Origin of the sequence: Streptomyces hokutonensis (assembly GCF_042751305.1) — a bacterium.
In the GTDB taxonomy this organism is placed as follows: Bacteria; Actinomycetota; Actinomycetes; order Streptomycetales; family Streptomycetaceae; genus Streptomyces; species Streptomyces hokutonensis_A.
Genome location: NZ_JBHYWD010000008.1, coordinates 1 through 55,710, shown reverse-complemented (window position 1 = coordinate 55,710; position 55,710 = coordinate 1). Strand labels below are relative to the sequence as shown.

The following is a 55,710-nucleotide window of genomic DNA, read 5'->3' as shown; positions in this document are numbered from 1 at the left end:
TTTTCGAACGAGCTGGGCGTGGTCCTCGCGGTGGAGCGCATGCTCGGCATGGAGGTGCCCCCGCGCGCGGTGTGGACGCGCACCCTGCTCGCCGAGCTGAACCGGGTGCTCAACCACCTGATGTTCCTGGGGTCCTACCCCCTCGAACTCGGCGGCATCACCCCGGTGTTCTACGCGTTCCGGGAGCGCGAGGTCCTCCAGAACGTCATGGAGGAGGTCTCCGGCGGGCGCATGCACTACATGTTCAACCGCGTCGGCGGCCTCAAGGAGGACCTGCCCGCCGGATGGGCCTCCCGCGCGCGTGAGGCCGTCGCCGCCGTGCGCTCCCGGATGGACCGCTTCGACGACCTGGTGCTCGGCAACGAGATCTTCCGCGGGCGCACGCGGGGCGTCGGCGCGCTGTCGGCGGAGGCCGTGCACGCGTACGGCGTGAGCGGGCCCATCGCGCGTGCCTCGGGCGTCGACTTCGACCTGCGGCGCGACGAGCCGTATCTCGCGTACGGCGAGCTCCAGGACACCCTGAAGGTCGTCACGCGTCAGGAGGGCGACTGTCTCGCCCGCTTCGAAGTGCTCCTGGAGCAGACCCACAACGCCCTCGACCTCGCGGACGCCTGCCTCGACCGGCTCGCCGAGCTGGAGCCGGGGCCGATCAACCAGCGGCTCCCGAAGGTCCTCAAGGCGCCCGAGGGGCACACCTACGCGTGGACCGAGAACCCGCTCGGCATCAACGGGTACTACCTCGTCAGCAAGGGCGAGAAGACCCCGTACCGGCTGAAGCTGCGCTCGGCGTCCTACAACAACATCCAGGCCCTCGCGGTGCTGCTGCCGGGGACGCTGGTGGCGGACATGGTGGCGATTCTGGGGTCGTTGTTCTTCGTGGTCGGGGACATCGACAAGTAGGCGACAAGTAGAGGGCGTTCACGGCTCGTGCAGCGGGTCCGGAATTCCAACCGACTGCACGAGCCAGCCGAAGTCGCCGAGGCCGCCCGGTGCGGTGAGTTCGGCGGCTTCTCCGGCGCCCGCGAGAGCGCGGACGTACCCCGCCGGGTCGGTGGAGGCCAGCGTGAGCGGGGGGCGCGCGCCTGTGACGCCCAGGGCGCGCAGTGCGGCGCGTTGGGTGAGCAGGCGTGCGCCGGGGAGCGCGCCCGCTGAAGTCGAGGCCCTCGCGCAGGCGTCCAGGGCGACGTGCGCGGTGATGTCGCACGAGGCGTCCGGCACGGGTGCCGTCTCGCGGCCCTCGCGGAAGCCGGTGAGCGTGCCGAACGGGGGGCGTGTGTCCAGGGTGTGCGCGTAGTCGACGGCGACCGCGAGCCCCCGCTCGACGGTGGCGACGGCGGACGCCCAGGCCGTGTCCCTGGGGAGCCCGATCTCGGCGCGCAGCCCCTCCTCGGGGGCCAGGGGCCACCACCGCGCGAGCCACTCGGCGTCCGCACCGGCGACCGGTTTCCCGAGCCGTTCGGTCCCGTCCTGCCGTACGAGAACGAGCCGCGCCAGGCCGCCGGAGTCCACCTCGGCGACCTCCGCGGGTACGTTGTCCAGCCACTCGTTGGCGAACAGCAGCCCGGTGATCCCCTTCGGGGGGTCGGTCAGCCACTCGACGCGGGGATCGAGTCCCTCGGGGCGGTCGGCGATCTCGACGCCGTACGCACGCACGCGTGCCGCCACTCCGGCGGGCAGCGCGGCGAGCACACCGGTCACCAGCTCACCGCGGCCCGCGCCCAGGTCCACGAGGTCCAGCGCGGCCGGCCGGTCCAGCGCCTCGTCCACCCGGCACAGCAGCCGTGCCACGGCCCCGGCGAAGAGCGCCGACGCGTGCACGGACGTACGGAAGTGCCCGGCGGGTCCCTCGGGCCTCCGGTAGAACCCCTCGGGCCCGTAGAGCGCGTCCTCGGCCGCCGCCCGCCAGCCGCGCCACCGGGCCGCAGTGTCGTCCGTCACGGGGCCAGATTAAGTGCACAGGACAACCGGGCCTCCACCTTGGGGAGTACGCCGGGCGTATACGGATCGATCCTCCGGTTGACCCCGGCACACTTCACGCTTCCCTACGCTGGGTTACGTGCAGCGCCTCTACGACTTCCTCCGCAGACACCCGACATGGGTCGACACCTTCTGGGCTGTCTTCCTGCTGGGGCTGAGCGGCGTGAGCATCGCAAGTACCAGCTACGCCTCGGGCCGGCACGGGACGGCCGCGGGCGCGCTCGCGGTGTCCGCCGTCATGTGTGTGGCGATCGCGCTGCGCCGCCGCTGGCCGGAGAAGGTGCTCGTCGTGGTCCTGGTGACGGGGCTCGCGCAGTTGGTCCTCGACATCGAGCCCGTGGCGGCCGACTTCGCCATGCTGGTGATCGTCTACACGGTCGCCGCGGTCGGGGCCCGCTGGGCCTCCCGCTTCGCCCTGGCGAGCGGTCTGGGCGCGGCGACCCTGTCGCAGATCCGCTGGCCCCAGGAGCACACCAGCTCCGCCGGGCTGGTCGCGCTCGCGGTCTTCCAGACGGTGCCGTTCGCGCTGGCCTGGGTGCTGGGCGACTCGATGCGCACCCGGCGCGCGTACTTCGCGCAGCTGGAGGAGCGTGCCGCCCGCCTGGAGAAGGAGCGCGAGGCGCAGGCGAAGGTCGCGGTCGCCGCCGAGCGCGCCCGGATCGCCCGTGAGCTGCACGACGTGGTCGCGCACAACGTGTCGGTGATGGTGGTCCAGGCCGACGGCGCCGCCTACGTCCTGGACTCCGCGCCGGACCAGGCGAAGAAGGCCCTGGAGACGATCTCCTCCACCGGCCGCCAGGCCCTCGCGGAGATGCGCCGCCTGCTGGGCGTGCTGCGCACCGGCGAGCACAAGGAGGCCGGCGAGTACGTTCCGCAGCCGGACGTCGAGCAGATCGACGACCTGGTCCAGCAGTGCCGTACCTCCGGACTGCCCGTCGACTTCAAGGTCGAGGGCACCCCGCGCCCGCTGCCCAGCGGCGTCGAGCTGACGGCGTACCGGATCGTGCAGGAGGCCCTCACTAACACCCGCAAGCACGGGGGGCCGAACACGGGCGCCAGTGTGCGGCTGGTGTACTTCGACGACGGTCTCGGGCTGCTCGTCGAGGACGACGGCAAGGGCGCCCCGCACGAGCTGTACGAGGAGGGCGGCGTCGACGGCCAGGGGCATGGTCTGATCGGTATGCGCGAGCGGGTCGGCATGGTCGGGGGCACCCTGGACGCGGGCCCGCGCCCGGGCGGCGGGTTCCGCATCAGCGCCCTGCTGCCGCTGAAACCCGCTCACTGATCTTTCGTACGCCGACTACTGACACCTGTAACGAATTGTTGAACGACCTGTTGAACGGCCTCCACCTGTTGAATGAATTGTTGAACGATCCTGCTGACGGAACGGAAGAGGACCCGATGACGATCCGCGTGATGCTCGTCGACGACCAGGTGCTGCTGCGCACCGGTTTCCGGATGGTGCTCGCCGCCCAGCCGGACATGGAGGTCGTCGCGGAGGCGGGCGACGGTGTCGAGGCCCTTCAGGTGCTGGCCGCGACCGCGGTCGACGTGGTGCTGATGGACGTCCGTATGCCGAAGCTGGACGGGGTGGAGACCACCCGCCGCATCTGCCAGGGCGAGAACCCGCCGAAGGTGCTGATCCTGACCACCTTCGACCTCGACGAGTACGCCTTCTCCGGGCTGAAGGCCGGTGCCTCCGGGTTCATGCTCAAGGACGTGCCGCCCGGCGAACTCCTCACCGCGATCCGCTCCGTGCACAGCGGCGACGCGGTGGTGGCGCCCTCGACGACCCGCCGGCTCCTGGACCGCTTCGCACCGATGCTGCCCTCCGCCGGCAAGGAACCGCAGCACAAGGAGCTGGAGCGGCTCACCGAGCGCGAGCGCGAGGTCATGATCCTCGTCGCCCAGGGGCTGTCCAACGGCGAGATCGCGGCCCGTCTGGTGCTGTCGGAGGCGACCGTGAAGACCCATGTCGGCCGCATCCTGACCAAGCTCGGCCTGCGGGACCGGGTCCAGGTGGTCGTCCTGGCCTACGAGACGGGGCTGGTGCGGGCGGGCGGGCACGGCTGAGGCCCGGTGACCTCGCCTACCTGAGGATGCCCTCCAAGAAGTCGCTGCCCAGGCGGGCCACCATCGTCACGTCCAGCTGGTGCAGGACGTAGCGGCCGCGGCGGCGGGTGGTGATCAGTCCGGCCTTCTTCAGGACGCCGAGGTGGCGGGATATCTCCGGGGCGGTCATGTTGTGCACCTGGGTCAGCTCGCTGGTGGTGAACGCGGTGCGGGCCAGGCTGCGGCACAGGCGCATACGGACCGGGTGGGACAGGGCGGTCATCCGCAGGGTCAGCTGCTCCAGGGAGGTCGGTGCGGCGAACTTGGGCGACCCCACGGGGTAGTGCACGACGGGCTGCCAGCCGTAGCGGTACAGGACCGTCAGATGCGGCCAGCCCAGGCTGGTGGGGACCAGGAGGAGGCCGCCGTCCTGGGTCGCCGTACGGCCGTCGCCGAGCTTGTCGACCGTGATGCGGGTGGCGCTCTCGTCGAGCGTCACCGCCGTGGACATCGACGTCAGCGCCTCGGCCAGGCCCTTGTGCCGCAGAAGGTCCGTCTTGTGGCGGGCGTCGGCCGCGAGCTGGTGCTGCATCCGGGACCAGGTCTCCGCGAAGAACGCCTCGTCGCAGTCCTCCAGGAACTGCCGCAGCCAGGCCCTGGTCCGCGGTGGGTTGGCCAACAGCCGCTCGGTGAACGCCAGTTGACGCGGGCCGCGGGTCGCGGCCTGCTCCAGGGCGCGCAGCCTGATCGTGGCGTCCGAGAGCGGGCCGGGTCCGCCGGTGCTGTAGGTGAGGGCGCAGGTGGTGAACTCCAGCGCCGCGTCCACGAACTGCTCGTCCGTCAGCTTGTCCACCAGGTCCAGCTCTTCGGCGAGCGTCGCCCCGGGGAGCGTGCTGCGGCCCGGAATGCCCGCGTACGGCAGGAACAGGTCGGAGAACGTCGACCGCCACAGGAAGTCCGCCTCGCACATCCGGTCCGCCAGATGCGGGTCCAGCCGCGCGGTGACGCCGGCCACCCACCCCTGAAGGCCGGGATGGTGCCCCGGCTCCGACATCGCGTGCAGCGCCATGCACAGCTCGCCCAGGGGCGAGGTCGCGAAGACGACCTGCTCCTGCCGCAGCCCCGTGATGTCGATGTGCACGCTCATGTCCCCATCGTGCACCCCACCACTGACAACGCCCCCGGGGGGGGGTGGGGGCGCCGCCCCCCCCTCCGCGCCCGCCCCCCCGGGGCGGGGGGGGCGCGCGCCGCCACCGACACCCCCGCGCCGCCCCCCCCCGCGCCCACACACCCCCCGCGACGGCCGCCGGGCGGCGGCGCGGCCCGGAGACATGAGCGTCACCCGGCAGTACGTCCTCGCCACCTACCGCGCCCGGCGGCTCGGCGAGGTCCCATTGCCGCTCACGCCCAGCGCCCACGACTGGCGCACCGCGCGCGGCGGGGCCACCTGCGGTTCCGCGCGGTCGTCGCGGAGCGCCCGCCCACGCCCGGCCGCGGGAGACCGTTGGCGCCGGTGGCTCCACCGGCGGCGGCCCCGCCCCACCTGTTGACGCCCGTCAGGCCCGGCCTGTCGGCCGCCGCCGCTCAGCCGCCGGTCTCCTCCTTCAGGCGGAGCACGAAGTCCGCGACCGCCGTCTTCACGTCGTCGGCCGTCCACTCCAGGGCGGCGGCCCGTACGTAGACCTCTGTCACGGCCAGCCCAGGGCCCTTCGCGTCCCAGGGATTGGAGAACAGGGCGGTCCTCGTCTCCTCCGTCGTCCGGATCGCGGCCTCCGTGACGGCGTCGCGGTCGTACGGCAGCCAGACCTGGAAGTCGTGGGTGTGCGGTTGTTCGGGGTGGATGCGTATCCACGGCACGCCCGCCGCGGCGAATCCCTCGCGGAGCGCCTCGGCGATCACGCGCGCGTGGGCGACGTACGCGGGCAGCCTGGGCAGCTCGCGGTCCAGGCCCGCGAGGGCGGTCAGCACGGTGGGGAACTGCTGGAAGACCATGCCTCCGTAGCGATGCCGCCAGGTCTTCGCCTCGTCGATCAGGGTCTTCGGGCCGGCGAGCGCGGCGCCGCCGAGGGCGTCGAGGGACTTGTAGAACGACACGTAGACGCTGTCCGCCAGGCCCGCGATCTCGTCGAGCGGGCGGCCGAAGTGGGCGGTGGACTCCCACAGGCGGGCGCCGTCGAAGTGGACCACCGCGTCGCGTTCGTGCGCGGCGTCGACGACGGCGGAGAGTTCCTCCCAGGAGGGCAGGACGAAACCGGCGTCCCGGAGGGGCAGTTCGAGCATCAGCGTCCCGAAGGGCTCCGGGAAGTCGTGCACCTCGTCGGCGGTCGGCTGCCGGGGCTCGCCCGTCACATGGACCGGGCGCAGGCCGCTGACCTGGCTGAGGGCGTGCCGTTCGTGCACTTCGGGGTGGGACAGCGGGTGCAGGGCGACCACAGGGTTCCCGGTGCGGCCCGCCCAGCAGCGCAGGGCCACCTGCTGTGCCATCGTGCCCGTGGGGAAGAAGGCGGCGGCCTCCTTGCCGAGCAGTTCGGCGACCCGCTTCTCCAGGGTCTCGACGACCTCATTGCCGTACATGTCCGACGCCCCGTCCAGGTCGTGCAACTCGGCCGCCTCCTGCACGAAGGCGAGCCGCTCCCGGAGGGGGCTCAGGAACCCGAGGCGCGCGAGGGCCCGCTCGGCGTTCCGGGTCGCGGCGATACGCCGTTTACGGCGCTCCAGGTTCCGTTCCTCGTCGGTCGCCGGTTCCGCCTGCTGGTCACTCTGCTCCGCCGCATCGCTCATGCTCCGGATGATGCCCGGCGCACATCCGTTCGGGCACCTGGGTTTCCGCCGGCCTTCCCGTCCGCCGGGACTGTGCGACAACCCACAGCCTGTGGACAACCGGACGCCCCTCGAACCGATCGCGTTAACATGACGAGAAATCGTCCGGTACCCGGAGCGGACTGGAACGGGAAGGCCGCACTCGCGTGAGTACATTCCAACAGCCAGAGCCCAAGGACCGCCCCGCGCGGCTCGCCGTCGGTGTCGTCGGCGCCGGCCGCGTGGGCCCCGCACTGGCCGCGTCCCTCCAGCTCGCCGGGCACCGCCCGGTCGCCGTCTCCGGGGTCTCCGACGCCTCCAGGCGACGGGCCGCGCTGATGCTCCCCGACGTGCCGGTCCTCACGCCCGCGCAGGTCCTGGACCGCGCCGACCTGGTGCTGCTCACCGTCCCGGACGACGCCCTGCCGGGCCTCGTGGAGGGCCTCGCCGAGACCGGTGCCGTACGCCCCGGGCAGCTCCTGGTGCACACCTCCGGGCGGTACGGCGCGAAGGTCCTGGACCCCGCTCTGCGCGTCGGCGCGCTGCCGCTGGCCCTGCACCCCGCGATGACCTTCACGGGGACTCCTGTGGACGTCCAGCGGCTCGCCGGGTGCTCCTTCGGGGTCACCGCGCCCGAGGAGCTGCGGCTGGCCGCCGAGGCCCTGGTGATCGAGATGGGCGGCGAACCCGAGTGGATCGCCGAGGAGAACCGCCCGCTCTACCACGCGGCCCTCGCGCTGGGGGCCAATCACCTGGTCACCCTCGTCGCCGAGTCCATGGAGCTGCTGCGCACGGCCGGCGTCGAGGCCCCCGACCGCATGCTCGGCCCGCTTCTCGGCGCCGCCCTGGACAACGCCCTGCGCTCTGGCGACGCGGCACTGACCGGCCCCGTCGCGCGCGGGGACGCGGGCACCGTCGCCGCCCACGTCACCGAGCTGCGCAAGCACGCCCCGCAGACCGTCGCCGGTTATCTGGCGATGGCCCGAGCGACCGCCGACCGGGCGCTGGCCCACGGGCTGCTCAAGCCGGAACTCGCCGAGGACCTCCTCGGAGTCCTCGCCAACGGCACCGAGGGAGATGCCGGATGACCACCACCCTGCTGCGTACCGCCGACGAACTGCACGCACGCACGCGTGCGGGCCGGCGCGTCGTCGTCATGACGATGGGCGCACTGCACGAGGGCCACGCCACCCTGGTCCGCACCGCGCGCGAACTCGCCGGACCGGACGGCGAGGTCGTGGTCACCGTCTTCGTGAACCCGCTGCAGTTCGGCGAGGGCGAGGACCTCGACCGCTATCCGCGCACCCTGGACGCCGACCTCAAGATCGCCGAGCAGGCGGGCGCCGACGTCGTGTTCGCCCCCTCCGTGGACGAGGTCTACCCCGGCGGCGAACCCCAGGTCCGCATCTCGGCGGGCCCCATGGGCGAACGCCTGGAGGGTGCGGTCCGCCCCGGCCACTTCGACGGCATGCTCACCGTCGTCGCCAAGCTGCTACACCTCACCCGCCCCGACACCGCCCTGTTCGGCCAGAAGGACGCCCAGCAGCTCGCCCTGATCCGCCGCATGGTGCGCGACCTGAACTTCGGCATCGAGATCGTCGGCGTGCCGACCGTGCGCGAGGCCGACGGCCTGGCCCTGTCCAGCCGCAACCGCTATCTGTCCGCCCAGGAGCGGCGCACCGCACTCGCCCTCTCCCAGGCCCTGTTCGCCGGCCGCGACCGGCACGCCGCCCAGGAGGCGCTGCGCGCGCGGGCCCGCGAAGTGCCCGCCACGCACGCGCGTGCCGAGGCGCTCAGCGCCATAGGGGAGTCCCGCGCGGCGGCCGACGCGCACGCCGTCGCCAAGGCCGCCCCCGGCCCCGGCGGCCCGGCGTCCATCCGCGCGGCCGCCCGCCTGGTTCTCGACGACGCCGCCCGCCTCGACCCGCCGCTCGCCCTGGACTACCTCGCCCTGGTCGACCCGTCCGACTTCACCGACGTGGACGAGGACTTCACCGGCGAGGCCGTCCTCGCCGTCGCCGCCCGGGTCGGGACGACCCGGCTGATCGACAACATCCCACTCGCTTTCGGAACCCTCGGAGCCGCCTCGTGACCAGCACAGGCATACGACTGCACGCCCCCGCCCCCGGGTGGTCCATCGCCGCGGACGTGGTGGTCGTCGGCTCCGGAGTGGCCGGTCTGACCGCGGCCCTGCGCTGCGAGGCGGCGGGTCTGCGGACGGTCGTCGTCACGAAGGCCCGCCTCGACGACGGCTCCACTCGCTGGGCCCAGGGCGGCATCGCCGCCGCCCTCGGGGAGGGCGACACCCCCGAACAGCACCTGGACGACACCCTGGTGGCCGGCGCGGGCCTGTGCGACGAGGAGGCCGTACGGATCCTCGTCACCGAGGGCCCCGACGCCGTACGGCGGCTCATCGAGACCGGCGCCCACTTCGACGAGTCCTCCGAAGGAGGACTGGAGCTGGCCCGCGAGGGCGGCCACCACCGGCGCCGCATCGCGCACGCGGGCGGCGACGCGACCGGCGCGGAGGTCTCCCGGGCGCTCGTCGAGGCCGTGCACGCGCGTGGCGTGCGCACCATCGAGAACGCGCTCGTGCTGGACCTCCTGACGGACGCCGAAGGGCGGACGGCGGGCGTGAGCCTGCACGTCATGGGCGAGGGGCAGCACGACGGCGTGGGCGCCGTGCACGCGCCCGCCGTGGTCCTCGCGACCGGCGGCATGGGGCAGGTCTTCTCGGCGACGACCAACCCGTCCGTGTCGACCGGCGACGGGGTCGCGCTCGCCCTCCGCGCGGGGGCCGAGGTCTCCGACCTGGAGTTCGTGCAGTTCCACCCCACCGTGCTCTTCCTCGGCGCCGACGCGGAGGGCCAGCAGCCCCTGGTCTCCGAGGCGGTGCGCGGCGAGGGCGCCCACCTGGTCGACGCCGACGGCGTGCGCTTCATGATGGGCCAGCACGAACTGGCCGAGCTGGCGCCCCGGGACATCGTCGCCAAGGGCATCACGCGGCGCATGCTGGAGCAGGACGCCGAGCACATGTTCCTCGACGCCCGGCACTTCGGCGCCGACATGTGGGAGAACCGCTTCCCGACGATCCTCGCCGCCTGCCGCAGCCACGGCATCGACCCGGTCACCGAGCCCGTCCCGGTCGCCCCCGCCGCCCACTACGCCTCCGGCGGCGTCCGCACCGATTCCCGGGGCCGTACGACCGTCCCCGGCCTCTACGCGTGCGGTGAGGTCGCCTGCACCGGGGTGCACGGCGCGAACCGGCTCGCCTCCAACTCCCTCCTCGAAGGCCTCGTCTACGCCGAGCGCATCGTCGCCGACATCACCGCGAGCCAGGCGGAGAACGCCCTCCACGCGCGCGTGCCCGAACCGGTCCCGCACCCCCAGAAGCCCGCCCACCCGTTGCTCGCCCCCGAGGCCCGCTTCGCGATCCAGCGGATCATGACCGAGGGCGCGGGCGTCCTGCGCTCCGCCGACTCCCTCGCCAAGGCCGCCGGACAACTCCAGCAGCTGCACACCGACGCCCGTGACGCGCTCGACGAGAACGGCAAGACCGCCGAGCCCGGTGTCGACACCTGGGAGGCCACCAACCTCCTGTGCGTGGCCCGCGTCCTGGTCACCGCCGCCGCCCGGCGCGAGGAGACCCGGGGCTGCCACTGGCGCGAGGACCACGCCGAGCGCGACGACAGCGCCTGGCGCCGCCACATCGTCGTACGGCTGAATCCCGACCGCACGCTGGCCGTGCACACCACGGACACCGCAGACTTCCCCCCGACCCGGCAGCACCGTCCCCAGGAGCAGTGACAGAAGTGAGCACCCCCGATCTTCCCCTCGCCGACAGCGGCGGCTGCGGCGACGGCTGTGCCTGTGGCGCGGGCGACGACGCGGAGTACCTGGAGTGCGGTCTGGACCCCGCGCTCGCCGAACTCCTGGCCGACGCGGGTCTCGACCCCGTGGAGGTCGAGGACATCGCCAATGTCGCCGTCCAGGAGGACCTCGACGGCGGTGTCGACGTGACGACCGTGGCGACCATCCCCGAAGGGGCCGTCGCCACCGCCGACTTCACCGCGCGCGAGGCCGGTGTCGTGGCGGGCCTCAGGGTCGCCGAAGCGGTGATCTCCGTGGTCTGCACCGACGAGTTCGAGGTCGAGCGGCACGCGGAGGACGGCGACCGCGTGGAGGCCGGGCAGAAGCTCCTGTCGGTCACCACGCGCACGCGCGACCTGCTGACCGCCGAGCGCAGCGCGCTCAACCTCCTGTGCCGTCTCTCCGGCATCGCGACCGCCACGCGCGCGTGGGCCGACGCCCTGGAGGGCACGAAGGCGAAGGTCCGCGACACCCGCAAGACGACGCCCGGCCTGCGCTCTCTGGAGAAGTACGCGGTCCGCTGCGGCGGCGGCGTCAACCACCGTATGTCCCTGTCGGACGCGGCCCTCGTCAAGGACAACCACGTGGTCGCCGCCGGCGGTGTCGCCCAGGCCTTCAAGGCCGTACGGGAGGCCTTCCCGGAGGTGGCGATCGAGGTCGAGGTCGACACCCTGCACCAGCTCCGCGAGGTACTGGACGCGGGCGCCGACCTGATCCTGCTGGACAACTTCACGCCCGGCGAGTGCGAGGAGGCCGTCGGCATCGTCCACGGCCGCGCCGCCCTGGAGGCCTCGGGCCGGCTCACCCTGGACAACGCCAAGGCGTACGCGGACACCGGGGTGGACTACCTCGCCGTAGGCGCCCTGACCCACTCCGCGCCGATCCTGGACATCGGCCTCGACCTCCGTGAGGCGCAGTAGTCATGCTCCTCACGATCGACGTGGGCAACACGCACACCGTCCTGGGCCTGTTCGACGGCGAAGAGATCATCGAGCACTGGCGCATCTCCACGGACGCGCGCCGCACCGCCGACGAACTCGCCGTCCTCCTCCAGGGCCTCATGGGCATGCACCCGCTCCTCGGAGAGGAGCTGGGCGACGGCATCGACGGCATCGCGATCTGTGCCACCGTGCCGTCCGTCCTGCACGAACTGCGCGAGGTGACCCGCCGCTACTACGGAGACGTGCCCGCCGTCCTCGTCGAACCGGGCGTCAAGACCGGCGTCCCGATCCTGACCGACAACCCCAAGGAGGTCGGCGCGGACCGCATCATCAACGCGGTCGCCGCAGTCGAGCTCTACGGGGGCCCCGCGATCGTCGTCGACTTCGGTACGGCGACCACGTTCGACGCGGTCTCCGCGCGCGGGGAGTACGTCGGCGGTGTCATCGCCCCCGGTATCGAGATCTCGGTCGAGGCGCTCGGCGTCAAGGGCGCCCAGCTGCGCAAGATCGAGGTGGCCCGGCCGCGCAGCGTGATCGGCAAGAACACCGTCGAGGCGATGCAGTCCGGCATCGTCTACGGGTTCGCCGGCCAGGTCGACGGAGTCGTAACCCGGATGGCCAAGGAACTGGCCGACGACCCGGAGGACGTGACGGTCATCGCGACCGGCGGCCTCGCCCCGATGGTCCTGGGCGAGGCCTCGGTGATCGACGAACACGAGCCCTGGCTGACCCTGATCGGCCTGCGACTGGTCTACGAGCGGAACGTGTCGCGGATGTGAGCGGGGGCCCTGCGCCGGGACGGGAACTCCTGGCGCAGGGCGGCCCCCTCGGCCGGCGACCCTCGCGCGTGCCCACGAGGCGCCGCTTCCCGCGCCCGTAGGGGGGCGGCCGCGCTCCGGTGGCGGCTGCCTGGTGTGCGTCGGATCAGCCGCTGCCTTAGCCCGTGCGGCGCCGCTCACACATGCCCACGAGGTGTCTTCTCCCGGCCCCTAAGGTGCCCCCGCGCCAGCGGTAGCTGTCGTGCGTGCGACGGAGCCGTTAGGTACCGGCTGTGGCGCGGCTGCCGGGTGCGTGGCTGGTCAGCCGCTGCCCCGCCGGTGTCGTTCACGCGCGAGTGGCGTCGCGGCCTGCGGCCGCAGGGTTCCGAGGCGCCTCGCCGGAGGCAATGGGTGTGATGGAGCCGCCGGGTACCAGCCAGCCATGGCGCGGCTGCCGGGTGCGTGGCCGGTCAGCCGCTGCCCCGCCGGTGTCGTTCACGCGCGCGAGTCGTCGCGGCCTGCGCCCACAGGGTCGGCGGCTGCAATGGGTGCGACGGATCCGTCGGCTACCAGCCATGGCGCGGCTGCCGGTGCCCGGCCGGGCAGTCGCTGCCGCCGCCAGGCGAAAACCCCACGCCACACCCGCCCCCTATGTCGAATTTGTCTGATTAGCGCGTATCGTCGCCGCATGCCCACGCCATACGGATCCCGCGGCGGCATGGCGTTCGGTGCGGAGGAGCTGCGTGTGCTCCGCCGCGCCCTCGCCCTCGCCCTCCAGCCCCGAACCGCCTCCGCCGAGGACGTCAAGGACTGTCTCCGGCTCGCCGAATCCCTCGACGAAGCGGTACGCGAGGGGGTCCGGCTGCGCGCCTTCCTGGTCGCCGACCTCGCCCGGTACCGCGCCGCCCTGCCCGGCACCACCGCCGGCTACCTCACGCTCCTGGAGGAGGCGCTCGGCGCCGGGTACCGCCCGGACGTCGACGACCTCTCCGCGCTGCGTGCGCTGCGCGGGAACCCGGCCGCCGCAGCCCTCCTCGACCGCTGCCTCGCGCTCGCCGAACAGGACGTACGCGCGCGCCTGGCCCGCCGTACGACCGCCCGGCCCGCACCGACCGTCCCCGCCTCCCGTACCCGCCTCCTGGCGCTCCCCGGAGGCCGCTCGGGCGGCCTGTCGGGGACGGGCGGGGAGTTGGCCGGGGAGGACGCCAAGGAGCCCGTACGCAAGCCCGTGGAGCGGCCGGCGCCCGCACCCGCGCCCGCCGCCCCGAAGCCGTCGCGGCCGATCCCCACCCCGGGCGAGGTCTTCCCCCGGCGCAAACCGGCACCGCCCCCGGCGAACCCGCCCCAGCAGCTCGCCGCCGGCTGAAGCGACCCCGCCCCTTCCGCTCCCGGGCCCGTGGCTACTCTGGAGGGCATGGACTATGTCTCCGCGCTCGTGCCCCCGGTCGTCATGGCCGTGTTCTTCATCGGACTGATCCGGGTCATCGTGAAGACCCAGGGCGGGGCCATGAAGGCCAAGGAGGACGCGGCCGTCGACGCCGCCATCGCGCACGCGGAGAGCGCCCGCCAGAGCTCTTCGACCACCGAAGCCTGACCGCCCGCCTTTCGGCGGCGCCTTCAAGGGCGTACGACTCCCGCACGCGTGCGCGTGCTTTCCGAGTCGTACGCCCTTTTTGTGCCTTTTCCACTATGGTTCTGAGCTGTGCCTCGCCCATTGGGAGAACTCGAAGACTCGGTCATGACGCGGGTGTGGAAGTGGAACCGCCCGGTGACCGTTCGAGAAGTCCTGGAAGACCTTCAGCAGGAACGGTCGATCGCGTACACCACGGTGATGACCGTTTTGGACAATCTCCATCAGAAGGGCTGGGTGCGTCGCGAGGCGGAAGGCCGGGCGTATCGATATGAGGCCGTCTCCACACGGGCCGCCTACTCGGCAGCCCTGATGAACGACGCCTGGTCCCAGAGCGACAACCCCGCGGCCGCTCTCGTCGCCTTCTTCGGGATGATGAGCGACGAACAGCGCGAGGCCCTGCGCAGCGCCGTACGCATCGTCCAGGGACCGGAAACACCCGAACCCGCGGATGGCGCCGAGAACCCCGGCTCCCCGTCCTCCGGCGGCGGGCGATAGCGTCCGCTCATGTCAGCAGAGCACCCAGAAGTCACCGCGAAAGCCATCACCGTCCGGCGGGCCCGGACCGGGGATGTCCCGGCGGTGCGCCGACTCCTTGACGCCTACGTTCGCGGTCGCATCCTGCTCGACAAAGCGACCGTGACTCTTTACGAGGACATACAGGAGTTCTGGGTCGCCGAACGCGACGACAACGCCGAGGTGGTCGGCTGCGGCGCACTGCACGTCATGTGGGAAGACCTCGCGGAAGTCCGTACTCTCGCCGTGAAGCCCGGGTTGAAGGGCGCCGGTGTAGGTCATCAGTTGCTGGAGAAGTTGCTGCACACGGCCCGTTGGCTAGGCGTTCGTCGCGTTTTCTGTCTCACCTTCGAAGTGGACTTCTTCTCCAAGCACGGCTTCGTGGAGATCGGTGAGACACCCGTCGACACCGATGTCTACGCGGAGCTGTTGCGTTCCTATGACGAGGGCGTGGCGGAGTTCCTGGGTCTCGAACGAGTGAAACCGAACACCTTGGGCAACAGCCGGATGCTTCTGCATCTGTGATCGCTGCGCTCAATTCGGCCCGGACGCCCTGCCCAGGTTCCCTATGTCCGAAACGCGCATCTTTCTGGTCCGGGGAGGTCACTCGGTCTCTCCCAGGGGTTTGTGTTTTTCCAGCAAAAGCGGTTTGCTTTCCGACGTACTGCAGTACTGCATATAACAGGGGACGGCGAAACGGCGGACGCCGCAGACCCCAGGCCCGCAAGTTATCGATGAAAGGAAATCCGGTGGCACAGAAGGTTCAGGTCCTTCTTGTCGACGACCTCGACGGCGGCGAGGCGGACGAGACGGTGACGTTCGCACTGGACGGCAAGACGTACGAGATCGATCTCACCACCGCGAATGCGGACAAGCTCCGTGGTCTTCTCGACGCTTACGTGAAGGGCGGACGCCGTACCGGTGGCCGTGCTTCGGGTGGCCGTGGAAAGGCGCGCGCCGCTACCGGTGGCAGCCAGGACACCGCGCAGATCCGCGCGTGGGCCAAGGAGAACGGCTACGAGGTCAACGACCGCGGCCGTGTTCCCGCGTCCATTCGCGAGGCCTACGAAAAGGCCAACGGCTGAGCGCACGAGCGCCGCAGCCGGACCCGGTGGCACTGTGTGGCCACCGTGTCCACGAGTCGTACGAGATCAGGGGCGCCCCCAACGCCCCCCACGGCCGACAGTGTCGGCAGCGAGGCCTCGACCTCGCGCCCCGGCTCGGGGGGCCGCAGCCATACGGCGGCCCCCTGCACGGGACCTGGGCGACCCGCGGGAATCGACTGCCCGGGGTGCCCCTTCACGGGCCCCGCGGCAGAGAGCGGCGGCATTTTTTCGGGCCCCGCCCCGGGGACCTGCGGCGCCTCCATGTGCCCGCCCTCGCCGAGCGCCACCAGATCCAGCGCCGGCGCCAGCGCGCCCCACTCCAGCCAGTCCAGCAGCCCCGGCAGCTCCTCCGCGCTGCCCGCGGCCACCAGCAGCCGCATCCGGTCGCCCCGTACGGCCACCGGAGAGCTCGGCCCCAGCCGCCACAGCGCCGCGGCACCGGCCTCGACCGGCACGTCCAGGACGTCGAACCGCAGCCCCGTGACGAGCCGCAACGGCTCCCCGGGCACCGTCCGCCACCCGAGTTCGTTCTCGTACCAGTGCCGCCGCCGGTCGTCCGGATCGAGCGGGTGACGGGGGGAGGGGACCGTGGTGACCGGGGGGACTGTGCCAACCATGCCAAGTGCAACCGTCGAACCCGGCCGAGAGTTACGCTGGGTGGTCCGGTGATTGCGCAGGGTGCCGGAAAAGAGGGCGTTCGGGGGTGCCGGACCGCGCAAGGTTGTTCGCCCGTAGCGGAGGGAACCGGTGCGCTCGGCATGGAGTGTCGGTCCGTACGGGTAAGACAATCCCTAGTGGGAGGGGGCGACACGCAGAAATTGGCGTCTCACGTTCGCCATCGGCGTACTCATGGTGAGGGTAACTGCCTGGCCTGCGGGAACATCGTCTCGCACCATCAGGTTGGAGCAGATGTCGGCGTTCGGGTTCAGGAGGCAGTGTTGGTTCTCGGTCCGGTGTCGGCAGTTGGAATGAGCGGTCCCCGCTTGCGGGACTAAGCTGCGGAAGGACAGGGAGGGGAGCGTCCCCTTACTGCCTGACCGCTCTGAGGAGCGATTAACGATGTTCGAGAGGTTCACCGACCGCGCGCGGCGGGTTGTCGTCCTGGCTCAGGAAGAAGCCCGGATGCTCAACCACAACTACATCGGCACCGAGCACATCCTCCTGGGTCTCATCCACGAGGGTGAGGGTGTCGCCGCAAAGGCCCTGGAGAGCCTCGGCATTTCGCTTGAGGCGGTCCGCCAGCAGGTTGAGGAGATCATCGGACAGGGCCAGCAGGCGCCGTCCGGTCACATCCCCTTCACTCCCCGTGCCAAGAAGGTCCTGGAGCTGTCGCTCCGCGAGGCTCTTCAGCTGGGCCACAACTACATCGGCACGGAGCACATCCTGCTCGGCCTGATCCGTGAGGGCGAGGGCGTCGCCGCCCAGGTCCTGGTCAAGCTGGGCGCTGATCTCAACCGTGTGCGGCAGCAGGTGATCCAGCTGCTCTCCGGTTACCAGGGCAAGGAGACCGCCACCGCCGGCGGCCCTGCGGAGGGCACCCCCTCGACGTCCCTGGTCCTCGACCAGTTCGGCCGGAACCTCACCCAGGCCGCTCGTGAGTCCAAGCTCGACCCGGTCATCGGGCGCGAGAAGGAGATCGAGCGGGTCATGCAGGTGCTGTCCCGCCGCACCAAGAACAACCCGGTCCTGATCGGTGAGCCCGGCGTCGGCAAGACCGCCGTCGTCGAGGGCCTCGCCCAGGCCATCGTCAAGGGCGAGGTGCCCGAGACCCTCAAGGACAAGCACCTCTACACCCTGGACCTCGGCGCACTGGTCGCCGGCTCCCGCTACCGCGGTGACTTCGAGGAGCGCCTGAAGAAGGTCCTCAAGGAGATCCGCACCCGCGGCGACATCATCCTGTTCATCGACGAGCTGCACACGCTGGTCGGTGCGGGTGCCGCCGAGGGCGCCATCGACGCCGCTTCGATCCTGAAGCCGATGCTGGCCCGCGGTGAGCTCCAGACCATCGGCGCCACCACCCTGGACGAGTACCGCAAGCACCTGGAGAAGGACGCGGCCCTCGAGCGCCGCTTCCAGCCCATCCAGGTCGCGGAGCCGTCCCTGCCGCACACCATCGAGATCCTCAAGGGTCTGCGCGACCGCTACGAGGCCCACCACCGTGTCTCCATCACGGACGAGGCGCTCGTGCAGGCGGCCACGCTGGCCGACCGGTACATCTCGGACCGCTTCCTGCCGGACAAGGCGATCGACCTGATCGACGAGGCCGGCTCCCGGATGCGCATCCGCCGGATGACCGCGCCGCCGGACCTGCGCGAGTTCGACGAGAAGATCGCCGGCGTCCGCCGTGACAAGGAGTCCGCGATCGACTCGCAGGACTTCGAGAAGGCCGCCTCCCTCCGCGACAAGGAGAAGCAGCTCCTGGCCGCCAAGGCCAAGCGGGAGAAGGAGTGGAAGGCCGGCGACATGGACGTCGTCGCCGAGGTCGACGGCGAGCTGATCGCCGAGGTCCTCGCGACCGCCACCGGCATCCCGGTCTTCAAGCTGACCGAGGAGGAGTCCTCGCGTCTGCTGCGCATGGAGGACGAGCTCCACAAGCGGGTCATCGGCCAGAAGGACGCCGTCAAGGCGCTCTCGAAGGCGATCCGTCGTACGCGTGCGGGCCTCAAGGACCCGAAGCGCCCCGGTGGTTCGTTCATCTTCGCCGGCCCGTCCGGTGTCGGTAAGACGGAGCTGTCCAAGGCGCTCGCCGAGTTCCTCTTCGGTGACGAGGACGCGCTGATCTCCCTCGACATGTCGGAGTTCAGCGAGAAGCACACGGTCTCGCGTCTCTTCGGTTCGCCCCCCGGTTACGTGGGCTACGAAGAGGGCGGCCAGCTGACGGAGAAGGTGCGGCGCAAGCCGTTCTCGGTGGTCCTCTTCGACGAGGTCGAGAAGGCCCACCCGGACATCTTCAACTCACTGCTGCAGATCCTGGAGGACGGTCGTCTGACCGACTCCCAGGGCCGGGTCGTGGACTTCAAGAACACGGTCATCATCATGACGACCAACCTCGGCACGCGGGACATCTCCAAGGGCTTCAACCTCGGCTTCGCGGCCACGGGTGACACGAAGTCCAACTACGAGCGCATGAAGAACAAGGTCTCGGACGAGCTCAAGCAGCACTTCCGCCCCGAGTTCCTCAACCGCGTGGACGACGTCGTCGTCTTCCCGCAGCTCACCCAGGAGGACATCCTCCAGATCGTCGACCTGATGATCGGGAAGGTGGACGAGCGCCTCAAGGACCGGGACATGGGCATCGAGCTCTCCCAGGCCGCCAAGGAGCTCCTCTCCAAGAAGGGTTACGACCCGGTGCTGGGCGCGCGGCCGCTGCGTCGCACGATCCAGCGCGAGATCGAGGACACGCTCTCCGAGAAGATCCTCTTCGGCGAGCTGCGCCCCGGTCACATCGTGGTCGTCGACACGGAGGGCGAGGGCGAGGCCAAGACCTTCACCTTCCGGGGTGAGGAGAAGTCGGCACTGCCGGACGTCCCGCCGATCGAGCAGGCGGCCGGCGGAGCCGGTCCGAATCTGAGCAAGGAGGCGTAAGGCTCCAGGGCTTTACGGCTGGGAAAGGGGTCGGTGCCTTTGGGCACCGGCCCCTTTCGCCTGGGCCGGGTGGTGCCGTCCCGCACGCTCTACATCTGCCGGACACGGACGCCGGGGAGTTCCGGCATGGTGCTCAGCGAGGCGCTGGACAGTTCGTCTTCGAGCTGGAGTTCCGTCAGAGCCGGGAGAGAGGCCACTTCCTGCCAGTCGGCGGCGGTCAGGGAATGGCCGGACTCGCCGAGTCTGAGAGTCGTGAGGGTGGGCCATTGACCAAGCCCGCGCAGCCCGGTGCCCCACACCGTGTCCGCCCTCAGATGCAGGTATTCCAGAGGTGCGTCGACCGGCAGGGATTCGGCGAGGCTGTCTCCCGGAAGCACCTGGTTGACGGACAACCAGGTCAACCAACGAAGTTCCCGCAGCCCCCTGATGTGGCCTGTCCCGCTCAACCACATTTCGGTGAGGGGGAGTTGCGCCAGCGGTGCGAAATCCTCGATTTGGAGGCACCGGTGAAGCCACAGACGGTTCAGGGAAGAGAAGGGCGACAGCTCCCCCAGATCGGCCAGCCGTGGATTGTCGATCACGCTCAGGGTCTCGACCGCGGCCGGTTCGACCACGGCCGCCAGGATCTCCGGCACGGACCGCGAGCCGGCGCAGGTCACGCTCCGCCAAGGGCGCATCAGGCTGAGCGCCGCGTACTTCTCGTCGCTGTCGCACCGGATGTACAGCTCCGAGCGATCCAGATGGTCGAGTACCTCGACCGCGTACTCCCGGATGTCGAACCGGTCCCAGGTGCCCACGAGTTGGCGCCGCACCTCAAGATCGGGATGCTCCTGGAACCGCCGAAGTACGCCCAGGGCCGCCTCCGGCTCCTCCGTGCCGAGCAGCGAGGCGGTGACGGTGACCGCGAGGGCCTCCGCGCCCGACAGCCCGGCCGGACCCGGCAGCAACTCCAGCACCAGCGGCCCCGCCTGCGTCAGCGCGTGCGCCCCCTCCGTCGTACGCGGGGGAATCAGCGCGGCCGCACGGGCCTCGACCTCGGCCCGAACCGCCGGGTCCAGCGCCGTCGCGTGCTCCAGGCAGGCCAGTGCCAGCAGTGTCAGCCGGGGCTCGTCCTGGGCCAGCAACTCCCTTAGCAGTACGACCCGTTCGCGCGGCCTGGCATGGGCGACGGCCATGCGGATGACGTCCTCCCACTGGGTGTCGTCCGCACGGGAGATCAGCACGTCGAGGTGGCCCTCCTCCACCGCGTACCGCGCTCCCAGGTAGTCCTGGAAGGTGCGGTGCACGAAGTCCAGGACGTCTACGGCGGGTTGGCGCAGCAGGCCGCTTCTCAGGAGCAGTTCCCGCAGTACCGTCCTCGCGTCACCCTGCCCGGTGATCGTCGGCAGGACGCGCTCCACGATCCTCTCGGCCGTCTCCACGTCCATCTCCGTGCGGCCGCTCAACACCAGCGCGTACGCGAGGCGTTGGAGGATCTCCAGCTGGGCCTCCTCACCCAGTTCCGTCCCCTCCAGCGCGCCCATGCCCCGCTCGCGGTCCCGGCGGGCCAGCAGCATCGTGAGGGCGGCGTCGTACAACTCCTTGCGGCCGGTGGGGAGATAGCCCTTCCGTTCCCGGTGCAGGGCGCAGATCAGGCCGCACATGAGGGGGTTGGTGGCGAGGCGGGCCAGGTCGCGTTTGGTGCGGAGGGAGTCCAGGAGGGGGGCTTCGTACTCGGGGGCCCGTGCCGCCGCATGCCAGCGCTCGACGAAGGTCCGCACCTCGGGGCGGCGCATCGGGGCCAGGGTCAGTTCGTGGAAGCCCTCGGAGGACAGCCAGTCGGGGCGTATCGCGGTGGGGCGGGAGGTGAGGAGCCAGCGGTTGCCGGGGAAGGCGCGGATCAGGGCGAGGAGCCAGTCGCGGGTGCGGTGGCGGTCGGTGGAGGGGATCTCGTCGAGGCCGTCGACCAGGATGAGGCCCCGGCCGGCGGTCAGGACGCGTTCGGTCCAGCCCTCGGGTGGGGAGTGGGGGCAGTCGGTCGCCGCCAAGAAGGCTGCGGGGGAGGGTAGTTGACCGGTGCGGAGCAGGGTGCGCAGGGGGAGGACGTACGGGACGCGGTCGCCGTTCCCGGCCGCCGTCACCGCGAGCCACTGCACCAGGGTCGTCTTGCCGGAGCCCGCGTCACCGCGCAGCAGGACCCGGTCGTGGGTCGACAGGGCTTCCTCGGCGGGGAGTTGGCGGTCGTAGCGGGCGCCGGGGTGCTCCTCGGACAGGGAGCGTTCCTCCGTCGCCTCCAGGCTGAGGTACGCCACTTCGAGGGGCCAGCGGTCCGGAGAGTCGCGCAGGTCGATGCCGTAGATGGTGATGTGGTTGTGGCGTTCGGCGACGTAGGAGAGGTAGCGGCGTTCGAAGGCGCGGTCCTGGGTGCCGGGGCGTGGGGTGCGGGCGATCAACTCGTCCACCCGGGCTATCAGTTCGGCCTGGGTACGGGTCTGTTCCACCAGCGTGCGGGCGACGAAGGTGGACCGGCGGGTGAAGAACTCCAGGATCTGGAGGCAGGCCCACTCGGTGGCGTTGTCGAGGAAGTAGCGCGCGTCGGTGGACAGTCCGGCGGGGGGTGGGGCCTCGTGCTCCAACTGCCGTGCCAGTTCGCGGTGTCCGAGGCGTACGGCCTGTACGTCGTCCATGTCCAGGTCGCCGAGGGCGAGCAGCCGGCGGGCCAACGCGTCGGCCACGGCGGGTTGTTCGTCGAAGGGGAAGGGCGCTTCGCCGGGGGAGTCCACCGCCCGCGCGACCAGGCGGTCGGCGAGCTTGTGGACGTCCTTCTCCGTCAGGATGCGCTTTTCGCCCTTGAAGGAGACGAGGTTCGACAGCCGGACCGGCCTGTCGACCAGGCCCGCGCCCGGTCCTTCGGGTACGAACAGCTTTTTCAGCAGCGGTGTGATCAGGCCGGATGCCAGCTTGCCACCGAGTACCGCAGGCTCCATCGGCCGCCCCACCCCCGTCGTCGCGCGAACGGACGGAGCCTAACCGGTTACGACAACTGGCCGTCGTAGTCCGGCAGTTTGAAGGTCTTCTCGGCGTGGCCGCCCGACAGGTCGGTGGCGCTGTTGCCGATGTTCGCGATGATCGTGTAGCCCTTGGACTCGATGTCGGCGCGCTGGGCGGTCTTGTAGGCGGCGACGTCCTTGAACAGGTCGAAGAGGCCGCGGGCGTAGAGGCCGTCGACGTCGTAGCCGTCGTGTTCGAGGTTGTACTCGGTCGGCAGGTAGATGATGCCGGGGCGGGCCGTGACGAAGAACAGCGAAACGCCGTGCTCCTGGGCGTACTTGGCGACCGCGAGCACGGGCTTGTTGGCCGGCTGCGGCCAGCTGAAGCCGAAGTCCGTCTCCAGGGTGGTGTTGTCGATGTCGAAGACGATCGCCTGCTTCTCACCGGGCTTCGTGGTCGCGATGCGCTGCTTCAGGTAGGGCAGGGCCTGGTTCATGACCGTCTGGCAGTCCGTCTGCCAGGTGGTGTAGTCGACGGCCGCGGTGGTGCTCGTCGCGGTGGCGGCTTCCGCGGGGACGGCCAGCGCCGCGAGGGCGGCTGCGGTCACGGCGACGGTGGCGGTACGGCGGGCCCAGGGGCGTCGTCTCGTCATGGGGGTGGGGGTTCCTCTCACGTCTGTGCGGTGCCGGTGCGGAAGGCATGCTCGCGGGCGAGGGTGGCGTGAGGGGAACCGTAAGGTTACTGAACGGTAGGTGCATAGAGGTCTGCGCCACATTCCCGCGGTCGGCGATCGCCCCGCCCGGTGACAAGCCGCACAGGCGATTCGGGCCCTACTAGGGCGGGTAGTCGTAAGCCCCGATTGGGGCAAAAGGTACTTCTTGCGTGGAACCAGATGGGTGGTTTTGCCGTCGCGGTGGCGATTTATAGCCAAAGTGCGCTCTGTCAAGAAGTCGGAAGTTTTGTGGTGAAGTACTAGCTTCCGTCGTAGAAGAGCTGTTTGGGGGTTTGTGGGGGCCGGGGTTACCAATGGACGTGCCATCCGGCGGCCGCTTGTGTGCCGGGTGGTCTTTCTGTCCCCGTCCCCGTGAGGTTCCGATGTTCCAGCGCTCCACGTCCCGCTCTTCCCGTACGACTCCGCTCCGCACCCGGGTGGCCGTCCTGGCCGTCGGGCTGGGAGCCACCGCCGTGCTGGGCACCGGGGTCGCGAGCGCCGCCACCGCGAGCGTGGCGCCGAAGGCGGTCAGTGCGAAGACCGCCGCCTCCTGGGTCGACCCGGTGAAGAAGTACACGCTCTCCGCGAGCTTCGCCCAGGCCGGCGGCCTGTGGCAGTCCACCCACAGCGGGCAGGACTTCGCCGTGGCCAGCGGTACCAACGTCGTCGCCGCGCACGGCGGGACCGTCGTCAAGGCCGGCGGCAACGGTGCCGGTGACGGGGCCGCGTACGGCAATGCCATCGTCATCAAGCACGGCAACGGCACGTACTCGCAGTACGCCCACCTCTCGCGCATCGACGTGAAGGTCGGCCAGGTCGTCAGCACCGGCCGGCACATCGCGCTGTCCGGCAACACCGGCAACTCCACCGGCCCCCACCTGCACTTCGAGATCCGTACGACCGCCAACTACGGCTCGGCCATAGACCCGGTCGCGTTCCTGCGCGGCAAGGGCGTGAAGGTCTAAGCCTGCTTCGTGCCCGCGTGGGCCTGCGTGATCATGTCGGTGGCGACCTCCAGGACGGCCTTGCGCTTGTCCTCGGGGTCGCCTTCGAGGTCCTGTACGGCGAACATGCCGGCGTGCAGCGTGAAGATCGCGCTGAGCGAGCGGACCTGGTCGACCAGGCCGGCGTCCGGGTCGATGACGATCTCCCGCAGGCCGCGCATACGGTCCTTGAAGCGCTCGCCGATGCGCAGGTCCCGTACCTGTGCCTGGTTCTCCTGCATGAAGCGGAACAGCGGGGTCGCGCCGTCGAGCGCGTCGGCGTAGCGCCGTACGATCTCCCGCTTGGTCTCCAGGGTGTGCGGCTGGTCGCGGCCCCACTCGATCAGGTCCTCGATCGGCTTCGTGAGGTCCTCGAAGATGCTGACCAGGATCTCTTCCTTGGTCTTGAAGTGGTAGTAGAGCGCCGCCTTCGTGACGTCCAGGTGCTCGGCGATCTCGCGCAGCGAGGTCTTCTCGTAGCCCTGCTCGGCGAAGAGTTCGAGCGCCACGTCCTGGATGCGCTGGCGGGTGTCTCCGCGACGTTGCCGCTTGGTGCCGTCCATGGTGCCGCCCATCCGTCTCATGCTCCCGCAAACTTACTTGACGCCCGGCTAGTTACGGGTCTACTTTCCCCTAGTGTAGTCAACTAGCCGGGCGGCAAGTAAGTAGCCGGACGGTAGCGGTATCCAGCGGTAGCTAGGGGAGTGGGAACGATGGCGGACACGCAGACGGTCGACAAGGGGTCGGGAGAGACCGAGAAACAGCCCAGGAGCGTGCGGGTCGTCCTGCTCGCCCTGATGATCACCATGATGCTCGCGATGCTCGACAACATGATCGTGGGTACGGCGATGCCCACGATCGTCGGTGAGCTGGGTGGGCTCGAGCATCTGTCGTGGGTCGTGACCGCGTACACGCTCGCCACCGCCAGCTCCACTCCCCTGTGGGGCAAGCTCGGTGACATGTACGGGCGCAAGGGCGCCTTCATGACCTCCATCGTGATCTTCCTGGTCGGCTCCGCGCTCAGCGGCATGGCACAGAACATGGGCCAGCTCATCGGCTTCCGGGCCATCCAGGGTCTCGGTGCCGGTGGTCTCATGGTCGGCGTCATGGCGATCATCGGCGACCTCATCCCGCCGCGTGAGCGGGGCAAGTACCAGGGCATGATGGCCGGCGTCATGGCGCTCGCGATGATCGGCGGACCGCTGGTCGGCGGCACCATCACCGACAACTGGGGCTGGCGCTGGTCCTTCTACATCAACCTCCCCCTCGGCGTGATCGCGCTCGCCGCGATCAGCGCCGTACTGCACCTGCCGAAGAAGCGCTCCCAGGCGCGCATCGACTACCTCGGCGCCGGACTGCTCACCGTCGGCATCACCTCCATCGTGCTCGTCACCACGTGGGGCGGTTCGCAGTACGCCTGGACCTCCGTGCGGATCATGGAACTGATCGCGCTGGGTGTGGCCGCCCTCGTCGGGTTCGTGTTCTGGCAGACCAAGGCCGTCGAGCCGGTCGTACCGCTGCACATCTTCCGCAGCCGCAACTTCAGCCTGATGGCGGTCATCGGCTTCATCACCGGCTTCGTGATGTTCGGCGCGACCCTGTTCCTGCCGCTGTACCAGCAGTCCGTGCAGGGCGCGTCCGCGACCAACTCGGGTCTGCTGCTCCTGCCGATGCTCGGCGCGATGCTCGTGACCTCCATGGTCGCGGGGCGGGTGACCACCAACACCGGGCGCTACAAGGTGTTTCCGGTCGCCGGCAGCATCCTGATGGGCGTCGGTCTGTACCTGCTCTCCACGATGGACGTCGACACGACCCGGTTCATGTCCGGTGTGTACATGGCCGTCGTCGGGCTCGGCATGGGCTGCCTGATGCAGATCACCATGCTGGTCGCGCAGAACAGCGTCGAGATGAAGGACATGGGGGTCGCGTCCTCCACGAGCACGCTGTCGCGGACGCTCGGCTCGTCGTTCGGTGTCGCGATCATGGGTGCGCTGTTCAACAACCGGGTTCAGGACGTCATGAGCCAGAAGGCCGGGGCGCTGGGGGCCAAGGTGACCGAGCAGTCGGCTCAGCTGGACGCGAAGAGTCTGGCGAAGCTGCCGGCGGTGGCGCGTGAGGCTTATCAGCACGCGGTGTCGGCCGGTATTCACTCGGCGTTTCTGCTGGGGGCTGTGGTGACGGTGCTGGCGCTGGTGGCTGCGGTGTTCGTGAAGGAGGTTCCGCTGAAGGGGGCGGGGCCGGCTGCGCCCAAGCCTGGTGAGGATGCGGAGACGGTGGCGCCGGTGTCGATCGTCGAGGCGGTCTGAGTTCGTCGGCAGTGAGCTGAAGGTCCCCCGGTTGGTGTCCGCCCCGGGGGGCCTTCGTTTTGGTTTTTCGTTGTTTTCTCGCCCCCGCCGCCCCTACCCTCCCCACTCTCGGCTTCGCTCGAGCGGGGGGACCCTCATCGTCACTGGGGGCTGCCGCCCCCAGACCCCCGCTTCGGCCTGGACGGCCTCCTCCTCAAACGCCGGACGGGCTGGGGGGTGCCGGCCGGGGGCGACGGGTCCCGAAACGCCGGTCGGGCTGGGGGGGGGGTGCGGCCGGTGCCCACAAGTATCGGCTCTGTTGTCAGTGGGCCGTGTCACCATCGGGCGCATGGACAAAATGCGGCAGTTGCGGCTGGCCAAGGACGCCATGGACCGTGACTGGGCCGAGCCGGGGCTCGACCTGGGGGTGGTGGCCGCGCATGCCGGGTATTCGCGGTACCACTTCATCCGGGAGTTCAAGGAGGCCTACGGCGAGACGCCGGGGCAGTATCTGACGCATCGGCGTATCGAGCGGGCCGAGGAGATGCTCCGCAGCGCCGATCTGTCGGTCACGGAGATCTGTCATCTCGTCGGCTTCAGCAGCCTCGGTACGTTCTCGGCACGGTTCAAAGCGCGGACCGGGCTGACTCCGAGTGAGTACCGGAGCGAACATGTGGGGCGCGGGGCCGCCCTCATCCCGGGGTGCTACGCGATGCTCTGGGCCGGCGGTTTCCCCTCCGCAACTTTGAAGAAGCGTGCCGCTGCCCACCCTGCCTACGGTGAGGAAGGAGAACAGGAAGCCACCTCGATTTCTACCTCGTCCGACAGGAGTGCGGAGCCATGATCCAAGGGCTGGGCATCACCACCGTATGGACCTTCGACCAGCAGCGCACCAAGGCCTTCTTCACCGAGAAACTGGACTTCGAGGTCCGGGACGACATCTCGATGGGGGACATGAAGTGGGTCACCGTCGGTGCCAAGGAGCAGCCGGGCGTCGAGATCGCGCTGATGAGCCTCGACGGTCCCGGCCTCGACCCCGAGTCCGCCGAGGCGCTGAAGAAGCTGGTCAGCAAGGGGGTGTTGGGGGCGGGTGCGTTCCGTACGGACGACTGCCGTGGTGACTACGCGACCTTCAAGGCGCGTGGCGTCGAGTTCGTCCAGGAGCCCAAGGAGCGGCCGTACGGCGTCGAGGCGATCTTCCGCGACGACAGCGGCAACTGGTACTCGCTGACCGAGCGCAGCGAGGAGCTCGACTTCTCCAAGGACTTCGGATGAGTGGAGAGCGGGTGGCCGAGGTCGAGCCGGATCATACGGCCGTGCGGGTCGCCCTGTGGAGGGCTCTGCACGTCCGGGCCGACGCACCGCCGCATGTCGTCGAGGACGAGGTCGGGCTGCGGCTGGTGGACCCCGGGGACGACTGGCGCGAGCGGCCCGACATGGACGTCGAGGCCACCCGCCGGATCCGCGCGTCGATCGTGGCGCGGGCCCGGTTCGTCGAGGACGTGGTGGGGGAGCAGGCCGCGAAGGGCGTGGACCAGTACGTCGTGCTCGGCGCCGGGCTGGACACCTTCGCCCAGCGGCGGCCCGAACTCGGCGCGAAAATAAGGGTGTTCGAGGTCGAACGGCCCGGCACTCAGGCCTGGAAGCGCCGTCGGCTGGCCGAGCTCGGGTATGACGAGCCGGACTGGCTGCGGTTCGTGCCGGTGGATTTCGAGGGCGACTGGTGGGGGCAACTGGCCGCCGCCGGGCTCGACACCGGGCGGCCCGCCGTGGTCGCCGCGAACGGCGTCATCATGTATCTCACCCTGGACGCGATCACCGCCATGTTCCGCCTGGTCGCCGGGCTCGCCCCCGGCTCCACCCTGGTGACGACCTTCCTACGGCCCGTCGACGACGTGGAGCCCGAGCAGCGCGCGCAGTTGGAGGTCGCGGTGCGAGGGGCTCGTGCCGCCGGTACGCCGTTCCTGAGCTTCTTCACTCCGGAGCAGGTGCTGGCGCTGGGGCGCGAGTGCGGGTTCCGGGAGGTGCGGCATGTGTCGGCCGCGGATCTTGCCGCGCGGTACTTCGGGGGGAGGACGGACGGGGTGGGGCCGTCTCGGGGGGAGGAGGTGATGCTGGCCGGCACCTGAGCCTTCGCTCAGGGCGGCGGGCGCACCTTCGTCAAAGACCTACGGCAGCATCGGATAGCTGCCCGTGCTCGTCGGTGCGTGTTCCGGCAGCCACAGCACCGCGACCGCGCCCTCCGCCGGGATGTGGTCCGGCGCGCCCGCGGGGCGGACGTTGCGGAAGGTCAGGCGAGCGCCGAGGACCCGTGCCTGGCCGGCCGCGATGGTCAGGCCCAGGCCGTGGCCGTGGCCCGCGCGGTCCTTGCTGCCGGTGCGGAAGCGGCTCGGGCCCTCCGCGAGGAGTTCCTCGGGGAAGCCGGGGCCGTGGTCGCGGACCCGGATGACCCGGCCCTCGACCGAGACCTCGATCGGCGGCTTGCCGTGCCTCGCCGCGTTGGCCAGCAGGTTGAACAGCACGCGCTCCAGGCGGCGCGGGTCGGTGGTGACTGCCGACTCGTGGACGACGTGCACCACCGCGTCCGGGTCCTTCGCGATCACCCGGCGGCTCACGAAGTCGCCCAGCATGATGTCCTGCAGTTCGGCCCGCTCGGAGGCGCCGTCGAGACGGGCGACCTCCAGGACGTCCTCGACGAGGGTGCGCATCGCCTTGGCTCGGTCCAGGACCAGTTCCGTCGGGCGGCCGGGCGGGAGCAGTTCGGCCGCGGTCAGCAAGCCCGTCACCGGGGTGCGCAGTTCGTGTGCGATGTCCGCGGTGACCCGGCGTTCGGCCTCAAGCCGCTGTTGCAGCGCGTCCGTCATGGCGTCCACCGCGCGCGCGAGGTCGTCGGTCTCGTCCCGTACGACTCCGCCGATCGCGTCCCGTACCCGTACGTCCGTCTCGCCCTTGGCGACCTGGTTCGCCGCGACGGCCGCCTTGCGCAGCCGGCGCGAGAGCTGGCCGCCGATCAGCACGCCGAGCGCGCTGCCGCCGAGCACGGCCGCGATCGAGCCGATGACCAGAGCCTGGTCGAGGTCCTTGAGGATGTCCGTGCTGCGGTCGGTGAACCCTGTGTGCAGGGACATCACATGGCCGTCCTTGAGCGGTACGGCCGCCCAGATGTCCGGGATGCCGTGCGGCCGGTCGGTGACGTAGGTGGCCCTGCGGCCCTCCGCGACCCTCTGGCGCAGCGCCGGCGGCAGGCTCGGGTCGTCGATCTTGATGCTGGGGAAGTTGGGGCGCCCGGACAGCTCGTAGTTGCGCTGGGCGATCTGGACCCGCTCGTCGGCGAGGTCGCGCGCGTTGTCCAGCATCGAGACCCGGGCCGCGTTGTGCACGACCAGGCTGAGCGCGATCGCGACCAGCGTGCCGACCAGCGCGATGGCCGCGCTGAGCTTCCATCTCAGGCCCGTACGGATGCCCGCTCTGTCCATGAACGACGGGACCCTGCGCCGTGAATTCCCCCGCATACCCCTGCTCAGGCCTTCAACTTGTAGCCGAAGCCGCGGACCGTCTCGATCCGGTCCTGGCCGATCTTCGTGCGCAGCCGCTGCACATGGACGTCCACGACCCGGGTGTCACCGCCCCAGCCGTAGTCCCACACCCGCTCCAGCAGCTTGTCGCGGGACAGGACCGTGCCGGGTGCCGAGGAGAACTCCAGGAGCAGGCGCATCTCGGTCGGCGTCAGCGCCACCGGCTGTCCGGCCTTGAGTACCTCCATGCCTTCGGTGTCGATCTCCAGGTCGCCGAAGGTGAGCACTCCGCCGTCGACCGGGGCCGTCTCCGCGTCGGTGCGGTCGGTGCCGTTCGCGTGGCCGAAGCGGCGCAGCACGGCTCGGATGCGGGCGACCAGGACGGCGCCGTCGAAGGGCTTCGTGACGTAGTCGTCCGCGCCCGCTTCCAGGCCGAGGACCACGTCGATGGAGTCGGCGCGCGCCGACAGCATGATCACCGGCACGGTCGAGTCGTCGCGGATCCGGCGGCACAGGCTGACGCCGTCCAGGCCGGGGACCATCACGTCCAGGAGCGCGATGTCGGGGCGGTTCGCCCGGAACGCCTCCAGGCCCGACAGCCCGTCGGGCATCGCCGTGACCGCGAAGCCGTCCCGCTCCAGGGCGAGTTGGGTGGCCTCACGGATGACGTCGTCGTCCTCGACGAACAGGACGTGGGTCTGGTCTGCCATCCCGGTGCTCTCAGTCCTCGTGTGGGTCGTTCTCAAGCATGGGACGCCCGAAGGGGCGTCCGCGTTCACTGAAGGATCGGATCGCGCCACCCGATCGGTTCACGCGTGGTGCGGTCCGGGCGGCTCAGTTTCCGCTCGGGGCCGGTGACGCGTCGCCTCCGACCGCGTTGCTGTACTCGTTGTGCGTGCTGTACTCCTGGACGAAACGGCCCGACGTCCAGCGGTACGTGATCACGTTCTCACCGGACGGACTCGACACCGGGTCGCCCTTCTCGTACACCTGCTTGGTGACGACCAGGTCGCCGCGGTCGATCTCCGCGTAGACCGGGGGTTCCTCGGCCTTGAAGACATTCTCGTACGTCCCACCCGTCGCGCGGTACACGTACGAGCCGATGCCGACCGCGTCGCCGCAGGTCATCACGTTGACGACGACGTCGTTGACGGTGCCGCCGGTGAGCACGCCGTAGGACACGTCGACCGCGTACTCGTCGGCGACGCACGGCTTCAGCTCGTGCTTGACCGCCGCCGAGACGTTCGGGTCGTCCTCGACGAGTTTCACCGCGTCCACGTGGTCGTCGACCGTCGCGGACGGGGTGGGCGAGGGCACCGCGGCGACGCCCACCGAGTCGGAGTGCGCCGGGCCCTCGTCACGGGCGCCCGTGCCGCCCGTGGCGCAGCCGGACACCAACAGGGCGAGGGCGGCGAGCACGGCCATCGCCGTGAACGCCGCCTCGAAGCCGCCGCGTGCCCTGTCCGGCACCGGGATTTCGCTCCGGCCGGCCCCAAGGGTGTCGTCGCTCAGGCCGCGCAACGCTCCCGCTCCTCACGCTCCAGCGCGCGTGCGTCCAGGTCGCGGGCCTCCAGCTCCTCCCGGAGCCGGGCGAGCGCCCGGTGCAGCGTGCTCTTGACCGTACCGGCCGACATGCCGAGGGCGGCGGCCGTCTCCTCCGTGGACATCTGCTCCCAGTGTCGCAGGACGACAACACTGCGCTGTTTCGGAGCGAGAACTTTCATGATGTCCATAAGAAGCGCCCGGTCCGCGTGCTGTTCGGTCGCGTCGTCGACGCTCGCGTCCGGGAGCTGCTCGGTGGGGACCTCTTCGAGCTTGCGGGCCCGCCACCACTCGGTACGGGTGTTGATCATGACGCGGCGCAGGTAGGCGTCCGCGAGGCGCTTGTCCTCGATGGTCTCCCAGCGGCCGTACGTCCGTACCAGCGCGGTCTGCAGCAGGTCCTGGGCGTCGACCGGGTCGGGCACCAGCCGACGGGCGCTGCGCAGCAGCGCGTCCTGTCGGGTGCGGACGTACTCCTCGAATTCGAGCACCTCGCCCTGCGCCATGATCAACCGCCTCCATCCCCGTTTCCGACCTGCCTGCTGCCGGTTGTCCTTTGCTGCGTCCCGCCGGTCTGCGGCACAGGAACGAAGCTACGGAGGGGTTGTCACGGCACTGTGCGGAGCAGCCTGCGAGGAGCGCTCGGCTGTCCGTCGGTTGTGTAACGGAAGTAGGTCCGGGGTAAGGGGGCGGGGTCGTTTGGGTGTGTATGGGGTGGTTTGGACGTTGCCTGAGTGTTGCGGGGGCTGGGTGTTGGCTGTGATGTGGCCCGGGGTGAGGCGGATGGCTGTGAATTGACCGTGTGTCAGGTGCGGGTCGCGGGGAGTTGGTACAGGCCCTCCGGGAGGGGTTCTACGAGGCCGTCGGACACCAGGCCGTCCAGTGCTCTGGCCCGCTGTACCGGTTCGTGCCATACGCGGTCCAGTGCTGCCTGTGGGACGGGGGTGTGCGCTTCGCGGAGTACGGCCAGGAGTTTGCCGCGGACCTGGCGGTCCGTGCCCGCGTATGTCTGGCCGCGGCGGGCGGGGCCCTCGTGGTCCGGTTTGCCTGCCAGGTTCCAGGCGCACTGCGCTGAGATGGGGCAGCGGTGGCATGTCTCGTTCTTCGCCGTGCAGACCAGTGCGCCGAGTTCCATGGATGCGGCGGCCCAGCGGGCGGCGGTCCGCTCGTCCGGGGGGAGCAGGGCGCGGGCCAGTTTGCGTTCGGCGGCGGTGGTGGCGTTCGGGGGGTACTGGACGCCGGTGACCGCGCGCGCGAACACTCGGCGGACGTTCGTGTCGAGTACGGCGTGGCGCTGGCCGTAGGCGAAGGAGGCGACGGCGGCGGCCGTGTACTCGCCGATGCCTGGGAGGGCGAGGAGCTGGGAGTGGTCGGTGGGGACGTCGCCGCCGTGGCGTTCCGTTATGGCGGTGGCCGCGCCGTGGAGGCGGAGGGCGCGGCGGGGGTAGCCGAGGCGGCCCCAGGCGCGGACGGCTTCGCCGGGGGCGTCCTGGGCGAGGTCGGCGGGGCGGGGCCAGCGGGCGAGCCACTGTTCGTAGACCGGGAGGACGCGGGTGACCGGGGTCTGCTGGAGCATGAACTCGCTGACCATCACGCCCCAGGGGCCGGCGTCGGGGTGGCGCCAGGGGAGGTCGCGGGCGTTGTCTTCGAACCAGTCGATGACGGGAGCGTGGAGGTGCTCGCCGGTGGTGGACGTGGTGTGCGGGGGGTTCGTGGGCGCAGTCATGGCGTTTCGATCCTGCCATGTGCGGGCGGTTCGGTGGGTGCGGGTGCGGTGCGTGGTTCGCCGGTTCGTCGGTTCGTCGGTGTGGGTCGGTGCCGCGCCGGGGGGTGTCCGTCCTCGGAACGGCGCGGAATCGGTCTCGCAAGATTTTGGGGGTGTTGACGCGCCAACCGCTGCGGGCGGACACCCCCCGACACGGCACCTTCTCGCCGTACGCGGCCGACGGTCCGCTGCGCCGGCGTTCAACTCCCTTGCCGGGATGATGATCCGGAAAAGTTGGGGCCGGAGCGGCGGGTGGGGCGAGGTAACTCCCCGTTGTCTCGTAAGGTTTGAGCCGTGGGATCTCTGCGCAATCCGGTCGGGCCGCTTCCCTCCTCCATCTATTGGCGACGGAGGGTCCTCATGGTGTCCGTGGTCGCCCTGTTGGCGCTGCTGATCACCTGGATCGTCACGTCGGGTGGCGGGGGCAGCAAGAACGGTGCCGATGGCGCGAAGAACGGGAGGACTCCCGCCCCTACGATCACTGCCGGTCCGTCCGGCACCGGGCCCGCCATCAGTCAACACCCGGGCGGACGTGATGAGTCCAGCAGTGGTGCGAGTGGTGGTGCAAGTGGTGGGGCGAGTGGTGGCGGTAGTGGTTCCAGTGGCGGGGCGTCGGGGGGCAGTGGCTCCGCCGGTGGGGTCGGGGACAGTAGTGGGGGCAATGGGGGGAGTAGTACGGGGACTACGGTTCCTGCTGATTCGACTCTGCCCAACTGCACTGCCAGTGCTGTGCAGTTGAGTCTGCGGAGTCTGCACAACTCCTACTCGCCGGATCAGACTCCTACTTTTGTGCTGACCGCCAAGAACTCGTCGAGCAGTGACTGCAAGGTCGATCTCGGGCCCAAGAGTGCGGTGTTGACGATCACCGAGGCGGGGGGTACCGCCGACTACTGGTCCTCCGCCGACTGTCCGAAGGGTTCCGGGAGTGTCTACTACCGGGTGTCCGCCGGGAGCAGCGTTGCGTACACCCTGAAGTGGGATCGCAAGCCGAGTGCCCCTGAGTGCGCGACGCCTCCGGCCGGGTCGGCCGGTGCCGGGACCTATCTGGTGGAGGCCGCTGCTTCCGGGTTTGCCAAGGCGCAGACCTCGTTCGTTCTGGCCAGTGACTGAGGCGAGTTCGACTTTCTGTTAGACGTAGCGTTCCAGGATTGAGGATTCCGCCAGGCGGGAGAGGCCTTCTCGTACGCTTCTTGCCCTTGCCTCGCCTACGCCGTCGACCGTCTGGAGGTCGTCGACGCTTGCCGCCAGGAGTTTCTGGAGGCCGCCGAAGTGCTCGACCAGGCGGTCGATGATCGCGCCGGGGAGGCGCGGGACCTTGGCCAGGAGGCGGAAGCCTCGGGGGGAGACCGCCGAGTCGAGGGCCTCGGGGGAGCCGGTGTAGCCCAAGGCGCGGGCCACGGTGGGGAGTTCGAGGAGTTCCGCGTGGGAGAGGGCGTCCAGTTCCGCCAGTGCCTCGTCCACCGTGCGGGAGCGTTTGGCCGTGGGTTCCGGGACGTAGTCGCGTACTACCAGTTCGCGTTCCGCGTCCACGCCCGCGATCAGTTCTTCGAGTTGGAGGGACAGGAGGCGGCCGTCTGTGCCCAACTCGACTACGTACTCCGCGATTTCTGTGGCGATCAGGCGGACCATCTCCAGGCGCTGGACCACTGCGGAGACGTCCCTGACCGTTACCAGGTCTTCGATCTCCAGGGCGGAGAGGGTTCCCGCCACTTCGTCCAGGCGGAGCTTGTAGCGCTCCAGGGTGGCCAGTGCCTGGTTCGCGCGGGACAGGATCGCCGCCGAGTCCTCCAGGACGCGGCGCTGGCCGTCCACGTAGAGGGCGATCAGGCGCATGGACTGGGAGACGGAGACCACTGGGAAGCCGACCTGTTTGCTTACTCGGTCCGCTGTGCGGTGGCGGGTGCCCGTCTCTTCTGTGGGGATCGTGGGGTCGGGGACCAGTTGGACGCCCGCTCTGAGGATCTTGGAGAGGTCGGACGACACCACGATGCCGCCGTCCAGCTTGCAGAGTTCGCGCAGGCGGGTGGACGTGAACTCCACGTCCAGGATGAAACCGCCTGTGCACATCGCTTCGACTGTCTTGTCGGAGCCGAGCACGATGAGTCCGCCCGTGTTGCCGCGGAGGATTCGCTCCAGGCCGTCGCGCAGCGCCGTGCCGGGTGCCACGGCGCTCAGTGAGGCGCGCATCAGGCCCTCGGCACCGGAGCTCCCGCCGGACTTTCCGGGAGCTGACGCCCGGTCGTTGGCTGCCACTGCACTCCTCGGGTCGCAGGTTCTTCAGGCGCCGCCGTTTCGCACGGTTGGTTCGTACGGACGGGCGAGACCAGGGCAAAGTCTACCGGCGGTCCTCGCCGTCCCGTGGGGCGTCTCGTTTACGGGAACGTGGAAGGACCTGGAGGGCGTCTCCTATGTCCGCCACTTCGAGGACCTTCATGCCGGGCGGGATCTTGCCCGGGTCGCTCGGAACCAGGGCGTGGGTGAAGCCCAGGCGGTGTGCTTCGGAGAGTCTGCGCTGGACGCCCGTGACCCTTCTGACCTCGCCCGCGAGGCCCACTTCGCCGATCGCGACCAGGTTCTTGGGGAGGGGGGTGTCGCTCGCCGCGGAGGCCAGGGCGAGGGCGATGGCCAGATCTGCTGCCGGTTCCGAGAGTTTTACGCCGCCGACCGTTGCGGAGTAGATGTCCCTTTTGCCCAGTGCGCTGATTCTGCCGCGCTGTTCCAGGACCGCGAGCATCATCGAGACCCGGGAGGTTTCGAGGCCTGACGTCGTTCGGCGGGGGGAGGGGATCTGGGAGTCGACCGTGAGCGCCTGGACTTCGGCAACCAGGGGGCGGCGGCCTTCCAGGGTGACGGTCAGGCAGGTGCCGGGGACCGGTTCCGCGCGGCGGGTCAGGAACAGGCCGCTCGGGTCGGCCAGGCCCGTGATGCCCTCGTCGTGCAGCTCGAAGCAGCCGACCTCGTCCGTCGTGCCGTAGCGGTTCTTGACGCCCCGTACGAGGCGCAGGCGGGCGTGGCGGTCGCCCTCGAAGGAGAGCACCACGTCCACCAGGTGTTCCAGGAGGCGGGGGCCCGCGATCGCGCCGTCCTTGGTGACGTGGCCCACCAGGAGGGTGGACATGGCGCGCTCCTTGGAGGCGCGGATCAGGGCGCCGGCGACCTCGCGGACCTGGGCCATGCCTCCGGGGGCGCCGTCGATCTCCGGGGAGGCCACCGTCTGGACGGAGTCCAGGATCAGGAGTGAGGGCTTCACCGCGTCCAAGTGGCCCAGGATCGTGGCCAGATCGGTCTCGGCGGCGAGGTAGAGGTGGTCGTCGATCGCCTTGATGCGGTCGGCGCGCAGGCGGACCTGGCTCGCCGACTCCTCGCCGGTGATGTAGAGCGTGCGGTGCTCTTCGCTCGCCGCCTTGGCCGCCACGTCCAGGAGGAGGGTCGACTTGCCGACGCCGGGCTCGCCCGCGACCAGGACGACCGCTCCGGGGACCAGGCCGCCGCCGAGCACCCGGTCCAGCTCGGGCACGCCGGTCGAACGGGCGGTGGCCTGGCGGCCGTCGACCTGGCCGATGGGCAGCGCGGAGGTGGTGACGCGGCCCGGGGCCGTCGTACGGACGGCGGGCGCGCCGAACTCCTCGACCGTGCCCCAGGCCTGGCACTCGGAGCAGCGGCCGAGCCACTTGGCCGTCTGCCAGCCGCACTCGGTGCAGCGGTAGGACGGACGGTCCTTGGTGGTCTTCGTACGGGCAGCCATGCGTGAACCGTAGTCGTAGCCACTGACAATGCGGTCGGCGGACCGAGGGGTGTGGTTCGGTATCCGGCCAACGGCGTCGGGATCGAGCCACGGAAGCGGGGGTTCCTGTCCCCTATTGAGGGATCGTTTCACCCGTACGGATTAAAAGAGCTCAAGGGGGCGGAAGGGGCCATCGCCCGCCGCCTACGGTCGCACGGGTGATGAGCAGCAGCCCGGAGACCTCGACCCGCACCACCGGCGCGCACCGGGCGCACCGGGAGGCGCGCGACCGCGCTGCGGCGCGCACGCTGGCGCAGTGCCCGCCCCCGCGCTACGAGCCTTATCTGGACGGCCTGTTCACGTACTGCCTGTCCGTGCTGTGCGACCACGACGCGGCTACGGCGGCTCTGGGGGACGTGCTCGCGCTGGCCGAACGCCGGGGCGCGCGCGTGCCGGAGACGGCCGGGGACCGCAGGGCCTGGCTGTACGCGCTGGCCCGCTGGGCGTGTCTGCGCAAGCTGGCCGAGGCCAAGCAGAAACGTCAGGGCACCCACGCGATGGGCCGTGTCGAGGCCGAGCAACCTGTCGTGTCCGAGGAGCTGCGTGAGCAGCGGCGGCGTGAACTCGCCCTGCTGGCCTGGCCGGAGGCGGCCGGGACCACCCCGGAGCAGCGCGAGGCGCTCGAACTCGCCGTACGCCACCGGCTCGCCGCCCACGAGGTCGCCGCCGTCCTCGGGATGGACCTCGCCACCGCCCGGGAGCTGCTGGCCTCCGCCGCCTGCGAGGTGGAACGCACGCGTGCCGCCCTCGCCGTCGTGGAGACCGGGGCCTGCCCGAGCGTCGCCCGGCTCACCGGCGACCATCAGCTGGTGCTCAGCAGCGCGCTGCGCCGCGAACTCGTCCGGCACGTCGACGACTGCCCGCGCTGCCGCCGTACCGCCGAGCGCGCGGTGCCCGGCACCTGGCCCGGTACCGGTGTCACGCCCGCCGAACTGCCCGTCCTGGAGGCGCCCCGCGCGGCCCTGCATGTCGCCATGGCGCACCTCCCGCGCGCGCGTGGAGCCGCGGCACCGCGCTTCGACCGGCGCGGTTTCCCGCTGGACCCCAAGGACCGCGCGGCCCGGCGGGACCGGCTACGCGCGCGTGCCGTCACGACGACCGTCGTCGCCACCGTCATCGCGGCCCCGGTCCTCGCCCTGTGGGCGGCCTACCGGTCCACACCCACAGGGGAGGGCGCCGACGGCAGGGCCGCCTCCGCGAGCGAGCAGCACGGCGGTCCCGGCAGCCTGGAGGGCGAGGTCGCGAGCGGCGGCTACGAGAACACCGGGGACACCAGTGCCGGGCCCCGCGCGCGGGTCGGCAAGGGCGGCAAGAACGACGTCTCCGTGGAGGTCATCAGCGTCGCCGGCACGGGTGGGAAGGGCGCCGGGCACCTCGCCGTCTCGGCCGCCAACAGCGCCGACACCACGCTCGTCACCCTCACCGCGTCCGGAGCCGCCCCGGTCCGCTGGTCAGCGACCACCACGGCACCCTGGCTCTACCTCAGCCAGTCCTCGGGAACCCTCGCCCCGGGCGAATCGTTGACGATCAAGGTGTACGTCGACCATCTGCGCGAGCCATCCGGCCACTGGACCGCGCGCGTGGCCGTCTCGCCCGCCGGCGCCGTCGTCTCCATCGAGGGCTACGGCAGCGCACCCGCCCCGACCGGGCCGGGCGAGCCTTCACATCCCGGTCCCGGCGGTCCGCCCTCGTCCGGTCCCGACCCCACGCCGACGGCACCGAGCGATCCGACGCCGAGTGATCCGCCGCCCTCGTCCGCCGATCCGACCCCCACCCCGACACCTACGGACTCGTCCTCCGCCGACCCGGGGGGCTCGGCACCGCCGTCCGACGGCGGTGGCGAGCCCGGCCCGTCCTGAGCGGTCAGCCGACCGGGTCCGCCGGATGCGGTGCCAGCAGCGGGAGTTGCGAGGCCAGGCGCTCCTCGCACAGCTCGGCCAGGCGGTCGTAGCCGGCCTTGCCCATCAGCTCGGTCAGCTCCGGGCGGTAGGACACATAGACCGGGTCGCCCGCGCCGTGCGCCGAGGTCGCCGACGTGCACCACCAGTGCAGGTCGTGGCCGCCGGGACCCCAGCCCCTGCGGTCGTACTCGCCGATCGACACCTGGAGCACCCGTGTGTCGTCCGGCCGGTCGATCCACTCGTACGTCCGCCGCACCGGGAGCTGCCAGCAGACGTCCGGCTTGGTCTCCAGCGGCTCGCGGCCCTCCTTCACGGCGAGGATGTGCAGCGAGCAGCCCGCGCCGCCGGCGAAACCGGGGCGGTTCTGGAAGATGCACGAGCCCTTGTAGGGGCGGGTCTGGCGGTCGCCGTCCTCGTCCTCCGAGGTCCAGCCGTGCTTCAGGCCCTCGTCGTGGTGCTGCCAGATGTCCGGGGTGAGCCTCGCCACATGCCCGGCGACCCGTTTCTCGTCGTCCTCGTCGGAGAAGTGCGCGCCCAGGGTGCAGCATCCGTCGTCCGCGCGGCCCGCCTGGATGCCCTGGCAGCCGCTTCCGAAGACGCAGTTCCAGCGAGAGGTCAGCCATGTCAGATCGCAGCGGAAGAGCTGTTCCTCGTCCGCCGGATCCGGGAACTCCACCCACGCGCGTGCGAAATCGAGCCCCTTCTCGTCGTTCTTCAGGGCCTTCTTCGACATCAGAGACGTCTTCGGGGGGCTGGCCGACTTCACCGGCGAAGAATCGCCGGGTGATTTGGCCGCCTTGTCGTTCTTCGCCTTTTTCGTCTTTGGCACGCGTCCAGGGTAAGTCGCCCGGGGCGGCCCCAGAAACCGCACCGAAGACGGAGATCGGCGCAGGTGGCAGTAGCGTTCCGTATATGAGACTCGGTGTCCTCGACGTGGGATCGAACACGGTGCATCTGCTGGTGGTGGACGCACACCCGGGCGCGCGCCCCTTGCCCGCGCACTCGCACAAGGTGGAACTCCGCCTTGCCCAACTCCTCGACGCGGACGGCGCGATCGGACCCGAAGGGGTCGACAAACTCATCGGCGTCGTCCACGAAGCGCTGCAGGCCGCCGAGGACAAGGGCGTCGAGGAACTCCTCCCGTTCGCCACCTCCGCCGTCCGCGAGGCCAGCAACGCGGACGAGGTCCTCGCGCGCGTGCAGACCGAGACCGGCGTCGAACTCCAGGTCCTCACCGGCGCCGAGGAGGCCCGACTGACCTTCCTCGCCGTCCGCCGCTGGTTCGGCTGGTCCGCGGGCAAGCTCCTCGTCCTCGACATCGGCGGCGGCTCCCTGGAGATCGCCTACGGCATCGACGAGGAGCCCGACGCGGTCGTGTCACTGCCGCTCGGCGCGGGCCGCCTCACGGCGGGCTGGCTGCCCGGGGACCCGCCGGAACCGGCCGCGATAAGGGCCCTGCGCCGCCATGTGCGCGCGCAGATCGCCCGTACGGTGGGGGAGTTCAGCCGTTTCGGCGCCCCCGACCACGTCGTCGCCACGTCGAAGACCTTCAAGCAGCTCGCCCGCCTCGCCGGCGCCGCCCGCTCCGCCGACGGCCTCTACGTCCAGCGCGAGCTGAAGCGCGAGTCCCTGGAGGCCTGGGTCCCCCGCCTGGGCGGCATGACCACCGCCCAGCGCGCGGTCCTCCCCGGCGTCTCCGAGGGCCGCGCCGAACAGCTCCTCGCCGGCGCGATGGTCGCCGAGGGCGCGATGGATCTGTTCGGGGTGGAGACGCTGGAGGTCTGTCCTTGGGCGCTGCGGGAGGGTGTGATTCTGCGGCGGTTGGATCAGATGTCGTCGACGTAGGCGGCTGCATCGGCTGCCGTGGGCGTGGGCGTGAGCGTGAGCGGGACGGTGGGTGCGGGGCGGGCGTGGGGCCGGGGAGCGGGACCGGGGCCGTGGTGCACGCGCGCGTGGCGGTCGCGTATCCGCGCGGCTGCCGGTCGGTACGGCGCCCGGGGGCGGGCGTACCCTCGTCGGCTCGGCCGCGACGCACGCGCGCGCGTGGCCGTCATGTTCCGAGCGGCTGCCGGTCCGTACGGCGCCCTGTGCCGGCTGTACCCCTGTCGGCTCGGCCGCGACGCACCCGCGTGCGTGGCCGTTCGTGCCGCACGCGCGCGTGGCTGTCATGTTCTGAGCGGCTGCCGGTCCGTACGGCGCCCTGGGCCGGCTGTACCCCTGTCGGCTCGGCCGCGCCTCGCGCGCCCGCCCGGTCCTCGCGCGCCCGCCCGGTCCTCGCGCCCCCGCCCGACTCCCCCCACGCCTGCCCCGACTGAACGCCCACCCGGCACCCGACGTATCAGACCCGCATGAAGTATCGCCACAACGCGGCCCCGCGCCGGAGATGGCCGGTTGCCGTACCCCGCACAGGGCGGGCACAGCAACCGGCTCCCCCGCGCAAAGCGCCGCCCCGTAGTCTGTCCCCCGTGGCAGAACCAGTCGTGCGCATCCCGGATGCGAAGGTCGCGCTGTCCACGGCGTCCGTGTATCCGGAGTCGACGGCGACGGCCTTCGAGATCGCCGCGCGCCTCGGTTACGACGGCGTCGAGGTCATGGTGTGGACCGACCCGGTCAGCCAGGACATCGAGGCGCTGCGCAGACTCAGCGACTACCACCAGGTCCCGATCCTCGCCGTGCACGCGCCGTGCCTGCTCATCACGCAGCGGGTGTGGTCCACCGACCCGTGGATCAAGCTCCAGCGCGCCCAGGCGGCCGCCGAGAAGCTCGGCGCGAGCACGGTCGTGGTGCATCCGCCGTTCCGCTGGCAGCGCCAGTACGCGCGGGACTTCGTCAGCGGGATCTGGCGGATGGCGAACGAGACGGACGTGCGGTTCGCCGTAGAGAACATGTACCCGTGGCGCTACCGCGACCGCGAGATGCTCGCCTACGCCCCCGAATGGGACGTCACGCAGGACGACTACCGGCACTTCACGATCGACCTCAGCCACACCGCGACCGCCCGCACCGACGCGATCGAGATGATCGGGCGGATGGGCGACCGGCTCGGTCACGTCCATCTCGCGGACGGCAACGGCTCGAACAAGGACGAGCACCTCGTTCCCGGCCGCGGCACCCAGCCCTGCGCCGAGCTGCTGGAACGGCTCGCGACGACCGGCTTCGACGGCCATGTCGTCATCGAGGTCAACACCCGGCGCGCGATGTCCGGCGCCGAACGCGAGGCCGATCTCGCGGAGGCGCTCGCCTTCACGCGGCTGCATCTGGCCTCGGCCGTGAAGGTGCCCCGGCGGTGACCGACGCCACCGCCAGGCGCCGGGGCCGGCCCCCTCGTACGGAAGCCGCCGACACCCGCGACCGCATCCTGGCCGCGGCCCGGGAGGAGTTCTCCGAACGGGGGTACGAGAAGACGTCCATGCGCGGGATCGCGAAGGCCGCCGGGGTCGACTCGGCGCTCGTCCACCACTACTTCGGTACCAAGGACCAGGTCTTCGCGGCGGCCATCGAGGTCGCCTTCGCCCCGGCGGCGAACGCGCCGGACGCGGTCGCCGAGGGGCCGCTGGACGGCGTCGGCGAGCGGCTGACCCGCTTCATCTTCGGCGTCTGGGAGAACCCCGCCACCCGTAAGCCGCTGCTCGCGGTCGTCCGGTCCGCCGTCAACAACGAGGCCGCCGCAGCCGTCTTCCGCCGGCTCGTGGTCTCCCAGGTACTGGGCCGGGTCGCCGCCCAGCTCGAACTCCCGGACGCGGAACTGCGCGCCGAGCTGGCGGCCGCGCAGCTGGTCGGTACGGCGATGCTGCGCTACGTGATCAAGGTCGAGCCGCTCGCCTCGGCCGACCCGGAGCAGATCATCGCGCGGATCGCGCCGGTGGTGCAGGGGCATCTGACCGGGCCGTAGACCGGTCGTCGTGATGAGACATTCGTCCCGTCATGCGGACACCGTGTCCGACCCCTGGATGACCGGCGTACGCTCGTTAGCAGCCCTATCTGTCTGAAGGAGCGATCGACGATGCCCGAGCTGAGGTCCCGTACAGTCACCCACGGCCGCAACATGGCGGGCGCACGCGCCCTTATGCGCGCCTCCGGTGTACCCGGTGCGGACATCGGCCGGAAGCCGATCATCGCGGTGGCGAACAGCTTCACCGAGTTCGTGCCCGGCCACACCCACCTGCAGCCCGTCGGCCGGATCGTCAGCGAGGCGATCACCGCGGCCGGCGGCATCCCGCGCGAGTTCAACACGATCGCGGTCGACGACGGCATCGCGATGGGCCACGGCGGGATGCTGTACAGCCTGCCCTCCCGTGACCTGATCGCGGACTCGGTCGAGTACATGGTCGAGGCGCACTGCGCCGACGCCCTGATCTGCATCTCCAACTGCGACAAGATCACCCCGGGCATGCTGATGGCGGCGCTCCGTCTGAACATCCCGACGGTCTTCGTCTCCGGCGGTCCGATGGAGTCCGGCCGGGCCACGCTGGTCGACGGCACGGTCCGTACGCTCGACCTGGTCGACGCGATCTCCGACGCCGTGAACGACAAGATCTCGGACGAGGACATCCTCCGTATCGAGGAGAACGCCTGTCCGACCTGCGGCTCCTGTTCCGGCATGTTCACGGCCAACTCGATGAACTGCCTGACCGAGGCGATCGGCCTGTCCCTCCCGGGCAACGGCTCGGTCCTCGCCACGCACACCGCCCGCAAGGGCCTGTACCAGGACGCGGCCCGCACGGTGATGGACATCACCCGCCGCTACTACGAGCAGGACGACGAGACGGTCCTGCCGCGCAACGTCGCCACCTTCGCGGCCTTCGAGAACGCCATGGCCCTCGACATCGCGATGGGCGGCTCCACCAACACGATCCTGCATCTGCTGGCGGCGGCGGAGGAGGCGGGCGTCCGGTTCGGCCTCGACGAGATCAACGCCGTCTCACGCCGGGTCCCGTGCCTCGCGAAGGTCGCCCCGAACGTCGCGAAGAGCCGCACGTACTACATGGAGGACGTGCACCGGGCCGGCGGCATCCCCGCCCTGCTGGGCGAGCTGCACCGCGCGGGCCTGCTCAACGAGGACGTCCACTCCGTCCACAGCCCGTCCCTCGCGGACTGGCTGAAGACGTGGGACGTGCGCGGCGGATCGCCGTCCCCCGAGGCCGTCGAGCTGTGGCACGCGGCCCCCGGCTGCGTCCGTTCCTCCGAGGCCTTCTCCCAGTCCGAGCGCTGGGCCGCGCTGGACGAGGACGCGGCCGAGGGCTGCATCCGCTCCGCCGAGCACGCCTACTCCAAGGACGGCGGCCTCGCGGTCCTCAAGGGCAACCTCGCCGTCGACGGCTGCGTCGTGAAGACGGCCGGCGTCGACGAGTCCATCTGGACCTTCGAGGGCCCGGCGGTCGTCTGCGAGTCGCAGGAAGAGGCCGTCGAGAAGATCCTCAACAAGCAGGTGACGCATGGCGACGTCGTCGTCATCCGCTACGAGGGCCCCAAGGGCGGCCCGGGTATGCAGGAGATGCTCTACCCGACGTCCTTCCTCAAGGGCCGCGGCCTCGGCAAGACCTGCGCCCTGATCACCGACGGCCGCTTCTCCGGCGGCACTTCGGGCCTCTCGATCGGCCACGCGTCCCCCGAGGCGGCCTCCGGCGGCACCATCGCCCTCGTCGAGAACGGCGACCGCATCCGCATCGACATCCCGAACCGCTCCATCGAACTCCTCGTGGACGACGCCGAGTTGGCCCGCCGCGAGGCCGCGCTGGACGGCCGCTACGCCCCGAAGAACCGCGAGCGCAAGGTCTCGGCGGCCCTGCGCGCGTACGCCGCGATGGCCACCAGCGCGGACCGCGGCGCGGTGCGGGACGTCAGCAAGCTTGGCTGAGGCACAACAGCTTCCTGGGTCCTGGGGCCGCCTCCGTTCCGACGGGGGCGGCCTTTTCGCTGCCTCGATACGGCTACCAGCCTCCGGGCGTACGGCAGTTCGCCCTGCTACGGCTACCAGGCCCCGGGCGTACGGGAGTTGACGGCGAAGACCGTGCCGTCGGGGGCGGCGGCGTAGACGTGGTTGTCTGCTACGACGGGTTCGGGGAGCGTGGCGACAACCTGGCCCGAGTCCGTGCCGAGCCGAGCGGCCGTCTGCCCGACGAGGCGCCCGTTGTCGGCGTCGACCGCCAAGAGGCGCCCGTCAGGGGCGGTGACGTACACGTGCTTGCCGTCGGCGACCGGCACCGAACCGCGGCTCACGGACGTCTCCAGATGCCACAACCGCTTGTGGGTGTCCGTGTCGATCGCCTCCAGCGAACCGCCGGTCGCCAGCACGTACATGACGTTTCCGCGCATGGTGGCCACGGGGTCCTGACGCGGTACGGGCAGCTCCACCTGGCTCGTCGTCCCTGTCCCGGGGTCGTAGCGGACGGCGGTCTTGGTGTCGCCGGAACTCCAGTCGGTGGACAGGAAGAACACGGATCCGCCTTGGACGCCGACGGGCCTCAGCACCCCCTGCAGCCCCGCTTCCCACCGGATGTCCCCGGTATCCGGATCGACCGCGGTGACCTTGGTGCTCGACCCGTCGTCGGACGATCTCGTCGCGTACGCCAGTGGGTTCCCGGCGAACGAGACGAAGGAGGTGACACCAGGAATCCGGCGGCTCCACTTCGTCTCGCCGGACGCGCCGTCGACGCCCGTGACCGTGCCGTCCGCACGGCTGAGCAGGGCCATACCGCCGACGTAGCGCACGGAGTCGTACCCCGGCGTGTTCCGCTGCCAGATCCGCGCGCCCGACGACGGATCGAGCGCTTCCAGGCGCCGGCTCCCGCCGCTGTACGGGTGCACCAGCCCGCCGGCGATGACGGGTGCGCCATCGGGTCTCTCCTTGGTGACCGAATGCCGCCACAGCAGGGTGCCGTCGGCCGGTGCGAGAGCGTAGACGACCCCGGGCTGCGCGCACAGCAACTCACCTGCGCCGTAGGCGCATTGGGGCACGCCCCCGGCCTTGGCCGCGGGTTTCGCCGCCCAGGCCTTGAACGCGGCCGGTGAGGTCCGAGTGCCGGTGATCCTCGGCGGGCCGTCGGCCCCTCCGGTCGGCGAGGTGCCAGCGCCTCCGGCCAGCTGGACCGAGGCGAGGACGCCACAGACGACCAGCCCGGCAGCGGCGGCCGCCAGCACCGCCGCCCGACGTCGCCGGGGTGCGCGCGCGGGCTCCTCCACCGGGTTCGACTCGGGAGCCGGCGCACCACCTGTCCGCTGCTCCGGTATGAACGCCTGAGTGTCGTACGAGGCCGCCACGGATCGCAGCTCCCGCATCAACTCGTCCGGCGTGGGCCGGTCTTCGGGTTCCTTGGCGAGGCAACGCATGACGAGCGGCGCCAGACTGTCCGGCACCCCGGCCAAGTCCGGTTCGTCGTGCACGACTTGGTAGGCCACGACGTACGGGCTGTCCGAGTCGAACGGCCCTCGCCCGGTCGCCGCGTGCACCATCACGGACCCGAGCGCGAAGATGTCCGCGGCGGGCCCGACCTCCCTGGGCCGCCGGAACTGCTCCGGCGCCATGAAGGGCGGCGTCCCGATCAACTTCCCGGTCTCGGTGCGCAGTTCGCTGTCCTTTGGCCGAGAAATACCGAAGTCGATGACCTTCGGACCGTCCTCGGCGAGCAGCACGTTGCTGGGCTTCAGATCCCGGTGTACGACGCCCACCCGATGGATGTCGCGCAGCGCCTCGGCCAGTCCCGCCATCAGCCTGCGCAACTCGCCGGGCGTCATGGGCCCGTTCCGCTTCACGTGCTCGGAGAGGGTCGATCCGGGAATGAACAGCGTCGCCATCCAAGGCCGCGGGGCCTCGGGATCGGCATCGACCACCGGCGCGGTGAAGGCCCCGCTCACCCGCCGCGCGGCAGCCACCTCCTGCCGGAACCGCCCTCTGAACTCGGGATCTTGCGCGAACTGCGCGTGGACCACCTTCACGGCGACCTTCATCCCGGAGGTGCTCTGCGCGAGATGCACCACGCCCATGCCGCCGGAGCCCAGGCATGACTCCAGGCGGTAGTGACCGGCGTACTCGGGAAGTTCCGCTTCCGCGCCCGCTCCGGTGTCGTGCTGTGGCGCCATGGAACCACCCCCGTGCTGATCGTTCGCGCGCGCGACGCACGGAGCCTAGTCGATGACCCGTACGGGACAGAGACGGCTTGCTGGCTTCCGAGTGCGAGTTGCGTACATGTGTTTCATGGCGTGTTTTAGGGGAATCATCGGGGCCCCATGGCAGTCATGGGGTCCAACGGGGGAGGTTTTTCATGTCTGTTGACCGCGCGCAGGAGGCTGAGGGCAGCGAGTCCGAGGCCGTGGCCACGGCAGCGGCCGTGCACTACTACACGACCGCCAACGTCCGTCTCAACATCCGCAGCGGCCCCGGCACGAACTACAGCATCGTCGGCACCCTGCCGGGGGGCTCGCAGGTCCCGATCTACTGCCAGACGCCGGGCACCACGGTCACCGGTACCTACGGCACGTCGAACATCTGGGACAACATCAGCAACGGCGAGTTCGTGTCCGACGCGTACGTGAACACCGGCAGCGACGGCTACGTGGCCTCCCGCTGCTCCTGATCCCACGACCCCGAACCAAAGGACACGCATGTCATTCCGAAGGCGCAGATCCGTCCTGTTCGCGGGCGCTGCCGGAGCTCTTCTCATGGTGATGGGTGCACCGGGTCCGGCCGATGCCGCCACAACCCTGCACTACTACGCGATCGCGCCCGGTACCAGCGTCAACGTCCGCAGCGGCCCAGGCACCGGCTACACCATCGTCCGCGTCCTGCCCGTCGGCTCGCAGGTCCCGATCTTCTGCCAGACGCCGGGCACCACGGTCTCGGGCTACTACGGCACGTCGAACATCTGGGACAACATCGACAACGGCGAGTACATCTCGGACACCTACGTGAACACCGGCAGCGACGGCTACATAGCCGCCCACTGCTCCTGAGTCCCCAACGGGAGCCCGCGCCCGCCCTCGGAGCCATAATCGTCCCGTGAACGACGAGACCGGCACCCACCAGGACACCCCCGCGGGCTCCCCAGGCACAGACGCAGGTACAGGCACGGGCCCCCGCCCCGAGCCCCTCCGCTTCTTCGGCACCACCTGGGTGAACCACGACAACGGCTACACCCCGCGCCGCCTCGCCGCGGCCGCCGGCTCCCTCGCCGCCGCCGTCGTCTCCTGCCTGATCCTCCGCTTCGCCTACCAGGGCCTCCAGATCGCGGACGTCGGCAGCTTCGTCACCCTCCTCGTCATCGTGATGTTCGCGGTGTGCAGCGCCCTCGCCTTCGGCCACACCTGGGAGAGCTTCAAGAAGCGCCCCGACCCCGACCGCCAGGCCTCCCTGCGCGGCCTCCTGGGCATCGGCTTCGTCGGCTCCCTCCTCGCCTACTTCTTCCGCTCCCTCACCGAGGCCCCCGGCGAAAAACTCCACCGCGAGGAGTACGAGACGGCCATGGCCCAACACGAGAAGCGCACAACGCGCCGCACCGGCAACCCTTCGAAGAAGCGCCGCCGCTCCTGACAACGGGGCGGGCGGGCTCGCGTTGGGCGCAGTCCAAGGGTTGCGGCTCGCAGACTGAGGCCCGCGGTTTGCAGCTGATGCCTGCGGCTTGGGGTTAGCCGTTTTGTTTTGAGCCGGTCACGCGTTCCGGGGCTGGCACGCATTGGGGGCGGCGCGCGGCTTGCGGCTCGCAGATCGAGGCCTGCGGCTTGCGGCCTGCAGCCTTGATGCCAGCGGCTTCGCTTCGAGCCGGTCCGCGTTCCGGGCGGCTAGCGGATAGCGATTTGCGGCTCGCGGCTCGAAGGCTGCGGCCTTGATGCCAGCTGCTTTGCTTTGAGCCGGTCGCGCGTCCGGGGTGGGCACGCGTTGGGGCGGCTCAAGGCTTGTGGTTCCCAGACCGGGGCCTGCGGTCTGCGGCCTTGGGGCCCGCGGCTTCGCTTTGAGCCGGTCGCGCGTTCCAGGCGACTCGCGACTACGGTTCGCGGCGCGCGGCCTACGGGGCTAGCGGTTTCGCTTCCGAACCGTTCACGCCCGCCCCCTCCCGACCCGCCCGGGCCCCGCACCCCCGGCGGACCGAGCCGAGCTCCCGTCCTGCTCTGCCTCGCCCCGCTCCCGCCCCTCCCCGCCGCCGAGGCCCCGCACCCCGGCCGACCGAGCACGCTTTTCCCCCGGCTCCCGCCCCCCAACTCGCCCCGCTCCCACCCCGCCCCCTCTACTCCCCCCACCCCATCTCCCATCTCTCACCAAAATCCACCTGCACCCTGCACCCACCCCGGTAACCATGGCCGTATGACCACTTCGTCGAAGCCGCCCTCGCACACCGCCCGAGCCCACTCCTTCAACGCCGCCGCGGCCCAGTACGCCGAGAACCGCCCCTCCTACCCGACCGCCCTCTTCGACGCCATCGAGGAGCTGGCCGGTCACCCCCTCGCCGGCGCCCGTGTCGCGGACGTCGGAGCAGGCACCGGCATCGCGACCGCCCTCCTGCACGGCCGTGGCGCCGACGTGATCGCGATCGAACCCGGCGACGGCATGGCGGCCCAGTTCCGCCGCACGCTCCCCGAGGTCCCGCTCGTCCGGGGCACCGGCGACGCCCTCCCCCTGACCGACGACTCCGTCGACTTCCTCACGTACGCCCAGGCCTGGCACTGGACCGACACCACCAAGTCGGTGCCTGAGGCCCTGCGCGTACTGCGCCCGGGCGGCGCGCTCGCCCTGTGGTGGAACACCAGTGCCGTCGACGTCCCGTGGATCGCCGAGCAGTCGGAACGAATCAGGATCCACTTCGGCATCGACCGCGTTGTGAAGCAGAACGGCAGCGGCCTGCACACCGCGCTCGCCGACCCCACCGGCAGGCTCGACTTCGCCCACCGAAGGGTCCGCTGGAGCCGCCGCGTCCCGGTCGACACCCACCTGGCCAACATCAGCAGCCACTCGGTCTTCCTGGTCCAGGGTGAGGAAGGCACCAACGCCTTCCTCACCGAGGAGCGAAACCACCTGCTCACCGAGTTCCCGGACGGCACCGTGGAGGAGACCTACGTCGTGGAACTCGTCGTAGCCCTCGCGTCATGACCCCGTGACCACCTCGGCGACAGGGCTGCCGGCTGCTTCAGCGGCACGACCTCACACCCCCTTGACCGCAACCACCTCCGCGCCACTCCCGCCGCTCCCGCGACCCCCACCATCTCCTCCCCGCGCGGTGGCCCACCCCTCCAGGGCCGCCGCGCACGCGTGGTCCATGTGCCGCAACCCGCCCAGTTCCAGGCGCACTTCGCGGTCGTGCGGCAACGCCTCCAACGCGTCCAGCAGCTTCGGCAGCCGTAGAAACGTCGCATGCCCCAGCACCCGTACGACGATCCCCGCGTCGCCGAGGTCCTCCGTCTCCACGTGGACATGGCTGATGTCCCACGCGGTCTTCGCCACCGCCAGCGCCAGCCCGACCAGCACCCCCTCGAACAGATTCCCCACCACGATCGCCACCGCGGTCACCCCGAGCACGACCACCTCACCCCGGTGCCCGCCCCACAGCCCCCGCACCTGCCGCACCGGCACGAGCTTGCAGCCGGCGTGCACGAGCAGCCCCGCCAGCGCCGCCACCGGCACCAGGCCCAGCACCCCGGGCAGCAGCGCCGTGAACAGCAACAGCCACCCACCGTGCAGCACCCGCGAGGCCTTGGTCCTGGCCCCAGCCCGAACGTTCGCCGCGCTCCGCACGATCACCGCGGTCATCGGCAACGCCCCGAGCACCCCGCACACGGCGTTTCCCGCGCCCTGCGCGATCAACTCCCGGTCGTAGTCCGTCCGCGGACCCCGGTGCAGCCGGTCCACCGCCGCCGCGCTGAACAAGGACTCCGCCGACGCGATCAACGCGAACGCGACGACCGTCCCGATCACCCCCACTTCCGTAAGCCGCCCGAAATCCCCCCACTCCGGCACCCGCACGGCACCGACCAGCCCCCGCACCTCCACCCGCCGCACCGCCAGGTCGGACACCCCGGTCACCGCCGCCGCCAGCCCCACCGCCACCAACGGCGCCGGCACCAGCCGGGCCCCGCGCCGCCACCGGGGCCAGAGCACCAGTACGGCAATGGTGGCACCGCCCACTGACAACGCCACCGGATCCACCAGCCCCGGCAGCGACACCAGCCCGGCGAGCTTCCCGAGCCCGTCCGCCGGCGCGTCCGCATCGCCGAGGGCGTACACCTGCCCGGCGACCAGCACGAGCCCGATCCCGGCGAGCATCCCCTGCACCACGGCCGCCGACACGGCCCGGAACCACCGCCCGAGCCGCAGCACCCCGAGCCCGAGCTGCACCACCCCGGCCGCGAACACCAGCACCCCGAGCGCCTCGATCCCGTACGCCCGCACGGCCTCGTACACGAGCACGGTCAGCCCGGCGGCCGGACCGCTCACCTGGAGGCTGCTGCCGGGCAGCGCCCCGACCACCAGCCCGCCGACGATCCCGGTGACCAGCCCCAGTTCGGCCGGCACCCCGGAGGCGATCGCCACACCCACACAGAGCGGGAGCGCGACGAGAAAGACGACTAGAGAAGCGAACAGATCGGCCTTGCTCACACCACAGCGCATGACAACGGCACCTCCGATTGCGAACGGGAGATGCGTGGGCGCCGCACCGGGGGAGGGCACGGCGAACTGAAATCCATTGTCGGGAAAGGGAGTCGGCCCCGCACACGATTCATGTGACCACCCCGTGAACGCGGAGGCGCCCAGACCGGAGCCCTCCGCTCCGATCACGCCGCCACGCGCCTGCGCCGTCCCGCGCACCCATGCAACGGCAGTACCGCCGAACCGGCTTGACGCCCCCGTCCCGCGAGAGCATTATTCATCGCATGATGAATTACATCGCCGATCCGACCGGATCACCGGACACCCCACCCGACGCGACCTCCGCCCCCGCCGTCCAGGCCGAAGCCCTCACCGTCGTCCGAGGCCCCCGCACCGTCCTGCGCGGTATCGACTTCACCGTCCCGCGCGGCCAGATCACCGGCCTGCTCGGCCCCTCCGGCTGCGGCAAGTCGACCCTCATGCGCTCGATCGTCGGCACCCAGGCCAAGGTCACCGGCACCCTGAACGTCCTCGGCCGCCCCGCGGGCCACCCCGCCCTCCGCACCCGCATCGGCTACGTCACCCAAGCCCCCTCCGTCTACAACGACTTGACAGTCCGTCAGAACCTCGACTACTTCGCCGCGATCCTCGACCCCGGCAGGACCGGCACCACCCGCCGCGACGACGTCGACCGCGTCCTCACCGACGTCGACCTCACCACCCACGCCGACGCCCTCGCCGGCAACCTCTCCGGCGGCCAGCGCAGCCGCGTCTCCCTGGCGGTCGCCCTCCTCGGCACCCCCGAACTCCTCGTCCTCGACGAACCCACCGTCGGCCTCGACCCCGTCCTCCGCCGTGACCTGTGGACCCTCTTCCACGACATCGCCGCCCGCGGCGCCACCCTCCTCATCTCCTCCCACGTCATGGACGAGGCCGAGCGCTGCCACCGCCTCCTCCTGATGCGCGAGGGCGAGGTCCTCGCGGACGACACCCCCGACGCCCTCCGCACCCGTACCGGCTCCGACACCGTCGAAGCCGCCTTCCTGCACCTGGTCGACCAAGCCGTGGCCACCGCCCGCCAGAAGGAGACGACCCGATGAGCACGACAACGACCGCACCCATGGCCCCTACGGCACCCAGCGCCCTCAGCGCCTCCCGCACCACCGCCACCGCGGTCCGCGTCCTGCGGCAGCTCCGCCACGACCCCCGCACGATCGCGCTGCTGATCCTCATCCCCTGCCTGATGCTCGTCCTGCTGCGCTACGTCTTCGACGGCAGCCCGCGCACCTTCGACAGCATCGGCGCCTCACTGCTCGGGATCTTCCCGCTGATCACGATGTTCCTGGTCACGTCGATCGCCACCCTGCGCGAACGCACCTCCGGCACCCTCGAACGACTCCTCGCCATGCCCATGGGCAAGGGCGACCTGATCGCCGGCTACGCCCTCGCCTTCGGCTTCCTCGCGATCATCCAGTCCGCCCTGGCCACCGGCCTCGCCGTCTGGTTCCTCGGCCTCGACGTCACCGGCAGCCCCTGGCTCCTCCTCCTGGTGGCGCTCCTCGACGCCCTCCTCGGCACCGCCCTCGGCCTCTTCGTCTCGGCCTTCGCCGCCTCGGAGTTCCAGGCCGTCCAGTTCATGCCGGCGGTGATCTTCCCCCAACTCCTCCTCTGCGGCCTCTTCACCCCGCGCTCCGAGATGCACCCAGTGCTGGAGACCATCTCCGACGTCCTCCCCATGTCGTACGCGGTCGACGGCATGAACGAGGTCCTCAAGCACACGGAGATGACCGCGACCTTCGTCAGGGACGTCCTGATCGTGGCCGGCTGCGCCCTGCTGGTCCTGTGCCTGGGCGCGGCCACACTGAGGAGGCGTACGGCATAGAGGCGCGCTCCAAGACAGGTGCCGTTCCGCCAACCGGACAGCCCCCACCCCTGCCCACCGCCGGTGCGAGGATGACCCCATGACCCAGAAAGTCGCAGTCCTCGGCACCGGCAAGATCGGCGAAGCCCTGCTCAGCGGAATGATCCGAGCGGGCTGGGCCCCGGCCGACCTCCTGGTCACCGCCCGCCGCCCCGAGCGCGCCGAGGAACTCCGCGCCCGCCACGGAGTCACCCCGGTCACCAACGCCGAGGCCGCGAAGAGCGCCGACACCCTGATCCTCACGGTCAAGCCGCAGGACATGGGCACCCTCCTCGACGAACTCGCTCCGCACCTCCCCGCCGACCGCCTGGTCATCAGCGGCGCGGCGGGTATCCCCACCTCCTTCTTCGAGGAGCGCCTGGCTGCGGGCACCCCGGTGGTCCGGGTCATGACGAACACCCCCGCACTCGTCGACGAGGCCATGTCCGTCATCTCCGCCGGCAGCCACGCCACCGAGGCCCATCTCGCGCACGCCGACGAGATCTTCGGCGCCGTCGGCAAGACACTCCGCGTCCCCGAGTCCCAGCAGGACGCCTGCACCGCCCTCTCCGGCTCCGGCCCGGCGTACTTCTTCTACCTGGTCGAAGCCATGACGGACGCCGGCATCCTGCTCGGCCTACCGCGCGACAAGGCCCACGACCTCATCGTCCAGTCCGCGATCGGCGCCGCCGTCATGCTCCGCGACAGCGGCGAACACCCGGTCAAGCTCCGCGAGAACGTCACCTCGCCGGCCGGCACGACGATCAACGCCATCCGTGAACTGGAGAACCACGGCGTACGCGCCGCACTCATCGCCGCCCTGGAGGCAGCCCGCGACCGCAGCCGCGAACTGGCCTCCGGAAACAGCTAGAACAGCTAGAACAGCTGGAACGGCCGGAAGGCCGTACGGCTACGCGGGCAGAAGCCCGATGGCCCGATACGCGGTATCGACCATCGGCTTCGCCATCCCTCTCGCCTTCTCCGCCCCATCCCGCAACACCCCCTCCACATAAGCGGGATCCGCGCACAACGCCTTGTGCCGCTCCTGCACCGGCCTCAGCAGCTCGACCACAGCCTCCGCGGTGTCCTTCTTCAACGCTCCGTACGACTCATATACACCGCTCAAGTCCTCGGGGTTCCCTCCTTCGCAAGCGGCCAGGATCTCCAGCAGATTGGCGACCCCGGGCCGCTCCTCCCGGTCGTAGACGACCTCCGCCCCGCTGTCGGTCACGGCCCGCATGACCTTCTTCCGTACGACGTCCGGCTCGTCCAGCAGATAGACGATCCCCGGCCCGGAGTCGTCCGACTTCCCCATCTTCGAAGTCGGCTCCTGCAGATTCATCACCCGCGCCGCCACCTCCGGCCGGGTCGCCCGGGGCACCACGAACGTATGGCCGTACCGCTGGTTGAACCTGACCGCCAGATCCCTGGCCAGCTCCACATGCTGCGTCTGGTCGTCCCCGACCGGCACCTCGTCCGTCCCGTACGCCAGGATGTCCGCCGCCATCAGCACGGGATACGTCAGCAACGACAGCCGCACACTCCCGCCCCGCTCCCGCTCGCGCGCGGCCTTCTCCTTGTACTGGATCATCCGCCGCATCTCCCCGTCGGTGGCCACACACTCCATGACGTACGACAGCCTCGTGTGCTCGTCCACATGACTCTGTACGAACACGGTGCACAGCTCGGGATCCAGCCCCGCCGCCAGCAACAGCGTCGCCGCCTGCCGGGTCAGCCGGCGTACCCGCGCCGGATCGTGGTCCACGGTCAGCGCGTGCAGATCGACCACGCAGAACAGGGCGTCGCCCTGCCGCTGACCGACCTCGACCCAGCGCCGCACGGCACCCAGGTAGTTCCCCAGCGTCAGGTGCCCGGTCGGCTTGACCCCACTGAAGACCCGTGTCATCTCTCCACCTCCTGGTCGAGACCGCCGCGCCGGCTGGCCGACCTCCTGGAGGGAGAAACAAGAACGGCCGCCGAGGCGGCGGCCGTTGAGTACATACGTGTGTACGGCCGCCGTCAGGCGGCCCACCACTGCTGGGTGCACGTATGTGTAGTCACGTCACACAGCGTACGCCGCTACGAGGCTCTCCGGAGCGGAGTTGACACGCCCCGACCGCCTACGTAGTGTTCTCCGAGTTGTCCGACGTGAGCGCCGACTCCGGTCGGTCCCCGGACAGCCATTCCGCAAGTACCTACAGACAATCGACGATCCGTCGTCGCGTGTATTGGCATGCGTATTTGCGAAATGAGGAATCCGCGTTCGAAAGGACGCACCCCCGATTCGCTCGGGACTCAGGAATCCGCTAAAGTCTCACTCGTCGGAACGGCCCAAGGGCCGGGATGGCAGCCCACTCTGACTGGGAGTCAGGCCCGAAAGGACCTGGTAGAGTCGGAACCGCCGGAAAGGGAAACGCGGAAGCGGGAACCTGGAAAGCACCGAGGAAATCGGAACCGGAAACGGTCTGATAGAGTCGGAAACGCAAGACCGAAGGGAAAAGCCCGGAGGAAAGCCCGAGAGGGTGAGTACAAAGGAAGCGTCCGTTCC

Annotated in this window: 51 protein-coding genes (1 of these 51 only partly in view); 33 read left to right on the top strand and 18 right to left on the bottom strand. The window is 70.5% G+C overall.

From position 1 onward, the window contains the following. On the top strand, positions 1 to 900 hold the 3' portion of the coding sequence (locus ACFXC1_RS22045; RefSeq protein WP_262063103.1) for an NADH-quinone oxidoreductase subunit D. 252 nt of this gene lie to the left of the window's left edge; the window shows 900 of its 1,152 coding nt (coding positions 253-1,152); its start codon lies off the left edge, out of view; the stop codon is at positions 898 to 900. An 18-nt stretch (positions 901 to 918) separates the two neighbouring features. On the opposite strand, the gene ACFXC1_RS22040 is transcribed toward ACFXC1_RS22045, so the two are convergent. Continuing rightward, the gene (locus tag ACFXC1_RS22040) at positions 919 to 1,938 is read right to left on the bottom strand and encodes an SAM-dependent methyltransferase (RefSeq protein WP_381245047.1); all 1,020 of its coding nucleotides are present in this window, start codon (positions 1,936 to 1,938) and stop codon (positions 919 to 921) included. Between the two features lie 118 nt (positions 1,939 to 2,056). Between ACFXC1_RS22040 and ACFXC1_RS22035 the strand changes: the two genes are divergently transcribed. Then, on the top strand, positions 2,057 to 3,262 hold the full coding sequence (locus ACFXC1_RS22035; RefSeq protein WP_381245045.1) for a sensor histidine kinase: 1,206 nt from the start codon (positions 2,057 to 2,059) through the stop codon (positions 3,260 to 3,262). 116 nt (positions 3,263 to 3,378) lie between these two features. Further along, positions 3,379 to 4,050: a response regulator gene (locus ACFXC1_RS22030; RefSeq protein WP_019075449.1), complete on the top strand. Its 672-nt coding sequence runs from the start codon at positions 3,379 to 3,381 to the stop codon at positions 4,048 to 4,050. 16 nt (positions 4,051 to 4,066) lie between these two features. Here the strand turns inward: ACFXC1_RS22030 and ACFXC1_RS22025 are convergent, their stop codons facing one another. Next, positions 4,067 to 5,176, bottom strand: a complete 1,110-nt coding sequence (locus tag ACFXC1_RS22025; protein WP_381245043.1) for a DUF5937 family protein — start codon at positions 5,174 to 5,176, stop codon at positions 4,067 to 4,069. 184 nt (positions 5,177 to 5,360) lie between these two features. Between ACFXC1_RS22025 and ACFXC1_RS22020 the strand changes: the two genes are divergently transcribed. Next, positions 5,361 to 5,579: a hypothetical protein gene (locus ACFXC1_RS22020; RefSeq protein WP_381245041.1), complete on the top strand. Its 219-nt coding sequence runs from the start codon at positions 5,361 to 5,363 to the stop codon at positions 5,577 to 5,579. 34 nt (positions 5,580 to 5,613) lie between these two features. On the opposite strand, the gene ACFXC1_RS22015 is transcribed toward ACFXC1_RS22020, so the two are convergent. Next, complete coding sequence (locus ACFXC1_RS22015; RefSeq protein ID WP_381245040.1) at positions 5,614 to 6,810, bottom strand: threonine aldolase family protein; 1,197 nt, start codon at positions 6,808 to 6,810, stop codon at positions 5,614 to 5,616. A 185-nt stretch (positions 6,811 to 6,995) separates the two neighbouring features. On the opposite strand from ACFXC1_RS22015, the gene ACFXC1_RS22010 reads away from it, so the two are divergent. From ACFXC1_RS22010 to ACFXC1_RS21965, 10 genes are all read left to right on the top strand, one after another. Continuing rightward, the gene (locus ACFXC1_RS22010) at positions 6,996 to 7,916 is read left to right on the top strand and encodes a Rossmann-like and DUF2520 domain-containing protein (protein WP_381245039.1); all 921 of its coding nucleotides are present in this window, start codon (positions 6,996 to 6,998) and stop codon (positions 7,914 to 7,916) included. Then, complete coding sequence (gene panC / locus ACFXC1_RS22005) at positions 7,913 to 8,920, top strand: pantoate--beta-alanine ligase (protein WP_381245037.1); 1,008 nt, start codon at positions 7,913 to 7,915, stop codon at positions 8,918 to 8,920. Before ACFXC1_RS22010 ends, panC begins: the two co-directional genes overlap by 4 nt. After that, a complete protein-coding gene (locus ACFXC1_RS22000) occupies positions 8,917 to 10,635 on the top strand; it encodes an L-aspartate oxidase (RefSeq protein ID WP_381245035.1) in 1,719 nt (572 codons plus the stop codon). Before panC ends, ACFXC1_RS22000 begins: the two co-directional genes overlap by 4 nt. Before the next feature lie 5 nt (positions 10,636 to 10,640). Then, positions 10,641 to 11,618, top strand: a complete 978-nt coding sequence (gene nadC / locus ACFXC1_RS21995) for a carboxylating nicotinate-nucleotide diphosphorylase (protein ID WP_381245033.1) — start codon at positions 10,641 to 10,643, stop codon at positions 11,616 to 11,618. A 2-nt stretch (positions 11,619 to 11,620) separates the two neighbouring features. Continuing rightward, on the top strand, positions 11,621 to 12,418 hold the full coding sequence (locus tag ACFXC1_RS21990) for a type III pantothenate kinase (RefSeq protein ID WP_043685374.1): 798 nt from the start codon (positions 11,621 to 11,623) through the stop codon (positions 12,416 to 12,418). A 697-nt stretch (positions 12,419 to 13,115) separates the two neighbouring features. Beyond that, positions 13,116 to 13,763: a hypothetical protein gene (locus tag ACFXC1_RS21985; RefSeq protein ID WP_381245528.1), complete on the top strand. Its 648-nt coding sequence runs from the start codon at positions 13,116 to 13,118 to the stop codon at positions 13,761 to 13,763. A gap of 48 nt (positions 13,764 to 13,811) precedes the next feature. Beyond that, positions 13,812 to 13,991 carry a hypothetical protein gene (locus ACFXC1_RS21980; protein ID WP_381245032.1) on the top strand — a complete coding sequence of 60 codons (180 nt, stop codon included), beginning with the start codon at positions 13,812 to 13,814 and terminating at the stop codon, positions 13,989 to 13,991. A gap of 120 nt (positions 13,992 to 14,111) precedes the next feature. Then, complete coding sequence (locus tag ACFXC1_RS21975; protein WP_381245030.1) at positions 14,112 to 14,525, top strand: BlaI/MecI/CopY family transcriptional regulator; 414 nt, start codon at positions 14,112 to 14,114, stop codon at positions 14,523 to 14,525. 9 nt (positions 14,526 to 14,534) lie between these two features. Then, on the top strand, positions 14,535 to 15,068 hold the full coding sequence (locus tag ACFXC1_RS21970; protein ID WP_200715432.1) for an amino-acid N-acetyltransferase: 534 nt from the start codon (positions 14,535 to 14,537) through the stop codon (positions 15,066 to 15,068). A gap of 224 nt (positions 15,069 to 15,292) precedes the next feature. Further along, positions 15,293 to 15,628, top strand: coding sequence for a histone-like nucleoid-structuring protein Lsr2 (locus tag ACFXC1_RS21965; RefSeq protein ID WP_019075461.1), 336 nt, complete (start codon positions 15,293 to 15,295; stop codon positions 15,626 to 15,628). Here ACFXC1_RS21965 and ACFXC1_RS21960 read toward each other — a convergent pair. Further along, the gene (locus ACFXC1_RS21960) at positions 15,607 to 16,266 is read right to left on the bottom strand and encodes an SCO3374 family protein (RefSeq protein ID WP_381245027.1); all 660 of its coding nucleotides are present in this window, start codon (positions 16,264 to 16,266) and stop codon (positions 15,607 to 15,609) included. The genes ACFXC1_RS21965 and ACFXC1_RS21960 overlap by 22 nt on opposite strands. A gap of 442 nt (positions 16,267 to 16,708) precedes the next feature. Between ACFXC1_RS21960 and ACFXC1_RS21955 the strand changes: the two genes are divergently transcribed. Beyond that, positions 16,709 to 19,234, top strand: coding sequence for an ATP-dependent Clp protease ATP-binding subunit (locus ACFXC1_RS21955; protein ID WP_019075463.1), 2,526 nt, complete (start codon positions 16,709 to 16,711; stop codon positions 19,232 to 19,234). 89 nt (positions 19,235 to 19,323) lie between these two features. Here the strand turns inward: ACFXC1_RS21955 and ACFXC1_RS21950 are convergent, their stop codons facing one another. Further along, the gene (locus ACFXC1_RS21950; RefSeq protein ID WP_381245025.1) at positions 19,324 to 22,200 is read right to left on the bottom strand and encodes an NACHT domain-containing protein; all 2,877 of its coding nucleotides are present in this window, start codon (positions 22,198 to 22,200) and stop codon (positions 19,324 to 19,326) included. A 47-nt stretch (positions 22,201 to 22,247) separates the two neighbouring features. Next, positions 22,248 to 22,856, bottom strand: coding sequence for an HAD family acid phosphatase (locus ACFXC1_RS21945; RefSeq protein WP_381245023.1), 609 nt, complete (start codon positions 22,854 to 22,856; stop codon positions 22,248 to 22,250). A gap of 443 nt (positions 22,857 to 23,299) precedes the next feature. Here ACFXC1_RS21945 and ACFXC1_RS21940 point away from each other — a divergent pair, with 443 nt between their 5' ends. Then, the gene (locus ACFXC1_RS21940) at positions 23,300 to 23,881 is read left to right on the top strand and encodes a M23 family metallopeptidase (protein ID WP_381245021.1); all 582 of its coding nucleotides are present in this window, start codon (positions 23,300 to 23,302) and stop codon (positions 23,879 to 23,881) included. On the opposite strand, the gene ACFXC1_RS21935 is transcribed toward ACFXC1_RS21940, so the two are convergent. Then, positions 23,878 to 24,474: a TetR/AcrR family transcriptional regulator gene (locus ACFXC1_RS21935; RefSeq protein WP_381245019.1), complete on the bottom strand. Its 597-nt coding sequence runs from the start codon at positions 24,472 to 24,474 to the stop codon at positions 23,878 to 23,880. The genes ACFXC1_RS21940 and ACFXC1_RS21935 overlap by 4 nt on opposite strands. 138 nt (positions 24,475 to 24,612) lie before the next feature. Here ACFXC1_RS21935 and ACFXC1_RS21930 point away from each other — a divergent pair, with 138 nt between their 5' ends. From ACFXC1_RS21930 to ACFXC1_RS21915, 4 genes are all read left to right on the top strand, one after another. Further along, a complete protein-coding gene (locus tag ACFXC1_RS21930) occupies positions 24,613 to 26,205 on the top strand; it encodes an MDR family MFS transporter (protein WP_381245017.1) in 1,593 nt (530 codons plus the stop codon). Positions 26,206 to 26,542: 337 nt separating this feature from the next. Continuing rightward, positions 26,543 to 27,028, top strand: a complete 486-nt coding sequence (locus ACFXC1_RS21925) for a helix-turn-helix transcriptional regulator (RefSeq protein ID WP_381245526.1) — start codon at positions 26,543 to 26,545, stop codon at positions 27,026 to 27,028. After that, positions 27,025 to 27,459, top strand: coding sequence for a VOC family protein (locus ACFXC1_RS21920; RefSeq protein ID WP_381245015.1), 435 nt, complete (start codon positions 27,025 to 27,027; stop codon positions 27,457 to 27,459). The genes ACFXC1_RS21925 and ACFXC1_RS21920 overlap by 4 nt, the downstream gene beginning before the upstream one ends. Continuing rightward, entirely contained in the window at positions 27,456 to 28,313 is an 858-nt protein-coding gene (locus ACFXC1_RS21915; protein WP_381245013.1) for a class I SAM-dependent methyltransferase, read from the top strand. The genes ACFXC1_RS21920 and ACFXC1_RS21915 overlap by 4 nt, the downstream gene beginning before the upstream one ends. Before the next feature lie 39 nt (positions 28,314 to 28,352). Here ACFXC1_RS21915 and cseC read toward each other — a convergent pair whose 3' ends face one another. The 5 genes from cseC to ACFXC1_RS21890 all read right to left on the bottom strand — a co-directional run bounded on the left by cseC (position 28,353) and on the right by ACFXC1_RS21890 (position 32,967). Further along, a complete protein-coding gene (gene cseC / locus ACFXC1_RS21910; protein WP_381245011.1) occupies positions 28,353 to 29,696 on the bottom strand; it encodes a two-component system sensor histidine kinase CseC in 1,344 nt (447 codons plus the stop codon). An 8-nt stretch (positions 29,697 to 29,704) separates the two neighbouring features. Next, positions 29,705 to 30,409, bottom strand: coding sequence for a two-component system response regulator CseB (cseB, locus tag ACFXC1_RS21905; RefSeq protein ID WP_381245009.1), 705 nt, complete (start codon positions 30,407 to 30,409; stop codon positions 29,705 to 29,707). A 124-nt stretch (positions 30,410 to 30,533) separates the two neighbouring features. Continuing rightward, entirely contained in the window at positions 30,534 to 31,220 is a 687-nt protein-coding gene (locus ACFXC1_RS21900; protein WP_381245007.1) for a hypothetical protein, read from the bottom strand. Continuing rightward, positions 31,208 to 31,747, bottom strand: coding sequence for a SigE family RNA polymerase sigma factor (locus ACFXC1_RS21895; protein WP_019064956.1), 540 nt, complete (start codon positions 31,745 to 31,747; stop codon positions 31,208 to 31,210). The genes ACFXC1_RS21900 and ACFXC1_RS21895 overlap by 13 nt, the downstream gene beginning before the upstream one ends. A 299-nt stretch (positions 31,748 to 32,046) precedes the next feature. Beyond that, positions 32,047 to 32,967: an HhH-GPD family protein gene (locus ACFXC1_RS21890; RefSeq protein ID WP_381245005.1), complete on the bottom strand. Its 921-nt coding sequence runs from the start codon at positions 32,965 to 32,967 to the stop codon at positions 32,047 to 32,049. Positions 32,968 to 33,300: 333 nt separating this feature from the next. On the opposite strand from ACFXC1_RS21890, the gene ACFXC1_RS21885 reads away from it, so the two are divergent. Then, positions 33,301 to 34,116, top strand: coding sequence for a hypothetical protein (locus ACFXC1_RS21885; RefSeq protein WP_381245004.1), 816 nt, complete (start codon positions 33,301 to 33,303; stop codon positions 34,114 to 34,116). 18 nt (positions 34,117 to 34,134) lie between these two features. Here ACFXC1_RS21885 and disA read toward each other — a convergent pair whose 3' ends face one another. Both disA and radA read right to left on the bottom strand, forming a co-directional pair. Beyond that, on the bottom strand, positions 34,135 to 35,259 hold the full coding sequence (gene disA / locus ACFXC1_RS21880) for a DNA integrity scanning diadenylate cyclase DisA (protein ID WP_381245002.1): 1,125 nt from the start codon (positions 35,257 to 35,259) through the stop codon (positions 34,135 to 34,137). Positions 35,260 to 35,341: 82 nt separating this feature from the next. Next, complete coding sequence (radA, locus tag ACFXC1_RS21875; RefSeq protein WP_381245001.1) at positions 35,342 to 36,751, bottom strand: DNA repair protein RadA; 1,410 nt, start codon at positions 36,749 to 36,751, stop codon at positions 35,342 to 35,344. Between the two features lie 197 nt (positions 36,752 to 36,948). Here radA and ACFXC1_RS21870 point away from each other — a divergent pair, with 197 nt between their 5' ends. Then, complete coding sequence (locus ACFXC1_RS21870) at positions 36,949 to 38,649, top strand: BACON domain-containing protein (protein ID WP_463293882.1); 1,701 nt, start codon at positions 36,949 to 36,951, stop codon at positions 38,647 to 38,649. Between the two features lie 4 nt (positions 38,650 to 38,653). Here ACFXC1_RS21870 and ACFXC1_RS21865 read toward each other — a convergent pair whose 3' ends face one another. After that, the gene (locus tag ACFXC1_RS21865) at positions 38,654 to 39,520 is read right to left on the bottom strand and encodes a hypothetical protein (protein WP_381244997.1); all 867 of its coding nucleotides are present in this window, start codon (positions 39,518 to 39,520) and stop codon (positions 38,654 to 38,656) included. An 83-nt stretch (positions 39,521 to 39,603) separates the two neighbouring features. Here ACFXC1_RS21865 and ACFXC1_RS21860 point away from each other — a divergent pair, with 83 nt between their 5' ends. The 4 genes from ACFXC1_RS21860 to ilvD all read left to right on the top strand — a co-directional run bounded on the left by ACFXC1_RS21860 (position 39,604) and on the right by ilvD (position 44,548). Then, positions 39,604 to 40,536, top strand: a complete 933-nt coding sequence (locus ACFXC1_RS21860) for a Ppx/GppA family phosphatase (RefSeq protein ID WP_381244995.1) — start codon at positions 39,604 to 39,606, stop codon at positions 40,534 to 40,536. 620 nt (positions 40,537 to 41,156) lie between these two features. Beyond that, entirely contained in the window at positions 41,157 to 41,981 is an 825-nt protein-coding gene (locus ACFXC1_RS21855) for a sugar phosphate isomerase/epimerase family protein (RefSeq protein WP_381244993.1), read from the top strand. Further along, positions 41,978 to 42,583: a TetR/AcrR family transcriptional regulator gene (locus ACFXC1_RS21850; protein ID WP_381244991.1), complete on the top strand. Its 606-nt coding sequence runs from the start codon at positions 41,978 to 41,980 to the stop codon at positions 42,581 to 42,583. The genes ACFXC1_RS21855 and ACFXC1_RS21850 overlap by 4 nt, the downstream gene beginning before the upstream one ends. A gap of 111 nt (positions 42,584 to 42,694) precedes the next feature. Then, positions 42,695 to 44,548 (top strand): dihydroxy-acid dehydratase, encoded by a 1,854-nt coding sequence (gene ilvD / locus ACFXC1_RS21845; RefSeq protein ID WP_381244989.1) that lies wholly within the window; start codon positions 42,695 to 42,697, stop codon positions 44,546 to 44,548. A gap of 113 nt (positions 44,549 to 44,661) precedes the next feature. Here ilvD and ACFXC1_RS21840 read toward each other — a convergent pair whose 3' ends face one another. Further along, positions 44,662 to 46,770, bottom strand: coding sequence for a protein kinase domain-containing protein (locus ACFXC1_RS21840; RefSeq protein ID WP_381244987.1), 2,109 nt, complete (start codon positions 46,768 to 46,770; stop codon positions 44,662 to 44,664). 182 nt (positions 46,771 to 46,952) lie between these two features. On the opposite strand from ACFXC1_RS21840, the gene ACFXC1_RS21835 reads away from it, so the two are divergent. From ACFXC1_RS21835 to ACFXC1_RS21820, 4 genes are all read left to right on the top strand, one after another. Beyond that, entirely contained in the window at positions 46,953 to 47,264 is a 312-nt protein-coding gene (locus tag ACFXC1_RS21835; protein WP_381244985.1) for an SH3 domain-containing protein, read from the top strand. A gap of 85 nt (positions 47,265 to 47,349) precedes the next feature. Next, complete coding sequence (locus ACFXC1_RS21830; protein WP_381245524.1) at positions 47,350 to 47,640, top strand: SH3 domain-containing protein; 291 nt, start codon at positions 47,350 to 47,352, stop codon at positions 47,638 to 47,640. Between the two features lie 46 nt (positions 47,641 to 47,686). Further along, a complete protein-coding gene (locus tag ACFXC1_RS21825) occupies positions 47,687 to 48,217 on the top strand; it encodes an EamA/RhaT family transporter (RefSeq protein WP_381244983.1) in 531 nt (176 codons plus the stop codon). Between the two features lie 768 nt (positions 48,218 to 48,985). Continuing rightward, positions 48,986 to 49,768, top strand: a complete 783-nt coding sequence (locus tag ACFXC1_RS21820; RefSeq protein ID WP_381244981.1) for a class I SAM-dependent methyltransferase — start codon at positions 48,986 to 48,988, stop codon at positions 49,766 to 49,768. Positions 49,769 to 49,819: 51 nt separating this feature from the next. Here ACFXC1_RS21820 and ACFXC1_RS21815 read toward each other — a convergent pair whose 3' ends face one another. Then, entirely contained in the window at positions 49,820 to 51,283 is a 1,464-nt protein-coding gene (locus tag ACFXC1_RS21815; RefSeq protein ID WP_381244979.1) for a SulP family inorganic anion transporter, read from the bottom strand. Positions 51,284 to 51,546: 263 nt separating this feature from the next. On the opposite strand from ACFXC1_RS21815, the gene ACFXC1_RS21810 reads away from it, so the two are divergent. The 3 genes from ACFXC1_RS21810 (at position 51,547) to proC (ending at position 54,033) form a co-directional block, all read left to right on the top strand. Continuing rightward, on the top strand, positions 51,547 to 52,362 hold the full coding sequence (locus ACFXC1_RS21810) for an ABC transporter ATP-binding protein (protein ID WP_381244977.1): 816 nt from the start codon (positions 51,547 to 51,549) through the stop codon (positions 52,360 to 52,362). Further along, a complete protein-coding gene (locus tag ACFXC1_RS21805; RefSeq protein ID WP_381244976.1) occupies positions 52,359 to 53,144 on the top strand; it encodes an ABC transporter permease in 786 nt (261 codons plus the stop codon). Before ACFXC1_RS21810 ends, ACFXC1_RS21805 begins: the two co-directional genes overlap by 4 nt. A 79-nt stretch (positions 53,145 to 53,223) precedes the next feature. Further along, positions 53,224 to 54,033 carry a pyrroline-5-carboxylate reductase gene (gene proC / locus ACFXC1_RS21800; protein ID WP_381244974.1) on the top strand — a complete coding sequence of 270 codons (810 nt, stop codon included), beginning with the start codon at positions 53,224 to 53,226 and terminating at the stop codon, positions 54,031 to 54,033. A 39-nt stretch (positions 54,034 to 54,072) separates the two neighbouring features. Here the strand turns inward: proC and trpS are convergent, their stop codons facing one another. Beyond that, positions 54,073 to 55,068, bottom strand: a complete 996-nt coding sequence (gene trpS / locus ACFXC1_RS21795; RefSeq protein ID WP_381244972.1) for a tryptophan--tRNA ligase — start codon at positions 55,066 to 55,068, stop codon at positions 54,073 to 54,075. Positions 55,069 to 55,710 lie beyond the last annotated feature (642 nt).

What these genes read in the sequence shown, in the direction of transcription:
- ACFXC1_RS22030 (WP_019075449.1), top strand. Translation starts at nt 3,379, where the DNA reads ATGACGATCCGCGTGATGCTCGTCGACGACCAGGTGCTGCTGCGCACC.
- ACFXC1_RS22025 (WP_381245043.1), bottom strand. Translation starts at nt 5,176, where the DNA reads ATGAGCGTGCACATCGACATCACGGGGCTGCGGCAGGAGCAGGTCGTC.
- ACFXC1_RS22020 (WP_381245041.1), top strand. Translation starts at nt 5,361, where the DNA reads ATGAGCGTCACCCGGCAGTACGTCCTCGCCACCTACCGCGCCCGGCGG.
- ACFXC1_RS22015 (WP_381245040.1), bottom strand. Translation starts at nt 6,810, where the DNA reads ATGAGCGATGCGGCGGAGCAGAGTGACCAGCAGGCGGAACCGGCGACC.
- panC (WP_381245037.1), top strand. Translation starts at nt 7,913, where the DNA reads ATGACCACCACCCTGCTGCGTACCGCCGACGAACTGCACGCACGCACG.
- ACFXC1_RS21990 (WP_043685374.1), top strand. Translation starts at nt 11,621, where the DNA reads ATGCTCCTCACGATCGACGTGGGCAACACGCACACCGTCCTGGGCCTG.
- ACFXC1_RS21985 (WP_381245528.1), top strand. Translation starts at nt 13,116, where the DNA reads ATGGCGTTCGGTGCGGAGGAGCTGCGTGTGCTCCGCCGCGCCCTCGCC.
- ACFXC1_RS21980 (WP_381245032.1), top strand. Translation starts at nt 13,812, where the DNA reads ATGGACTATGTCTCCGCGCTCGTGCCCCCGGTCGTCATGGCCGTGTTC.
- ACFXC1_RS21970 (WP_200715432.1), top strand. Translation starts at nt 14,535, where the DNA reads ATGTCAGCAGAGCACCCAGAAGTCACCGCGAAAGCCATCACCGTCCGG.
- ACFXC1_RS21960 (WP_381245027.1), bottom strand. Translation starts at nt 16,266, where the DNA reads ATGGTTGGCACAGTCCCCCCGGTCACCACGGTCCCCTCCCCCCGTCAC.
- ACFXC1_RS21955 (WP_019075463.1), top strand. Translation starts at nt 16,709, where the DNA reads ATGTTCGAGAGGTTCACCGACCGCGCGCGGCGGGTTGTCGTCCTGGCT.
- ACFXC1_RS21950 (WP_381245025.1), bottom strand. Translation starts at nt 22,200, where the DNA reads ATGGAGCCTGCGGTACTCGGTGGCAAGCTGGCATCCGGCCTGATCACA.
- ACFXC1_RS21945 (WP_381245023.1), bottom strand. Translation starts at nt 22,856, where the DNA reads ATGACGAGACGACGCCCCTGGGCCCGCCGTACCGCCACCGTCGCCGTG.
- ACFXC1_RS21940 (WP_381245021.1), top strand. Translation starts at nt 23,300, where the DNA reads ATGTTCCAGCGCTCCACGTCCCGCTCTTCCCGTACGACTCCGCTCCGC.
- ACFXC1_RS21935 (WP_381245019.1), bottom strand. Translation starts at nt 24,474, where the DNA reads ATGGGCGGCACCATGGACGGCACCAAGCGGCAACGTCGCGGAGACACC.
- ACFXC1_RS21930 (WP_381245017.1), top strand. Translation starts at nt 24,613, where the DNA reads ATGGCGGACACGCAGACGGTCGACAAGGGGTCGGGAGAGACCGAGAAA.
- ACFXC1_RS21925 (WP_381245526.1), top strand. Translation starts at nt 26,543, where the DNA reads ATGCGGCAGTTGCGGCTGGCCAAGGACGCCATGGACCGTGACTGGGCC.
- ACFXC1_RS21920 (WP_381245015.1), top strand. Translation starts at nt 27,025, where the DNA reads ATGATCCAAGGGCTGGGCATCACCACCGTATGGACCTTCGACCAGCAG.
- ACFXC1_RS21915 (WP_381245013.1), top strand. Translation starts at nt 27,456, where the DNA reads ATGAGTGGAGAGCGGGTGGCCGAGGTCGAGCCGGATCATACGGCCGTG.
- cseC (WP_381245011.1), bottom strand. Translation starts at nt 29,696, where the DNA reads ATGCGGGGGAATTCACGGCGCAGGGTCCCGTCGTTCATGGACAGAGCG.
- cseB (WP_381245009.1), bottom strand. Translation starts at nt 30,409, where the DNA reads ATGGCAGACCAGACCCACGTCCTGTTCGTCGAGGACGACGACGTCATC.
- ACFXC1_RS21895 (WP_019064956.1), bottom strand. Translation starts at nt 31,747, where the DNA reads ATGGCGCAGGGCGAGGTGCTCGAATTCGAGGAGTACGTCCGCACCCGA.
- ACFXC1_RS21890 (WP_381245005.1), bottom strand. Translation starts at nt 32,967, where the DNA reads ATGACTGCGCCCACGAACCCCCCGCACACCACGTCCACCACCGGCGAG.
- radA (WP_381245001.1), bottom strand. Translation starts at nt 36,751, where the DNA reads ATGGCTGCCCGTACGAAGACCACCAAGGACCGTCCGTCCTACCGCTGC.
- ACFXC1_RS21860 (WP_381244995.1), top strand. Translation starts at nt 39,604, where the DNA reads ATGAGACTCGGTGTCCTCGACGTGGGATCGAACACGGTGCATCTGCTG.
- ilvD (WP_381244989.1), top strand. Translation starts at nt 42,695, where the DNA reads ATGCCCGAGCTGAGGTCCCGTACAGTCACCCACGGCCGCAACATGGCG.
- ACFXC1_RS21840 (WP_381244987.1), bottom strand. Translation starts at nt 46,770, where the DNA reads ATGGCGCCACAGCACGACACCGGAGCGGGCGCGGAAGCGGAACTTCCC.
- ACFXC1_RS21835 (WP_381244985.1), top strand. Translation starts at nt 46,953, where the DNA reads ATGTCTGTTGACCGCGCGCAGGAGGCTGAGGGCAGCGAGTCCGAGGCC.
- ACFXC1_RS21830 (WP_381245524.1), top strand. Translation starts at nt 47,350, where the DNA reads ATGGTGATGGGTGCACCGGGTCCGGCCGATGCCGCCACAACCCTGCAC.
- ACFXC1_RS21820 (WP_381244981.1), top strand. Translation starts at nt 48,986, where the DNA reads ATGACCACTTCGTCGAAGCCGCCCTCGCACACCGCCCGAGCCCACTCC.
- ACFXC1_RS21815 (WP_381244979.1), bottom strand. Translation starts at nt 51,283, where the DNA reads ATGCGCTGTGGTGTGAGCAAGGCCGATCTGTTCGCTTCTCTAGTCGTC.
- ACFXC1_RS21810 (WP_381244977.1), top strand. Translation starts at nt 51,547, where the DNA reads ATGATGAATTACATCGCCGATCCGACCGGATCACCGGACACCCCACCC.
- ACFXC1_RS21805 (WP_381244976.1), top strand. Translation starts at nt 52,359, where the DNA reads ATGAGCACGACAACGACCGCACCCATGGCCCCTACGGCACCCAGCGCC.
- proC (WP_381244974.1), top strand. Translation starts at nt 53,224, where the DNA reads ATGACCCAGAAAGTCGCAGTCCTCGGCACCGGCAAGATCGGCGAAGCC.
- trpS (WP_381244972.1), bottom strand. Translation starts at nt 55,068, where the DNA reads ATGACACGGGTCTTCAGTGGGGTCAAGCCGACCGGGCACCTGACGCTG.